Annotated in this window: 53 protein-coding genes (2 of these 53 only partly in view); 47 read left to right on the top strand and 6 right to left on the bottom strand. The window is 66.7% G+C overall.

Features of this window, described 5'->3' with window-relative positions; translation table 11 throughout:
• On the bottom strand, positions 1-1,441 hold the 5' portion of the coding sequence (recQ, locus tag GPA27_RS05255) for a DNA helicase RecQ (protein ID WP_169138282.1). It extends 389 nt beyond the left edge of the window; the window shows 1,441 of its 1,830 coding nt (coding positions 1-1,441); the start codon lies at positions 1,439-1,441; its stop codon lies beyond the left edge, outside the window.
• Positions 1,442-1,621: 180 nt separating this feature from the next.
• Between recQ and GPA27_RS05250 the strand changes: the two genes are divergently transcribed.
• The 3 genes from GPA27_RS05250 (at position 1,622) to GPA27_RS05240 (ending at position 6,264) form a co-directional block, all read left to right on the top strand.
• On the top strand, positions 1,622-1,894 hold the full coding sequence (locus tag GPA27_RS05250) for a hypothetical protein (protein WP_076602150.1): 273 nt from the start codon (positions 1,622-1,624) through the stop codon (positions 1,892-1,894).
• A 10-nt stretch (positions 1,895-1,904) separates the two neighbouring features.
• Complete coding sequence (locus GPA27_RS05245; RefSeq protein ID WP_169138280.1) at positions 1,905-4,139, top strand: putative bifunctional diguanylate cyclase/phosphodiesterase; 2,235 nt, start codon at positions 1,905-1,907, stop codon at positions 4,137-4,139.
• A gap of 127 nt (positions 4,140-4,266) precedes the next feature.
• Positions 4,267-6,264 carry a sensor histidine kinase gene (locus GPA27_RS05240; RefSeq protein WP_169138278.1) on the top strand — a complete coding sequence of 666 codons (1,998 nt, stop codon included), beginning with the start codon at positions 4,267-4,269 and terminating at the stop codon, positions 6,262-6,264.
• Between the two features lie 14 nt (positions 6,265-6,278).
• On the opposite strand, the gene rfaE2 is transcribed toward GPA27_RS05240, so the two are convergent.
• Together rfaE2 and GPA27_RS05230 are read right to left on the bottom strand one after the other, a co-directional pair.
• Positions 6,279-6,767 (bottom strand): D-glycero-beta-D-manno-heptose 1-phosphate adenylyltransferase, encoded by a 489-nt coding sequence (gene rfaE2 / locus GPA27_RS05235; protein WP_169138276.1) that lies wholly within the window; start codon positions 6,765-6,767, stop codon positions 6,279-6,281.
• A gap of 86 nt (positions 6,768-6,853) precedes the next feature.
• The gene (locus GPA27_RS05230) at positions 6,854-7,771 is read right to left on the bottom strand and encodes a MerR family transcriptional regulator (RefSeq protein WP_169138274.1); all 918 of its coding nucleotides are present in this window, start codon (positions 7,769-7,771) and stop codon (positions 6,854-6,856) included.
• A gap of 78 nt (positions 7,772-7,849) precedes the next feature.
• Between GPA27_RS05230 and GPA27_RS05225 the strand changes: the two genes are divergently transcribed.
• The 21 genes from GPA27_RS05225 to GPA27_RS05125 all read left to right on the top strand — a co-directional run bounded on the left by GPA27_RS05225 (position 7,850) and on the right by GPA27_RS05125 (position 23,833).
• A complete protein-coding gene (locus tag GPA27_RS05225; RefSeq protein ID WP_169138272.1) occupies positions 7,850-8,095 on the top strand; it encodes a hypothetical protein in 246 nt (81 codons plus the stop codon).
• Positions 8,092-9,450 (top strand): NAD(P)/FAD-dependent oxidoreductase, encoded by a 1,359-nt coding sequence (locus tag GPA27_RS05220; protein ID WP_169138270.1) that lies wholly within the window; start codon positions 8,092-8,094, stop codon positions 9,448-9,450. The genes GPA27_RS05225 and GPA27_RS05220 overlap by 4 nt, the downstream gene beginning before the upstream one ends.
• On the top strand, positions 9,447-10,229 hold the full coding sequence (locus GPA27_RS05215; RefSeq protein WP_211164837.1) for a DUF1365 domain-containing protein: 783 nt from the start codon (positions 9,447-9,449) through the stop codon (positions 10,227-10,229). Before GPA27_RS05220 ends, GPA27_RS05215 begins: the two co-directional genes overlap by 4 nt.
• A complete protein-coding gene (locus GPA27_RS05210; protein WP_169138269.1) occupies positions 10,226-11,449 on the top strand; it encodes an SAM-dependent methyltransferase in 1,224 nt (407 codons plus the stop codon). Before GPA27_RS05215 ends, GPA27_RS05210 begins: the two co-directional genes overlap by 4 nt.
• Positions 11,418-12,005: a chalcone isomerase family protein gene (locus GPA27_RS05205; protein ID WP_169138268.1), complete on the top strand. Its 588-nt coding sequence runs from the start codon at positions 11,418-11,420 to the stop codon at positions 12,003-12,005. Before GPA27_RS05210 ends, GPA27_RS05205 begins: the two co-directional genes overlap by 32 nt.
• The gene (locus GPA27_RS05200) at positions 11,995-13,263 is read left to right on the top strand and encodes an MFS transporter (RefSeq protein ID WP_169138267.1); all 1,269 of its coding nucleotides are present in this window, start codon (positions 11,995-11,997) and stop codon (positions 13,261-13,263) included. The genes GPA27_RS05205 and GPA27_RS05200 overlap by 11 nt, the downstream gene beginning before the upstream one ends.
• A complete protein-coding gene (locus GPA27_RS05195; protein WP_246260949.1) occupies positions 13,257-13,790 on the top strand; it encodes a DUF3833 domain-containing protein in 534 nt (177 codons plus the stop codon). The genes GPA27_RS05200 and GPA27_RS05195 overlap by 7 nt, the downstream gene beginning before the upstream one ends.
• Positions 13,777-14,565, top strand: coding sequence for an SDR family NAD(P)-dependent oxidoreductase (locus GPA27_RS05190; protein ID WP_169138265.1), 789 nt, complete (start codon positions 13,777-13,779; stop codon positions 14,563-14,565). Before GPA27_RS05195 ends, GPA27_RS05190 begins: the two co-directional genes overlap by 14 nt.
• Positions 14,562-14,984, top strand: a complete 423-nt coding sequence (locus GPA27_RS05185) for a nuclear transport factor 2 family protein (protein ID WP_169138264.1) — start codon at positions 14,562-14,564, stop codon at positions 14,982-14,984. Before GPA27_RS05190 ends, GPA27_RS05185 begins: the two co-directional genes overlap by 4 nt.
• A 158-nt stretch (positions 14,985-15,142) precedes the next feature.
• Complete coding sequence (gene coxB / locus GPA27_RS05180; protein ID WP_169138263.1) at positions 15,143-16,270, top strand: cytochrome c oxidase subunit II; 1,128 nt, start codon at positions 15,143-15,145, stop codon at positions 16,268-16,270.
• Positions 16,271-16,312: 42 nt separating this feature from the next.
• Complete coding sequence (ctaD, locus tag GPA27_RS05175; RefSeq protein WP_169138261.1) at positions 16,313-17,890, top strand: cytochrome c oxidase subunit I; 1,578 nt, start codon at positions 16,313-16,315, stop codon at positions 17,888-17,890.
• 11 nt (positions 17,891-17,901) lie between these two features.
• Positions 17,902-18,081, top strand: coding sequence for a hypothetical protein (locus GPA27_RS05170; protein WP_169138260.1), 180 nt, complete (start codon positions 17,902-17,904; stop codon positions 18,079-18,081).
• Positions 18,078-18,203 (top strand): cytochrome oxidase small assembly protein, encoded by a 126-nt coding sequence (locus GPA27_RS05165; RefSeq protein ID WP_211164836.1) that lies wholly within the window; start codon positions 18,078-18,080, stop codon positions 18,201-18,203. Before GPA27_RS05170 ends, GPA27_RS05165 begins: the two co-directional genes overlap by 4 nt.
• Positions 18,200-18,763 carry a cytochrome c oxidase assembly protein gene (locus tag GPA27_RS05160; RefSeq protein WP_169138259.1) on the top strand — a complete coding sequence of 188 codons (564 nt, stop codon included), beginning with the start codon at positions 18,200-18,202 and terminating at the stop codon, positions 18,761-18,763. The genes GPA27_RS05165 and GPA27_RS05160 overlap by 4 nt, the downstream gene beginning before the upstream one ends.
• 5 nt (positions 18,764-18,768) lie before the next feature.
• Positions 18,769-19,011 (top strand): DUF2970 domain-containing protein, encoded by a 243-nt coding sequence (locus tag GPA27_RS05155; protein WP_169138304.1) that lies wholly within the window; start codon positions 18,769-18,771, stop codon positions 19,009-19,011.
• A 25-nt stretch (positions 19,012-19,036) separates the two neighbouring features.
• Complete coding sequence (locus GPA27_RS05150; protein ID WP_169138258.1) at positions 19,037-19,888, top strand: cytochrome c oxidase subunit 3; 852 nt, start codon at positions 19,037-19,039, stop codon at positions 19,886-19,888.
• A gap of 13 nt (positions 19,889-19,901) precedes the next feature.
• Positions 19,902-20,630, top strand: a complete 729-nt coding sequence (locus tag GPA27_RS05145; protein WP_169138257.1) for an SURF1 family protein — start codon at positions 19,902-19,904, stop codon at positions 20,628-20,630.
• A complete protein-coding gene (locus tag GPA27_RS05140) occupies positions 20,608-21,282 on the top strand; it encodes an SCO family protein (RefSeq protein ID WP_169138256.1) in 675 nt (224 codons plus the stop codon). Before GPA27_RS05145 ends, GPA27_RS05140 begins: the two co-directional genes overlap by 23 nt.
• A complete protein-coding gene (locus GPA27_RS05135) occupies positions 21,279-22,316 on the top strand; it encodes a COX15/CtaA family protein (protein WP_169138255.1) in 1,038 nt (345 codons plus the stop codon). Before GPA27_RS05140 ends, GPA27_RS05135 begins: the two co-directional genes overlap by 4 nt.
• Positions 22,288-23,211: a heme o synthase gene (gene cyoE, locus GPA27_RS05130; protein ID WP_169138254.1), complete on the top strand. Its 924-nt coding sequence runs from the start codon at positions 22,288-22,290 to the stop codon at positions 23,209-23,211. The genes GPA27_RS05135 and cyoE overlap by 29 nt, the downstream gene beginning before the upstream one ends.
• A 28-nt stretch (positions 23,212-23,239) precedes the next feature.
• Positions 23,240-23,833: an SCO family protein gene (locus tag GPA27_RS05125; RefSeq protein WP_169138253.1), complete on the top strand. Its 594-nt coding sequence runs from the start codon at positions 23,240-23,242 to the stop codon at positions 23,831-23,833.
• A 47-nt stretch (positions 23,834-23,880) separates the two neighbouring features.
• On the opposite strand, the gene rpoH is transcribed toward GPA27_RS05125, so the two are convergent.
• Positions 23,881-24,729: an RNA polymerase sigma factor RpoH gene (gene rpoH / locus GPA27_RS05120; RefSeq protein WP_169138251.1), complete on the bottom strand. Its 849-nt coding sequence runs from the start codon at positions 24,727-24,729 to the stop codon at positions 23,881-23,883.
• A 388-nt stretch (positions 24,730-25,117) separates the two neighbouring features.
• Between rpoH and GPA27_RS05115 the strand changes: the two genes are divergently transcribed.
• On the top strand, positions 25,118-26,263 hold the full coding sequence (locus GPA27_RS05115) for a porin (protein ID WP_169138249.1): 1,146 nt from the start codon (positions 25,118-25,120) through the stop codon (positions 26,261-26,263).
• Between the two features lie 322 nt (positions 26,264-26,585).
• Positions 26,586-27,683: a porin gene (locus GPA27_RS05110; protein WP_169138247.1), complete on the top strand. Its 1,098-nt coding sequence runs from the start codon at positions 26,586-26,588 to the stop codon at positions 27,681-27,683.
• Positions 27,684-27,785: 102 nt separating this feature from the next.
• On the opposite strand, the gene GPA27_RS05105 is transcribed toward GPA27_RS05110, so the two are convergent.
• Positions 27,786-28,352, bottom strand: a complete 567-nt coding sequence (locus tag GPA27_RS05105) for an N-acyl amino acid synthase FeeM domain-containing protein (RefSeq protein WP_373322722.1) — start codon at positions 28,350-28,352, stop codon at positions 27,786-27,788.
• Positions 28,353-28,355: 3 nt separating this feature from the next.
• Between GPA27_RS05105 and GPA27_RS05100 the strand changes: the two genes are divergently transcribed.
• The 18 genes from GPA27_RS05100 to GPA27_RS05010 all read left to right on the top strand — a co-directional run bounded on the left by GPA27_RS05100 (position 28,356) and on the right by GPA27_RS05010 (position 50,757).
• A complete protein-coding gene (locus GPA27_RS05100; RefSeq protein WP_169138243.1) occupies positions 28,356-28,643 on the top strand; it encodes a hypothetical protein in 288 nt (95 codons plus the stop codon).
• Positions 28,644-28,746: 103 nt separating this feature from the next.
• Positions 28,747-29,379: an XrtA/PEP-CTERM system exopolysaccharide export protein gene (locus GPA27_RS05095; protein ID WP_211164835.1), complete on the top strand. Its 633-nt coding sequence runs from the start codon at positions 28,747-28,749 to the stop codon at positions 29,377-29,379.
• 66 nt (positions 29,380-29,445) lie between these two features.
• Entirely contained in the window at positions 29,446-30,981 is a 1,536-nt protein-coding gene (locus GPA27_RS05090; protein WP_169138239.1) for an XrtA system polysaccharide chain length determinant, read from the top strand.
• A 22-nt stretch (positions 30,982-31,003) separates the two neighbouring features.
• Positions 31,004-31,999 (top strand): XrtA-associated tyrosine autokinase, encoded by a 996-nt coding sequence (locus tag GPA27_RS05085; RefSeq protein WP_169138237.1) that lies wholly within the window; start codon positions 31,004-31,006, stop codon positions 31,997-31,999.
• A complete protein-coding gene (locus GPA27_RS05080) occupies positions 31,965-33,509 on the top strand; it encodes a TIGR03016 family PEP-CTERM system-associated outer membrane protein (RefSeq protein WP_169138235.1) in 1,545 nt (514 codons plus the stop codon). The genes GPA27_RS05085 and GPA27_RS05080 overlap by 35 nt, the downstream gene beginning before the upstream one ends.
• An 11-nt stretch (positions 33,510-33,520) precedes the next feature.
• Entirely contained in the window at positions 33,521-34,606 is a 1,086-nt protein-coding gene (locus GPA27_RS05075) for an XrtA/PEP-CTERM system-associated ATPase (RefSeq protein ID WP_169138233.1), read from the top strand.
• Positions 34,607-34,655: 49 nt separating this feature from the next.
• Positions 34,656-35,750, top strand: a complete 1,095-nt coding sequence (gene wecB / locus GPA27_RS05070) for a non-hydrolyzing UDP-N-acetylglucosamine 2-epimerase (protein WP_169138303.1) — start codon at positions 34,656-34,658, stop codon at positions 35,748-35,750.
• Position 35,751: 1 nt separating this feature from the next.
• Positions 35,752-36,588, top strand: coding sequence for an XrtA system polysaccharide deacetylase (locus tag GPA27_RS05065; RefSeq protein ID WP_169138231.1), 837 nt, complete (start codon positions 35,752-35,754; stop codon positions 36,586-36,588).
• A gap of 23 nt (positions 36,589-36,611) precedes the next feature.
• Entirely contained in the window at positions 36,612-37,649 is a 1,038-nt protein-coding gene (locus GPA27_RS05060) for a FemAB family XrtA/PEP-CTERM system-associated protein (protein ID WP_169138229.1), read from the top strand.
• Between the two features lie 2 nt (positions 37,650-37,651).
• A complete protein-coding gene (locus tag GPA27_RS29420) occupies positions 37,652-40,066 on the top strand; it encodes a TIGR03087 family PEP-CTERM/XrtA system glycosyltransferase (protein WP_308446321.1) in 2,415 nt (804 codons plus the stop codon).
• A 16-nt stretch (positions 40,067-40,082) separates the two neighbouring features.
• A complete protein-coding gene (locus tag GPA27_RS05045) occupies positions 40,083-42,011 on the top strand; it encodes an XrtA/PEP-CTERM system amidotransferase (RefSeq protein WP_169138227.1) in 1,929 nt (642 codons plus the stop codon).
• Positions 42,012-42,026: 15 nt separating this feature from the next.
• The gene (locus tag GPA27_RS05040) at positions 42,027-43,226 is read left to right on the top strand and encodes a TIGR04063 family PEP-CTERM/XrtA system glycosyltransferase (RefSeq protein ID WP_169138225.1); all 1,200 of its coding nucleotides are present in this window, start codon (positions 42,027-42,029) and stop codon (positions 43,224-43,226) included.
• Complete coding sequence (gene xrtA, locus GPA27_RS05035; RefSeq protein ID WP_169138223.1) at positions 43,223-44,821, top strand: exosortase A; 1,599 nt, start codon at positions 43,223-43,225, stop codon at positions 44,819-44,821. Before GPA27_RS05040 ends, xrtA begins: the two co-directional genes overlap by 4 nt.
• Before the next feature lies 1 nt (position 44,822).
• Entirely contained in the window at positions 44,823-45,932 is a 1,110-nt protein-coding gene (locus GPA27_RS05030) for a glycosyltransferase family 4 protein (RefSeq protein ID WP_169138221.1), read from the top strand.
• A 13-nt stretch (positions 45,933-45,945) separates the two neighbouring features.
• A complete protein-coding gene (locus GPA27_RS05025) occupies positions 45,946-47,337 on the top strand; it encodes a phenylacetate--CoA ligase family protein (RefSeq protein ID WP_169138219.1) in 1,392 nt (463 codons plus the stop codon).
• Positions 47,334-48,551, top strand: a complete 1,218-nt coding sequence (locus GPA27_RS05020; RefSeq protein WP_169138217.1) for a prenyltransferase/squalene oxidase repeat-containing protein — start codon at positions 47,334-47,336, stop codon at positions 48,549-48,551. Before GPA27_RS05025 ends, GPA27_RS05020 begins: the two co-directional genes overlap by 4 nt.
• Positions 48,548-49,405 (top strand): formyl transferase, encoded by an 858-nt coding sequence (locus GPA27_RS05015; protein ID WP_169138215.1) that lies wholly within the window; start codon positions 48,548-48,550, stop codon positions 49,403-49,405. The genes GPA27_RS05020 and GPA27_RS05015 overlap by 4 nt, the downstream gene beginning before the upstream one ends.
• A complete protein-coding gene (locus GPA27_RS05010) occupies positions 49,387-50,757 on the top strand; it encodes a putative O-glycosylation ligase, exosortase A system-associated (protein WP_169138213.1) in 1,371 nt (456 codons plus the stop codon). The genes GPA27_RS05015 and GPA27_RS05010 overlap by 19 nt, the downstream gene beginning before the upstream one ends.
• On the opposite strand, the gene GPA27_RS05005 is transcribed toward GPA27_RS05010, so the two are convergent.
• Complete coding sequence (locus GPA27_RS05005) at positions 50,690-52,471, bottom strand: asparagine synthetase B family protein (protein WP_169138301.1); 1,782 nt, start codon at positions 52,469-52,471, stop codon at positions 50,690-50,692. The genes GPA27_RS05010 and GPA27_RS05005 overlap by 68 nt on opposite strands.
• 233 nt (positions 52,472-52,704) lie before the next feature.
• Here GPA27_RS05005 and GPA27_RS05000 point away from each other — a divergent pair, with 233 nt between their 5' ends.
• The 3 genes in view from GPA27_RS05000 to GPA27_RS04990 are tightly spaced (at most 34 nt apart) and all read left to right on the top strand, a layout consistent with a single transcriptional unit that may run on beyond the window.
• Positions 52,705-53,964, top strand: a complete 1,260-nt coding sequence (locus tag GPA27_RS05000) for a hypothetical protein (RefSeq protein ID WP_211164834.1) — start codon at positions 52,705-52,707, stop codon at positions 53,962-53,964.
• 34 nt (positions 53,965-53,998) lie between these two features.
• Positions 53,999-55,138: a glycosyltransferase family 4 protein gene (locus GPA27_RS04995; protein WP_169138211.1), complete on the top strand. Its 1,140-nt coding sequence runs from the start codon at positions 53,999-54,001 to the stop codon at positions 55,136-55,138.
• A gap of 25 nt (positions 55,139-55,163) precedes the next feature.
• Positions 55,164-56,494, top strand: partial view of a glycosyltransferase family 39 protein gene (locus GPA27_RS04990; RefSeq protein WP_169138209.1) — the 5' portion only. The gene runs 190 nt beyond the window's last position; 1,331 of the gene's 1,521 nt are visible here — the first part of the coding sequence; it begins with the start codon at positions 55,164-55,166; its stop codon lies beyond the right edge, outside the window.

The following is a 56,494-nucleotide window of genomic DNA, read 5'->3' as shown; positions in this document are numbered from 1 at the left end:
CGAGCTGGCGGAACAGTGTGCGCCAGGTCTTTTCATCCACGTCGGCGCCGATGCCGAAGGTGCTTACCTTGTCGTGCTCCCAGTCGCGCACCTTGTCGGTGAGTTCGCCGCGCAGCACGTCGATCACGTGGCCGGCACCGAAACGCTGGCCGGTGCGGAACACCCCCGACAGCGCCTTGCGCGCGGCATCGGTCGCGTCCCAGGTGCTCGGCGGTTCCAGGCAGTTGTCGCAGTTCCCGCAGGGCTGACCGGTCTCGCCGAAATGTGCGAGCAGGTGCTGGCGGCGGCAGCCGGTGGTCTCGACCAGTCCGACGAGCGCGTCGAGGCGCGCGCGGGCGCGGCGCTTGAAGTCCTCGTTGCCCTCGGATTCGTCGATCATGCGCCGCTGCTGCACGATGTCCTGCGCGCCCCAGGCCATCCACGCCTGCGATGCGAGGCCGTCGCGGCCGGCGCGGCCGGTCTCCTGATAGTAGCCTTCGATCGAGCGCGGCAGGTCGAGGTGGGCGACGAAGCGCACGTCGGGCTTGTCGATGCCCATGCCGAAGGCGATCGTCGCGCACATGACGATGCCGTCCTCGCGCAGGAAGCGGCTCTGGTTCGCCGCGCGCACGTCCTGCGGCATCCCCGCGTGATAGGCCAGCGCGCGGATGCCCTGTTCCTCCAGCCACGCGGCGGTCTCCTCGACCTTGCGCCGCGACAGGCAATAGACGATGCCGGCATCGCCCGCGTGGTCGTCGCGGATGAAGGCGAGCAGCTGGTTGCGCGGGTTGTCCTTGTCGACCATGCGATAGCGGATGTTCGGCCGGTCGAAGCTGGAGATGAAGCGGCGTGCCGTCGCGAGCCCCAGGCGCTGCGCGATCTCCTCGCGCGTCTCGGCGTCCGCCGTCGCGGTCAGGGCGATGCGCGGCACGCCCGGGTAGCGTTCCGACAGCACCGAGAGCTGCAGGTACTCGGGGCGGAAGTCGTGCCCCCACTGCGACACGCAGTGCGCTTCGTCGATCGCGAACAGGGCGATGCGACCGGCCTCGTGCAGGCGGTCCAGCGTCGCCAGCAGCCGGCCGGTGAGCAGGCGTTCCGGCGCTACGTACAGCAGGTCGAGCCGGCCGCCGACGAGGTCGCGTTCCACCGTGACGGATTCGTCGGCCGCCTGGCTCGAGTTCAGGTAGGCTGCCGCCACGCCCGCTTCCTGCAGTGCACTGACCTGGTCCTGCATCAGCGCGATCAGCGGCGACACCACCACGGCAGTGCCGGGGCGCAGCAGGGCTGGAACCTGGTAGCACAGCGATTTGCCGCCCCCGGTGGGCATCAGCACCAGCGCGTCGCCGCCGGCCGTCACGTGCTCGACGACGGCCTGCTGTTCGCCGCGGAAGGCGGTGTAGCCGAAGACGTGTTCGAGGACGTGGAGCGGGGAAGGTGGGGTGTGCGCGGTCATCGCTGCCATTCTACCGGTGACGCCCGGGTCGATACAGGCCGGGGAGCGAGATCGCGGACTTTCGTCGTGATGCAATCGGCATCGCTGCGGGCGGGGTGCCGGAGCGGGCAGGGGTTCGACGCAGGACGATGACGGTGTTATCGTTCGACTATTACTAAAGTTGCGGATTGTGCGAGGTTGGGGGATCCCATGCGGAAGACCAACGTTTCGAAGCTCTACGAGGCCTATCCTCACCTCAGGCGGATCGACGAGCTGTGGGGGACGCGCGACTGCCGCGAGTTCATCAACCGGCTCATGAACGACACCCGCGACGGCCAGCGGCGGGGGTTTCCCGGCGACCATGCGCGCACGATCCTGCGTCTGCTGATGGAGCACGATCGCGAATTTCCGCAATTCGAGGAAAACATCACGTCCGACTGGCGCGACACCGTGGGCGAGTCGCGGCGGGGAATCCAGGGGTGACGTGTCGTAGATGAGTCTTCCCGATGAAGAGCTGCTCGAATTCGCGGCCGAACCGCAGCTCGCGCCTGTCGCCGTTACGGCCCGGTGGAAGGTCGCGATCGTCGACGACGATGAAGACGTCCACCGCAGCACCGAGCTGAGTCTCGCCAACACCGAGATCCTGGGCCGTCCGATCGCCTTCCTGCACGCCCGTTCGGCCGCCGATGCGCGCGCGCTGTTCGCCGAAGAGCGCGACATCGCGGTGATCCTGCTCGACGTGGTGATGGAAACGCAGGATGCCGGCCTGCGGCTCGTCGACGAGATCCGCCATCGTTTCCACATGCGCGACGTGCGCATCATCCTGCGTACCGGCCAGCCCGGCTATGCGCCGGAACTCGACGCGATCCGCGACTACGACATCAACGACTACAGGAACAAGTCGGAGCTCTCCCGTACCCGGCTGTACGCGGCACTTACCGCGGCGATCCGCGCCTACCAGCAGATCCGCATCGTCAACGCGGGTCGTGCCGGGCTGGCGCACATCGTGCGCGGCAGCGCCGAGCTGCTGCGCTGCGAGGGGCTTGCCGACTTCGCGGGCGGGGTGATCACGCAGATCGCCGGGCTGCTCGCACTGCCGCCCGAGGGGCTGGTGTGCGCGCGCCGTGACGCCGGCGCACCGTGCGAGGTGATTGCGGCAGCCGGCCGTTTCGGCCACGCCAGCCGCCAGCCGCTCGACGCGCTGCAGGATCCGGCGATCCGCACGATCCTCGAGCGGGCGCTGATGCAGCGTGCGAACGTCGTCGAACCGGGGCTGGGCATCGCGTTGTACTTCGGCTCGCGGCCCGGGCGCGATCTCGCCGCCTATGTGGAAACGGGCTACCTGGCCGACGAGCTCGATCCGTCCCTGCTCGAAGTGTTCTGTGCGAACGTGTCGGTGTGCCTGGACAACGTCGACCTCGTGCAGCGGCTCAACGAGTATTCGTATTTCGATCCGCTCGTGCGTCTGCCCAACCGCCGGCAGCTGCTTGAGCTGCTCGACGCGCATCTGCGCGAGCATGACGGGCGGCGCGGCGTGCTGGCGGTGGTGGACGTCGACCATTTCGGCGAAATCAACGGCGCCTTCGGCTATCACTACGGCGATGCGCTGCTCAAGGGCGTGGCGGCGCGCATCGTTGCCGGCTGCGGCGCGCATGTCGGTGTCGCGCGGGTGGGCAGCGACAGCTTCGCGGTGTTCTGGGCGGCGCACGATGCCGACGTGAGCTGCCTCGACGGCCTGTTCGCCGATCCGCTGGAGGTCGAAGGCGAGAGCGTCATCGTGTCGGTGACGGTGGGTATCGTCCGCCTCGACGACGTCGCCGGGGACGGCAGCGAGGCGCTCGAGGACGGCTACCTCGCGCTCAAGCGCGCGAAGCAGGCCGAACGAGGGTCCGTCGCGCGCTACAACCGCGGTGTCAGCGAGGAGATCCGCGGGCGCGTGAATCTCCTGCACAACCTGCGCGGCGCCTTCGGCGCGAACGAACTGTTCCTCGTGTTCCAGCCGCAGATCGAGCTCGCGACCGGGCGCTGCGTCGGGGCCGAGGCCCTGCTGCGCTGGCGCACGGGCGATGGGGCGATGATTCCCCCCGACCACTTCATCCCGCTGGCCGAGCGCTCGGGCCTGATCGTGGCGATGGGCGAGTGGGTGCTGCGGCGTGCCTGCGAGGAGGCCGCGCGCATGGCGCAGGCGGGGCACGGCGCGGTGCGCATGGCGATCAACGTCTCGGTGATCCAGTTCCGCGATCCGCATTTCCTCGGCCGGCTGCGTGCGGCGATCGAGGACAGCGGCGTGGCGCCGGGGCAGATCGAGCTGGAGATCACCGAGTCGGTCGCGATGGGCGAGGGCGACCGCATGATCGAGCTGTTCGGGCGCGTCAAGGCGATGGGGCTGGATATCGCGATCGACGACTTCGGTACCGGTTTCTCGTCGCTGAGCCACCTGCAACGCATGAACGTCGACCGCCTGAAGATCGACCGCGCCTTCATCAACGACATCGGCGGTGCCGGCAAGGGCGGGGACATCGCCGGCCTCGTGTGCGGGCTGGGCGACCGCCTGGGCATCGAACTGATCGCCGAAGGCATCGAGCAGGCCGAGCAGGCCGGGCGGCTGCAGGCGATGGGCTGCCAGCTCGGGCAGGGCTATCACTTCGCGCGGCCCATGCCGGCCGACGACTGGCGCGTCTGGCTCGCCGAGCACTCGTCGGGATCGGCCGCCCCGCGCGAATGCTGAACGCGCGCGGCCTGCCGCACCAAGCAGCGCGCGCGGTGACGAGCGATGCGGCGCTAGGCATGGCCGCGGCGCGGTCCGGCGATGAGCGTGGCCGCGTGACCGCAGGATCTGCCGCGAACGTCGCCTGATGCGCCCGGTCCGCCTCTCCCGGCTGCTGTTCCTGCGCTCGCTGCTGGTCGCGACGCTGACTTTCGCGGTCGTCTACGGCCTGATGGAACTCTGGTTGCTGCCGCAGATCGACCGCGACACGACCCTGCGGCAGCACCAGATCTCGCACGCGGTGGCGGCCCAGATCGAGGCGCAGGTCACGCGTCCGGAGGCGGCAGTGCGTGCGATCTCGCAGGTGCTGGTGACCGGCGACCCGTGGAGCTCCGAGGCGGTTTCGGCGCTGCTCGACCGCCTCGTCGACAGCAATGACGCCCTCGCGGCCGTGTACGCGGTCGACGACGGCGGCAGGGTCTTCGCCGTGGGGCTGCCGTCGGAACGGCGCCGGTCGCGAGCCGAGCGCGTCGGGCGCGACGTGTCAGCGCATCCGCTGGTGGCGGCGATGAAGCGCGCGCCGGGCGTGCATTGGTCGGACGTCGTGCTGTCGCCGTCGGGGGGCGGCGCGCTCGCGGTGGTCGCCGTCCGCCATGCGGGGGTGACGCTGTTCGGGGAGCTGTCGTCGGGACCGCTGCTGCACGCCGTCGCCGATGTGATGGACGACGGCGGGCTGCGCACGCTGCTGCTGGACGGCCGGGGGGCGCTCCTCGGCGACACTGCCGGCCTGCAGGCCGGGACGGTGCCCGAGCTCGCCGACGTGCCGCACGGGGCGCGGCACGATCATGACGACGGCAGCCGTCAGGTGCTCCTGACCGTGGACGGCATCGACATGATCGGCAGCAGCGTGCCGGTATCGCCGCTGGGCTGGCAAGTGCTCGTGATCCGGCCGCAGTCGGAGGCGTTCCGGGCCTCGCGGAGCGCCGAGCTCATCATGCTCGTCGGGCTGGCCACGGCCTGGATCGTCGGCCTGGTCGGCGCGGCGATCCAGGCCGGCTATTTCGGCCGCCTGTTCCGCGACCTGTCGCTCTTCGCCCGTGGCGTCGAACGGGGGCGTTACGACCTGGAGTGGAGGCCTTCGCGGGTGCGCGAGTTCAACCGGCTCGCCGCGACCTTCCAGCACATGGGGCAGGCGATCCGCGAGCGCGAGGGGGCGATCGTGGCGAGCCAGGGGGAACTGCAGGAGCTCAACCAGACGCTCGAGGCGCGTGTCGCCGAGCGCACCGAGGCCCTGCGCCGGAGCAACGCGGAACTCTCCGCGGCACTCGACACCTTGCAACGGACGCAGGAGGAGCTGGTCCAGTCGGAGAAGATGGCGGCGCTGGGGGCGCTCGTCGCGGGTGTCGCGCATGAGCTCGGCACGCCGCTGGGCAACAGCCTGATCGCCGCGAACACGGTGGGCGACCAGACGCGCGCCTTGCGGCGCGAGCTCGAAACGGGGCTGCGTCGCTCGACCCTGGAGCGTTACCTCGCGGACGCCGAGGCGGGCAATGCGATCATCGAGCGTAACCTCGAGCGGTCTGCGGCGCTGGTCGCGAGTTTCAAGCAGGTGGCGGTGGACCAGTCGAGCGCACAGCGCCGCGAATTCACCCTCGGCGAGGTCGTCGACGAGATCGTCATGACGCTGCGGCCGTCGCTCAAGCGGCTGCCCTTCCGCCTGACGATCGAAGTGGACGCCTTATTGCGCCTCGACAGCTACCCGGGGGCGCTCGGCCAGGTGCTCGCGAACCTCATCAACAATGCGGTGCTGCACGGGCTGGAGGGGCGCAGCGAAGGCGAGGTGCGCATCGTCGGTCGCGCCGACGATGCCGACTGGGTGTTGCTCGAAGTGAGCGACGACGGGCGCGGCATCCCGGACGAACTGCAAGGGCGCATCTTCGAGCCCTTCTTCACGTCGCGCCTCGGCAAGGGGGGCAGCGGCCTGGGCCTGCACATCGTGCACAGCCTGCTGTCGAACGTGCTCGGCGGCACGATCACGGTCGACAGCCGCCTCGGTGTGGGGACGACGATGCGCGTGCGCCTGCCGCGTGTCGCCCCGCTGACGGCGCAGGCGGGCGTGGCCGCAGGGGTGCCGTCGGCGGGCTGAGCGCCGCGTCGGCGTCAGAGACTGCGGATGCGCCCGATCAGGGCGGTCGTCGAGCGGTCGTGCTCGAACGGGATGGAATGCACCGTCCCGCCCCAGCCGCTCACTTCCGTGGCGCCGACGATGCGCTCCACCGGCCAGTCGCCGCCTTTCACCAGCACCTCCGGGCGTGCGTCGAGGATGCGCTGCAGCGGCGTGTCCTCGTCGAACCATGTGACGAGATCGACGCATTCCAGCGCGGCCATCACGGCGGCGCGGTCCTCCAGCGGATTCACCGGACGGTCGTCGCCCTTGCCGAGCCGCTTCACGGACGCGTCGGTGTTCAGCGCGACGACCATCGCCGCACCGAGCGCGCGCGCCTGCGCGAGGTAGGTGACATGCCCGCGGTGCAGGATGTCGAAGCAGCCGTTGGTGAACACGAGCGGGCGCGACAGGGCCGCGGCGCGGGCGCGCAGCTCCCCGGGGGGGCAGATCTTGGCTTCGAAGGCGGGGCGAGGGTAGGGCATCGGTTCCTGACGGCGGGACGGGGACCGCGTGCGGTCCCGGAAGGCGCGATTCTAGCGCGCGCGCCCGGGATGCGCCTGTCGGCGCGTCATGCAGGATGCGCGGCGCGCCACTCAGCGAGGGCGGCGATGCCGTCGTTCAGGTCCGCGATGACGCGGATTCCCGGCAGCTTGCGCTGCTGCTCGCGCACGGCCTGGCCGCCGGCCCAGAGTGCAATGCCGGCGGGCAGGCGGGCACGCAGCGTGCTGAGGCCCTCGACCGCCTGGCGGGGTGGATAGGCGGCGCTGAAGGACAGCGCGACGACGTCGATGCCGCCCTGCGTGGCGGCGTGCTCGATGTCGGCGAGCGGCGTCTGGGTGCCGAGCGAGGTGCAGCGTGCGCCCTCGGGCGCGAACATCGCCTCCGCCATCAGCAGGCCGAGCGAATGCAGTTCGTTCGGGAAGGTCGTGAGCAGGATGGACGGCGACCCGCCATGTCCGCCGTGGCTCGCGATGGCGCCGCGCAACACGTTGTGCACCTGCTCCGTGTACAGGTGTTCGCCGGCCACGCTCAGTTCGCCGCGTAGCCACGCCTGCCCGACCGCATCGGTGAGGGGGGTGAGCGTGTCGGCGAGAAAGCGCTGCAGGCCCTGTTTCAGCAGGCTTTGTTGCAGCGCGCGCTGGAGCGCTGCGCCGTCCTGCCGCTGCATGAAGGCGAGCAGGGTGTCCCAGCCGGCGGGGGCGGCGGGCGGAGCGGCCTCGGGCGATGCCTCGAGCAGTTGTGCGAGTTCTTCCGTGCTGGCCGCGACGATGCGCGACGGGCGCAGGCCCTGGTCGAGAAGGCGGCGGATGAGGCGCAGTTTGTCCACCTGTGCGGCGGGGTACACGCGCTCGCCGTTGGCGTCGCGCAGGGGCTGCGGAAAGCCGTAGCGGCGCTCCCAGACGCGCAGCGTGTCCTTGGGCAGCCCGGTGTCGCGCTCGACTGCGGCAATGCCGAAGCCGTCGGGTTGGTTGGTGGTATTTCTCATTTTGTCGTGGACAAATCCTTGACGCGGTGTGCGAATGGTTCTAAGTTAGAGCCGTGTACAAATTTTGTCCAGGACAAAATGAAAACCAAGACCCTTAGGTTCTCTCTCGTGCAGCGCACCCTGCTGCTTGCGGCGACGGTAGTGGCGGGTGCTGCGCTGGTTACGTACCTGACGGCTGCGCGGGCCAGTGCGGCAACCCCGGTCCATCCTTCGGTAGCTGTTTCTGTCCAGGACAATTATGCCGTGGACGAGGGGCTGGCACTGAAGCTCTTCCTCCATCGCGGCGACTACGCGCCGGCGGCGGTGCAGGGGCGCTCGTCATGAACATGCGCGAAGCCTTCCCGTGGGAGCCGCGTCCGGCGCGCCGGATTGCGGTCGTCGGCGCGGGGATCTCCGGATTGGCCTGTGCGTGGATGCTGTCGCGCGAGCATGACGTGACCGTCTTCGAGGCCGGCAAGCAGGCGGGCGGGCACACGAACACGGTCGACGTGACGCTGGACGGGGTGACTCATCCCGTCGACACCGGCTTCCTGGTGTTCAACCGCCGCACCTACCCTAACCTGATCGCGCTCTTCGGCCTGCTCGGTGTCGAGGCCGTCGAAACGGAGATGTCGTTTTCCGTGAGCCTGGCGCAGCCGGACCTGGAGTGGTCGGGAACGAGCCTGCGCAGCCTCTTCGCCCAGCCGGGCAATGCGGCGCGCCCGGGGTTCTGGCGCATGCTGCGCGACATCCTGCGCTTCAATCGCGAGGCTCCCCGACTCGCCCTGGGCGGCAGCGCGGCGGGGCTGGGGCTGGGTGAATACCTGGCGGCGAACCGCTACAGCCGCGAGTTCCGCGACTGGTACCTGCTGCCGATGGCCGCGGCGATCTGGTCCTGCCCGACGCGGGCCATGCTCGACTATCCCCTCGAGACCTTCGTGCGCTTCTGCGACAACCACGGCCTGCTGCAGATCGCCGATCGGCCGCAGTGGCTCACGGTGCGCGGCGGCGGGCGCGAGTACGTGCGGCGCATGTGCAGTCAGCTCGACGACCTGCGCCTCGACACGCCGGTGCTGGGGGTGTTTCGCGACGCCAACGCGGTGTGGGTGCATACCCCGCAGCGGATCGACCGCTTCGACGATGTCGTGTTCGCGTGCCATAGCGACCAGGCGCTGGCGATCCTCGGGGCCGATGCGACGGTCGGCGAGCGCCAGATCCTGTCGGCGGTGCGCTATCAGCCCAACCGCGCCGTGCTGCATACCGATGCCAGCCTGCTGCCGCGGCGGCAGGGCGTATGGGCGGCGTGGAACTACGCCGCGGCCCCGGGGGGGGCGAGTGCGGAGCCCGAGGACGGCGCAGTCTCGGTCAGCTACCTGATCAACCGCCTGCAGCCCTTGCCCTTCGACACGCCGGTGGTGGTGACGCTCAATCCCGTGCGCGAACCGGACCCGGCACGCGTGCTGGCGAGTTTCGACTACGCCCATCCGGTGTTCGACATCGCCGCGGTGGCGGCGCAGCGTGCGCTCGGCGGCATTCAGGGGGTGCGCCGCACATGGTTCGCGGGCGCGTGGACCGGCTACGGCTTTCACGAGGACGGCTTGAAATCGGCCATGCCGATCGTCGAGGCGCTGGGCGGTCGCGTGCCCTGGCGCGGCAGCGCGCGCGGGAGTGAGAACGTCGTGGAGGCGTGCAGCGCATGAGCGCGGCGCACGCCCCGCTGCTGCCGGCCGTGTGTTTCGGCGCGGTGTTTCACGAGCGCCATGCCCCGGTGCACAACCGCTTCGTGTATCCGACCGCGTTCCTGCGCCTGCCCTTGTCGCGGCTCGGCGACCTGTCCGTGCCGCTGCTCGGGGTCGAGCGCGCGAACGTCTTCTCGTTTCTCAGCCGCGACCACGGTCCGCGCGACGGCACGCCGCTGCTGCCGTGGCTGAGTGGCTTGCTCGAGCGTCACGGACTGGCCGGGGTCGCCGACGGCGAGGTCGTGCTGCAGACGATGCCGCGCATGCTGGGCTTCCTCTTCAATCCCGTGAGTTTCTGGTTCTGTCACGACCGTGCCGGCACGCTCCGGGTGGTTCTGGCCGAGGTGAGCAACACCTTCGGCGAGCATCACAACTACCTCATCCATCACCGCGACCGGGGGCCGATCCGTCCCGGCGACGAGCTGTGCGCGATCAAGGTTTTCCATGTGTCGCCCTTCCTGCCCGTGGCGGGCGAATACCGTTTCCGTTTCCACGCCGAGGGCGTCGCCCCCGCCGTCACGATCGATTACTGGGAGGGCAGCGAGCGTCGCCTCAGCACGGCGGTCGGCGGACGCGCCCGGCCCCTCGATGGCCGGGCGATGCTCGCCTGGCTTGTGCGCTATCCGTTCATGACCCTCGCTGTCGTCGTGCGAATCCACTGGCAGGCGCTGCGCCTGTGGCTGAAACGGGTCCGCTTCTTTCACAAACCGCTGCCCCCGCTGGAGGAAACCACGCGATGAATACCCTCGAAAACACGCTCGCGAAACCGGTAGCCTGGTCGGCGGCGTCTAGTGCGCCGCGCGCGACCCGGCTGGCGCTGGGGCTGCTCGAATCGCTCGAGGGCGGGGCGCTGGCGCTTGAGCTGCCCGGGGGCGAGACCCTGCGCCTCGGTCACGGTGCGCTGCGCGCGCACTGGCGCGTGCGCGACCACGAGACCTTCGCGGCGGCGCTGGCACGCGGCGACATCGGCCTCGGCGAGAGCTACCTGGCCGGCCTGTGGGACACCGACGACCTGACCGAACTGCTGACGCTGCTGGCGGAAAACCGCGTACGGCTGGGACGCGCCGTGTACGGGCGCCTGCTGCCGCTGGCGGGCTACCGCCTGTGGAATGCGTTGCGCGCCAACACGCGCAGCGGGGCGCGGCGCAACATCGAGGCGCACTACGACCTCGGCAACGACTTCTACGCGCTGTGGCTCGATCCCACGATGAGCTATTCGGCGGCCCTCTTCGACGATGTCGCGGAGCCGCTCGAGGCGGCCCAGCGGCGCAAGTATCGGCGCATCCTCGAACGCCTCGACGCGCAGCCGGGGCAGACGATCCTCGAGGTCGGCTGCGGCTGGGGCGGCTTCGCCGAGGTCGCGGCAAAGGAGTTCGGCTGTCTCGTGTTCGGCGTCACGCTCTCGCCCGCGCAGCTCGCCCATGCGTGCGCCCGCGCCGAGCGCGAAGGCTTCGCCGATCGTGCAAGCTTCGCGCTGTGCGACTACCGCGACGTGCTGGGCGAGTACGACCACGTCGTGTCCATCGAGATGATCGAGGCGGTCGGGGAGCGCTTCTGGCCGACCTATTTCGCGACGCTCGCGCGCCGCCTGCGGCGCGGCGGGCGCTGCGTGGTGCAGGCGATCACGATCGATGAGGCCCTGTTCCCGCGCTACCGGCGCGGAACGGACTTCATCCAGCGCTACATCTTCCCCGGCGGGATGCTGCCGACGCCGGCCATCGTTCGCCGCCAGGCCGACGCGGCAGGACTCGCGCTCATCGGGGACTTCGCCTTCGGGCGCGACTACGCGCGCACGCTGGAACGCTGGCGCGCGCAGTTCGACGCGCAGCGCGCCGAGGTCGCGGCGCAGGGCTTCGATGCGCGCTTCATGCGGCTGTGGCGCTTCTATCTGGCGTACTGCGAGGCCGGTTTCCTTGTTGGCGACATCGATGTCCATCACTTCGAACTCGCACACCGCTGAGCGGGTGGGGTGGCGGCCGCTACTGCTTGCGGGCTGCATCGCGCTCGCGTGTGTGATCGGAGGCGGGCACGCGGCCGCTTCCGGACTCGAGGCGCGGGCCCCGGGCGTCGGCGCGGGCTGGGGCGTCGTGGGGCAGGGCACGATGCGCTGGTTCGGTCTCGCGCTGTACAACGCCAGTCTGTGGACGCGCGGTGCCGAGCGCTGGCGCCCCGAGCGCCCCTTCGCGCTGGAGATCCGCTACGCGCGACCGATCCGCGGCGAGCGCCTCGTTGCGGCCAGTCTCGACGAGATGGCGCGTCTCGGGTTCGCGGACGCGGCGCGGCGCGAGGCCTGGCGACCGCTGCTGGTGCGGGCCTTCCCGTCGGTCGAGCCCGGCGACACGATCGTCGGCCTAGCGGAACCCGACGGCCGGGTGGCTTTCTACCATCGCGGCGCGCTGACCGCCGAGTTGCGTGACGCGGATTTCGCGCGCGCCTTCTTCGCGATCTGGCTCGACCCGCGCACGCGCGAGCCGGGCCTGCGGTCAAGCCTGCTGGGGACCGGTGATGAAGGTTGAGCGCGGACCCGCCCTGGCGTACGGCGTGCTGGGGTTGCCGCTGGCCTTCGCCGCGCTGCCGATCTACGTGCACGCACCCAAGCTCTACGCGGATGGCCTCGGCCTGCCGCTCGCGGCGATCGGCGCCGTCCTGCTCGGCGTGCGTATCGTCGATGCGGTCACCGATCCGCTCATCGGCTGGGCGAGCGATCGTTTCGTGGCGCGACGTGCGTGGATCGTCGCGGCGCTGCCACTGCTGGCCGCAGGATTCATCGCGCTGCTCGGTCCGCCGGCGGGTGCCGGGCTCCTGTGGCTGGCGGCGTCGCTGCTGCTCGTCACGCTCGGCTACTCGCTCGCCACCATCAACTACGCCGCGTGGGGTGCGGAGCTGGCCGATACGCCCGATGGGCGCACGCGCGTCGTCGCAAGCCGCGAGGGCTTCGCGCTGGCGGGCGTCGTGCTCGCGGCCGGACTGCCGTCCGTGCTCGGGGACGACTCCGCCACCGGCCTGGTGCTGCTCGGCTGGATCTTCCCCCTCATCCTCTTGCTCGGCGCGGGACTCACCTTGCGCTTCGCGCCGACGGTGGCGAAGGTGGAAGGCGGCGCGGTGTCCCTGCGCGCGGCCATGCGCGACGCGCTCGCCTGTCGTCCCTTCGCGCGGCTGCTCGTGGTGTTCGCCGCGAACGGCATCGCCGCCGCGATCCCCGCCGCGACGGTGCTGTTCTTCGTCTCCGACGTGCTGCAGGCTGAGTCCGCATCCGGCCTGTTCCTCGCCCTGTATTTCCTCGCCGGGGCCGCGAGCATGCCGCTGTGGGTGCGCTGCGCGTCCGTGTTCGGAAAGCTCGGGGCCTGGCTGCTCGCCATGCTGCTCGCGATGGCGGTGTTTGCCTGGGCGGCGACGCTCGGCGCGGGCGACCTGCGCAGTTTCGCGCTGATCTGCGTGCTCTCGGGGGCGGCGCTGGGGGCGGACCTGGCCCTGCCGGCGGCCATGCTCGCGGATCTGCTCGCCCGCGAGCGTTCGGCGGGGCCGCGCGCGGGCGCGTGGTTCGGGTGGTGGAACCTCGTCTCCAAGGCGAATCTCGCGATTGCCGCCGGGCTCGCGTTGCCGCTCCTCGATCGGCTGGGGTACGCACCCGGCACCCGCGACCCCGACGCGCTGGCGGTCCTCGCGGGCGTGTACGCACTGCTGCCGGTGGCGCTCAAGGCGCTGGCTGCGGCGCTGCTGTGGCATTACCGGCGTGACCTGATGGAGGAGGAGCGGCGATGCGCCGAATGCTGATGACCCTTGCGATGGTCGCGGGGATGGCCGGTTGCGCCGGCATCGATGTGCAGGAGTACGCCGCCGAAACCCCGGTTCTCGACCTGCGCCGCTACTTCGATGGCACGCTCGACGCCTACGGCATGTTCCAGGACCGCTCGGGCAAGGTCGTCAAGCGATTCCATGTCGTCATCGAGGCGAGCTGGCGCGGCGATGTCGGCACGCTCGACGAGCGCTTCACCTACTCGGACGGCACCACCCAGCGGCGCGTATGGACGATCACGCGCCACGACGCGCATCGCTACGGCGGCGTCGCGGCCGATGTGGTCGGCGAGGCGCGCGGCGAGGCGCGTGGCAATGCGCTGCGCTGGCGCTACGTGCTCGCGCTGCCGGTCGGCGATCGGACTTGGCACGTCGATTTCGACGACTGGATGTTCCTGATGGACGAGCGCGTGATGCTGAACCGATCGGTGATGAGCAAGTTCGGCGTGCGTCTCGGCGAGGTGACCCTGTCCTTCGTGAAAAGGGAAGCGCATGCGCTTCCTTGAGCCGCTCAATCCGCCGATCCGGGACTGGCGCGGCTTGCGCGTCTGGCTGGTCGGCGGCTCGGCCGGGATCGGCGCGGCGCTTGCGAGCGATCTGGCCGCCCGCGGAGCGCGGCTCGCGCTGTCGGCGCGCGATGCCGACCGCCTCGCCGCGGTCGCCGCGGACTGCTCCGGCAGTCTTGCGCTGACGATGGACGTCACGCGGGGGGCGCCGGAATATGCGCGCGTGCGCGACGATCTGCTCGCCGCCTGGGGCGGCATCGACCTCGTCGTCCTCAACGCCGGCACCTACCGGCCGATGCGCGCCTGGGAGCTCGAGCCGGAGGCGGTGCGCGCGACCCTCGACGTGAATCTGCTCGGGGTGATCGACGGTGTCTCAAGCGTCCTTCCGACCCTTCTAGCGCAGGAGTGCGGCGCAATCGCGATCGTCGGCAGCGTCGCGGCCTACCGCGGATTGCCGCAGGCGGCGGCCTACGGAGCGTCGAAGGCCGCACTCGTCAATTTCGCCGAGTCCCTGTATCTCGACCTCGCGCCGCGCGGGGTCGCGATCCACCTCATCAGTCCGGGCTTCGTCGCAACCCGCCTCACGGCGCAGAACCCCTTCACAATGCCCGCCCTGATGCAGCCCGAGGACGCTGCGACGGAGATCGTCGCCGGATTCGCGCGCGGCGACTTCGAGACCCACTTCCCGCGCCGCTTCACGCGGCTGATGAAACTGCTGCGCGTCCTGCCGTACCGACTGTACTTTCCGCTCGTGCGGCGGGTAACCGGGTCATGACGCGCGCAGCCGCCGAAAGGCTCGCCGAATTCTATGCGACGCTCACGCCGCAGTCGCTCGCGTCCCTCGCGGACTTCTACGCACCGGATGCGCGTTTCGTCGATCCCTTCAACGACGTCACCGGCCTTGATGCGATCGCGCGCATCTTTCGCCACATGTTCGCGACCGTCGAGGCGCCGCGCTTCGAGGTGACGAGCCGTCTCGCGGGCGAGCGGGAGGCGATGCTGGCGTGGACTTTCCGCTTCGGCACCGGGCGCGCGTGCCGCGAGATCCGCGGCGTCACGCAGCTGCGTTTCGATGCCGACGGGCGGGTCGTCGAGCACATCGACCACTGGGATCCCGCGCGCCAGCTCTACGAGCACATTCCCCTGATCGGCTGCATCCTGCGCACATTGCGGCACCGTCTCGCCGCACCTTGATCGCAGCTGCGAGCGGGCGAATATCACATATTGCGCTGCAATATGTTGATAAAGCTCAAAAACGCGTATTGCGACCGGAGAACCCGCTATGGCATGATCAATTCGTATTCGCTGAAATACGGCTCGCGGGAGCCGCCGCATTCGATGGGGGTTGGGACATGAGTCTTGCCGGTCGTCATGCAGTCGCCGTATCCCTCGTGATTACCGCGCCGGCCCTCCAGGCCCAAAGCCGCTACAACCTACAGCCCCCTGCCACCGGCATCGCCGCGCAGATCTACGACATGCACACGCTCATGTTGCTGATTTGCCTGTTCATCTTCGTGATCGTCTTCGGCGTGATGTTCTGGGCGGTGATCCACCACCGCAAGTCCAAAGGCGCGGTCGCCGCCCACTTCCACGAGAACACCGCGGTCGAGATCGCCTGGACCGTCATCCCTATCCTCATCCTCCTCGGCATGGCCTGGCCGGCGACCCGGACGGTGCTGGAGATGAAGGACACGCGCGACCCCGACATCACGATCAAGGCCACCGGCTACCAGTGGAAGTGGGGTTACGACTACCTGCAGGGCAAAGGGCAGGGCATCCGCTTCGTGTCCAACCTGTCGACCCCGCGCGAGCAGGTCGACGGCAAGGCCGCCAAGGGCGAGCATTATCTGGTCGAGGTCGACAACCCCGTCGTCGTCCCGGTCGGCAAGAAAATCCGCGTGCTGATGACCGCCGCCGACGTGATCCATTCGTGGTGGCTGCCGGCCTTTGGCGTCAAGCAGGACGCCATCCCCGGCTTCATCCGCGACGCATGGTTCCGCGCCGACCAGGAAGGTGTCTACCGCGGCAACTGCGCCGAGCTGTGCGGCAAGGACCACGGCTTCATGCCCATCGAAGTGCATGTCGTGTCGCAGGAGGCCTACGGCAAGTGGGTCGCCGACCGGCAGGCCGCGATGGCCGCCGCAGCGAGCGCGGGGGCTCGCGAATGGGCGCTCGCCGAGCTCGTCGAGCACGGCGTCAAGGTCTTCGCGGCGAACTGCGTCGCCTGCCATCAGGCCGACGGCAAGGGCCTGCCGCCCGCCTTCCCGCCGCTCGACGGCTCGAAGGTCGTACTCGGCGAAGCGGCCGCGCAGATCGACGTCGTGCTGAAGGGACGTCCCGGCACGCCGATGGCTGCGTTCGGTGCGCTGCTGTCCGACGCCGACATCGCGGCCGTCATCACCTACACGCGCAACACCTGGAGCAACAAGACCGGCGAAGCCATCCAGCCCGCGCAGATCGCGGCGGCGCGGGGCAAGTGAAGCCACGGAACGCCTGAACGCTTGAATCGTCAAGGAGGCAGCATGGCGGCGGTAATGCCCGATCACCTGCACGGCGAGCACCACGGCCCCACCGGCCTGATGCGCTGGATCACGACGACCAATCACAAGGACATCGGCACGATGTACCTGATCTTCAGCTTCATCATGTTCCTCTCGGGGGGCGTGATGGCGCTGACGATCCGCGCGGAGCTGTTCCAGCCCGGCCTGCAGGTCGTGCAGCCCGAGTTCTTCAACCAGCTCACGACCATGCACGGCCTCGTGATGGTGTTCGGCGCCATCATGCCCGCCTTCGTCGGCTTCGCAAACTGGCAGATCCCGCTGATGATCGGCGCGTGCGACATGGCCTTCGCGCGCATGAACAACTGGAGCTTCTGGCTCCTGCCGCCGGCCGCGATCCTGCTGATCGGCTCCTTCTTCGTCCCCGGCGGCGCCACCGCCGCGGGCTGGACGCTCTACGCGCCGCTCTCCGTGCAGATGGGCATGGGCATGGATCTCGCGATCTTCGCGATCCACATCATGGGCGTGAGCTCCATCATGGGCGCGATCAACATCGTCGTGACCATCCTCAACATGCGCGCACCCGGCATGACGATGATGAAGATGCCGCTCTTCTGCTGGACCTGGCTCATCACCGCCTACCTGCTGATCGCCGTGATGCCGGTGCTCGCCGGCGCCGTGACCATGGTGCTCACCGACCGCCATTTCGGCACCAGCTTCTTCAGCGCCGCCGGCGGCGGCGACCCGGTGATGTACCAGCATATCTTCTGGTTCTTCGGCCACCCGGAGGTCTACATCATGATCCTCCCGGCCTTCGGCATCGTCAGCCAGATCATCCCCACCTTCGCGCGCAAGCCGCTGTTCGGCTATGCATCGATGGTGTACGCCACCGCATCGATCGCGATCCTCTCCTTCAGCGTGTGGGCTCACCACATGTTCACCACCGGCATGCCCGCGGCCGGCCAGCTCTTCTTCATGTACGCGACGATGCTCATCGCCGTGCCCACCGGTGTGAAGGTGTTCAACTGGATCGCGACGATGTGGCGCGGCTCGATGACCTTCGAGACGCCGATGCTGTGGGCAGTCGGCTTCATCTTCGTGTTCACGATGGGCGGCTTCACCGGGCTCATCTGCGCCATTGCCCCGATCGACATCCAGGTGCAGGACACCTACTACGTCGTCGCCCACTTCCACTATGTGCTCGTCGCCGGCAGCCTCTTCGCGCTCTTCGCCGGCGCCTACTACTGGCTGCCGAAGTGGACCGGCCACATGCCCGACGAGCGCATCGGCAAGCTGCACTTCTGGTGCTCGATCGTCTTCTTCAACATCACCTTCTTCCCGATGCACTTCCTCGGGCTCGCCGGCATGCCGCGCCGCATCCCCGACTACGCGCTGCAGTTCGCCGATTTCAACATGATGGCCTCGATCGGCGCCTTCGGCTTCGGCCTCTCGCAGCTCATCTTCCTCGTCGCGGTCGTGAAGTGTGTGCGCGGCGGCGAAAAGGCCTCGGCACGCGCTTGGGAAGGTGCCGAAGGGCTGGAATGGACGGTCCCGTCGCCCGCGCCGCACCACACCTTCGAAGAAGCGCCGGTGGTGAGATGAATCGCCTTTCCATGATCGACCGTCGAGCCGGTACCGACGCGAGCGACGTGCCGGGTGTTCGCAGAGCCGGCGAGGACTATCTGAGCCCGCAGGGCGAGTTCCGCAGCCGGCGGCGCGAATACCCGGCGCGGCGCGGTTCGCAGCTCACGGCGTCAGGGCTGCTCCCGACATGGACGAGCCCGATCCCGTGATGACCCACAGCGACGACCCCGCCCGCCGCGCCGCGAACCGCCGCACCGCCCTCCTGCTGGCGGTCGTCGCGCTGCTGTTCTTCCTCATGGCGCTGTTCAAGTTCAAGGGGCTCACCCCATGAGTGCGCCAAGCCGCATCGCCGCGGAAAACCGCCGCCTGCTCGTGCGCCTCGCCGTCGCGGCCGTCGTCATGTTCGGTTTCGGCTTCCTGCTCGTGCCCTTCTACGAAAAGATCTGCGAAGTCACCGGCATCAACAACCTGCTCAAACCCGACACCGCCGCCAACACTCAGATCGACCTCACGCGCACCGTCACGGTCCAGTTCGACGCCAACATCCACGACCTGCCGTGGCAATTCCGCCCGCTGCAGACCCAGATCAGCGTCCATCCCGGCGAACTCGCCACCGTCGCCTACGAAGTGTCCAACACCCGCAGCGAACCCGTCACCGGCCAAGCCGTCCCCAGCTACGGCCCGCAAGTCGCCGGCCAGTACTTCCGCAAGCTCGAATGCTTCTGCTTTGCCAAGCAGACGCTGGCCGCCGGCGAAAAACGCACAATGCCCGTCGCCTTCGTCGTCGATCCCGGCCTGCCCGCGGACGTCACGGTCATCACCCTCTCCTACACGTTCTTTGAAATAGCCGGGCGCCGCATTGCCGGTGACGGCGCGGGAGGCCGTTCGTGATCGCCATGCTGAACGAAGATCCGCGCCCCGCGCCGCCCCGCAACGATTCCGCCACACCGCCGCGCGCCGGCTTCCTCGCGACCCTGCGCGCCGTGCTGTGGTCCTTCATCGGCATACGGCGCCGCCACGACTACGAACACGATTCCCGTTCGCTCGACCCGCGCGCGGTCGTCGTTGCCGCACTGCTCGCGGGCCTCGCGTTCGTGCTCACCATCGTCGCCGTCGTGCGGATGGTGGTCGGTTCATAGGGATTGGACAGGAGGGAGGACGGACATGACGCACACCTTCGAAAAATACTTCGTACCCGAACCCTCGAAGTACCCCATCTTCGGCTCGATCGCGCTGCTGCTCTTCGGCAGCGGTGCCGCGATGTGGCTCAACGGCGTCAAGGCCGGGCCGTGGCTCTTCTTTCTCGGCATCGCGATCCTCGTCTTCATGCTGTTCGGCTGGTTCGGTCAGGTCGTGCACGAGTCCGAAGGCGGCAAGTACGGGCGCAAGGTCGACCGCTCCTTCCGCTGGTCGATGAGCTGGTTCATCTTCTCCGAAGTCATGTTCTTCGCCGCCTTCTTCGGTGCGCTGTTCTACGCCCGCGTCCTCTCCGTCCCCTGGCTCGCGACCGGCGACACCATGGAACTGCTGTGGCAGGGCTTCGCCGGCGGCTGGCCCACGGCCGGCCCCGACAAGCCCGACCCCTTCACGCCGATGGGCGCCTGGGGCATCCCCGCACTCAACACCCTGATCCTGCTCAGCTCCGGCGCCACCCTCACCTGGGCGCACCACGGCCTGCGCCACGACAAGCGCACCCAGCTCAAGCTCGGCCTGCTCGTCACCATCCTGCTCGGCGTCCTCTTCCTCAGCCTGCAGATCTACGAATACCGCCACGCCTACGCCGAACTCAACCTGCGCCTCGACACCGGCATCTACGGCTCCACCTTCTATCTCCTCACCGGCTTCCACGGCCTGCACGTCACGGTCGGCGCAATCATGCTCACGGTGATGCTCGGCCGCGCGCTGGCCGGACATTTCACCCCCGACAGCCACTTCGGCTTCGAGGCCGCCGCGTGGTACTGGCACTTCGTCGACGTCGTATGGCTGCTGCTGTTCGTCGTCGTCTACCTGCTGTAAGCGGCCGCTGCGAATGAGCCTGCGTCGTCACGCCCGTCTGCATCCCGTGCCGCTGCTCGCGGGCGTGGCGCTTGCGCTGCTCACGCTGCAGCTGGGCAACTGGCAGACACGTCGCGCCGCGGAAAAGGCCGAACTGCAAGCCGAATACCGTGCCGCGGCCGATCGCCCCGCCCAGCCTCTCGACGCGACGGCCCTGTCCGAGTGGCAAAGCGTCGAACTCCATGGCGAATGGCTCCCCGGGCGCAGCATCCTGATCGACAACCGCGTTCACGAGGGGCGCGCCGGCTACCACGTCTTTACGCCGCTGCAGCTCACAGGGCAGGGGGCCGTCGTGCTGGTCAACCGCGGCTGGATCGGCGCGGGTGCCGACCGCTCGCAGCCGCCCCCCCGGATCGCCAACCCGCCCGGCGCGACCGTCGTCACCGGCCGCGTGCGCCATCCCGAAGAAAAACCCTTCATGCTCGCCGCCGACGCCCCCTCGGGCAGCGTCTGGCAGGCGCTCGATCTCGCCCGCTACCGCAGCGAAACGCGACTGGCGGTGGCCGACTTCTACGTGCAGCAGACCAGCCCCGCCGACGACGGCCTGATCCGCAGCTGGCCCGAGCCCGATGCCGGCATCGAGCGCCACCGCGGCTACGCCCTCCAGTGGTACGCCCTCGCGGCCCTCGCGACCGCGCTCACCCTGCGGTACCTGTGGAACGCTTTCCGGAGTCCCCGGCATGACCACCGCAAGCATCTCTGAGCCTGCACCCGCGCCCGACGACGGCATCGCGCGCACCCGCGCCGGACGCCGTACGCTGGCGCTGCTCGCCTTCGTCTGCGTGCTGCCCGTCGTCGCCTCGTATTTCGCCTACTACGTCTGGCAGCCGAAAGGGCGGGCCAACTACGGCGAGCTGCTCGTGCCCGCATCCCTGCCCGACGCGGTGCTGCCGGGCGTCGCTGGCCAGCCCGATGTCGCGCGCGAGGAACTCGAGGGCCGCTGGACCCTGCTGTTCGCCGCATCCGGCACGTGCGATAGCGCCTGCGCGGATTCCCTGTACCTGATGCGCCAGTCCCGTCTCGCGCAGGGCGAAGAGATGGAGCGCGTCGCGCGCCTGTGGCTGATTTCCGACGCCGCGATGCCGGCTGGCGAGCTGCTCGCGGCCCACGACGGGCTGCGCCTCGCCCGCGCCAGCCCGGCATGGCTCGCGCACCTGCCTGCCGCCGAGCGGGAGCGCCACGTCTATCTGGTCGATCCGCGCGGCAGCGTGATGATGCGCTTCCCCGAGAACGCCGAGCCGCGACGCGTCATCAAGGATCTGCAGCGCCTGCTCAAGTATTCGGCGCTCGGGCGGGCGCAGTTGTCTCCCCCGGCTCGTTCGGCCCCCGTCACCGAAGAGCGCACCGCACGATGACCGCCTACCGCCGCCTGATTCTGCTCGCGCTCGCGCTCACGACGCTCGTCGTCGTCTTCGGCGCCTACGTCCGCCTATCCGACGCCGGCCTGGGCTGCCCCGACTGGCCGGGCTGCTACGGCCAGCTCAGCCCGCATCACGCCGCGGACGCGATCCGCGGAACCCACGCCGCCGACCCTCAAGGGCCGGTCAGCCTCCCGAAGGCGTGGAAGGAGATGATCCACCGCTACCTCGCCGCCAGCCTGGGGCTCCTCATCGTCGCCATCGCGCTCCTCGCCTGGCGGCACCGCGGCACCCCGGGCGTCGCCCCGCGGCTCGCCGCAGCCCTAGTCGGCATCGTGATCTTCCAGGGGCTGCTCGGCAAATGGACCGTCACGCTGCTGCTCAAGCCGGCCATCGTCACGGCCCACCTCCTCGGCGGGCTCACGACCCTGGCGCTGCTCGCCTGGCTTGCCTTGCATGTCCATGCGCCGGCGCGGATCGAGGTTCCGCGCGGCCTCATCATCCTTGCGCGCGCGGCCTTCGCGCTGCTTGCGGTACAGATTGCGCTCGGGGGCTGGACGAGCACCAACTACGCAGCGCTCGCCTGCACCGACGTACCCACCTGTCAGGGCAGCCTGTGGCCGGCGGCCGACTACGCGAATGCCTTCCATGTCGTGCGCGAGCTCGGCATGACCGCCGACGGCGAAGTGCTCCCGCTGGCGGCACTCACCGCGATCCACTGGTCGCATCGCGTCGGCGCAGTGATTGCCGGCGTGGTACTGATCGCGCTGGCCTGCGCACTGCTGCGCCGCTCCGTGACGCGCCGTTTCGGTGCCGTCCTGCTGGCCGCACTCGCCGCCCAGCTCGCCCTCGGTATCGCCAACGTCGTGCTCAGTCTTCCGCTGCCGCTCGCGGTCGCGCACAACGCCGGCGCTGCGGCGCTCGTCATCGTGATGGTCTGGATCAACCGCAGCCTGCGCGGAGCCCGCAGTCCCGCAATGGCTGCGCAGAGGAGGGCAGGTCATGCGGGCCGCGAAAATTCTTACGCCTGATTCTCACGTCGCTGATTCCCACGTCGCGACGGCGCGCCTGCACGCCTTCTACGTGCTGACGAAGCCGCGGGTGAATTCCCTGATCGTGTTTTGCGCCATCATCGGCATGTTCCTCGCCGTCCCCGACGGCTTGCCGTCGCCCGTCATCGTGCTCGCCGCCACCGTCGGCATCGCCTGCGTCGCGGGTGCCGCCGCGGCGATGAACTGCCTCATCGAAATGCGCATCGATGCGCGCATGAGCCGCACCCGCGGACGCCCCCTGCCGCGCGGCGAGCTCACGCCGCGCGAGACGCTCGCCTTCGCCGTCGCGCTCGGCGGCAGCGGCCTCCTGATCCTGCACCAGCTCGTCAACCCGCTGACGATGTGGCTCACGCTCGCGACCTTCGTCGGCTATGCGGTGGTTTACACCATCTTCCTCAAGCCGCGCACGCCACAAAACATCGTCATCGGCGGCGCCTCCGGCGCCATGCCCCCGGTGCTCGGCTGGGCTTCCGTCACCGGCGACGTTAGCGCCGACGCGCTGCTCCTCTTCCTCATCATCTTCGCCTGGACTCCGCCGCACTTCTGGTCCCTCGCGCTCTACCGCAGTGCCGACTACGCACGCGCCGGGCTGCCGATGCTGCCGGTCACCCACGGCCCCGAATTCACGCGGCTCTCGGTGTTGCTGTATACATGCATCCTCTTCGGCGTCACGCTGCTGCCGTTCGCGACGCGCATGAGCGGCATCCCCTACCTCGTCGCCGCGATTGCGCTCGGCGGCTGCTACCTCGGACACGCTTGGCGCCTGTACGTCGACTACAGCGACGCCCGCGCACGACGCGCCTTCCGCTTCTCCATCCTGTATCTGTTCTTGCTCTTCGCGGCCCTGCTGGCGGATCATTACCTGCGTTTCTGATCCCCTCCATGTCCCGGTCCCAGGAAAGATGCTCCGCGCCCTGATCGTCGCCGCAACGCTCGCAGTCGCCACCCTCGCAGCCTGCTCCAACCCCTCTGCCACGACCGCGTTCCGCGCCACCGACATCACCGGCGCCGACTACGGCAAGGGACTCGCGCTGTCCGATCACAACGGCGCACAGCGCACGCTTTCCGATTTCCGCGGCAAGGTCGTCACGCTGTTCTTCGGCTATACGCAGTGCCCGGACGTGTGTCCGACGAATCTTGCGACCATGGCCGAAGTCATGCGCCAGCTCGGCCCCGATGCGGAGCGCCTGCAGGTCCTGTTCGTCACCGTCGACCCCGAACGCGACACGCAGCAACTCCTCGCGCAATACATTCCCGTGTTCGACCCGCACTTCATTGCGCTGCGCGGCGACGCCGCCCAGACCACCGCGGTGGCCAAGGAATTCCGCGTCTTCTACCAGAAGAGCGGCGACACGTCCGGCACCAACTACACCGTCGACCACTCGACCGGAACCTACGTCTTCGATCCCAAGGGACGGGTTCGCCTCTACGTGAAGCACGGCGAGACCGCGGACAACATCGTCGCGGACATCCGCACCTTGCTGGCCGGAAAATGAAAACGGCAGCCTGACGCTGCCGTTCGCGTGCGGGGGAGAAAAGCTGCTCAGACCGTGAGTAGCCCGCGCATCTTCTGCATGGCCTTCGCCTCGATCTGGCGGATGCGCTCCGCCGAAACGCCATACTCCGCCGCGAGCTCGTGCAGGGTCGCGCTGTCGCCTTCCGTCAGCCAGCGCCGCTGCACGATGGCGCGGCTGCGGTCGTCCAGGCTCGCGAGCGCCTGATGCAATCCGACGTCCTGCAGGTGGGCAAGCTCGGCGCGCTCCAGCACCTCCAGTGGCTCCGCATGCGGGTCCGGCAGGTAGGCGATGGGCGCGAAGCGCTCGTCATCGTCGTCGTTGTCGCCCTCGAGCGGGATGTCGCGCCCGCTCAGGCGCGTTTCCATCTCGATGACTTCCTCGGGCTTCACGCCCAGCTGCATCGCCACCGCGTGGACCTCGTCGCCACTCAGGGTCCTCGAATCCTGCTTCAGGCTGCGCAGGTTGAAGAACAGCTTGCGCTGCGCCTTCGTTGTCGCGACCTTCACAAGGCGCCAGTTCTTCAGCACGTACTCGTGGATCTCGGCCTTGATCCAGTGGATCGCGAACGACACCAGGCGCACGCCGCGCGCCGGGTCGAAACGCTTCACCGCCTTCATCAGGCCGATGTTGCCTTCCTGGATCAGGTCCGCATGCGGCAGGCCGTAGCCGAGGTAGCCGCGTGCAATCGCGACCACAAGGCGCAGGTGCGACATCACCAGGCGTCGCGCCGCCTCCACGTCGCCTTCGTCGCGCAGGCGCGTCGCCAGTTCGACCTCCTCGCGCTCCGTAAGCATCGGAATGCGATTGACCGACTGGATGTACTGATCGATGCTGCCGACGGCGGACGGGACGGGGAAGGACAGGGCTTGGCTCATGTACGGTATTCCTCCATGCGCGTGATTTTAGCACTCAACGACTCGGAGTGCTAAGGCAGGAGAAGAGTTCCCTTACGCGGTGCTCGACTATGCCGTCCACGTGAAATTCCCGCTGCGAGCCATCCGGAGCGGATGGCCTCTCGTTGGAAAACGGCGCCAGGCGTGCGCTTCCGGCCGGCACAGGGCTTGGTCCGGCAAGTACAGGTGGCTGAACGATCAAGCCCCTGTTGCACCCATGCAACAACTTTTATCCATTTGCGGTGTTCCACGCGAACGATTCTTGCACCGCTGCCGGCCCGTTGAGCACAATCGTGGCAACTTCTCGCTTGAGAGGTAAGTCGGGCCGGGGTCACGACCGCGGCTTCAGCTTCAATTAGAGGAGAAATACATGCAAAAGAAACTGATCGCCCTGGCCATCGCTGGCCTGGCGTCCGCTCCGGTTTTCGCGCAGACCAACGTCACCGTGTACGGCGTCGTCGATGTGACCGTCGAGTCGGTTAAGGCGAGCGGCGGCGTCGATGTGTTCGAACTCGATCGTCGCACCCGCGTCACGTCGAACAGCTCGCTGATCGGCTTCCGCGGCACCGAAGACCTGGGCAATGGCCTGAAGGCGCTGTTTCAGGTCGAAAGCTCCTTCTCCGCTGACGCGGGTGGCGGCACCCTGGCTGGTCGCGACACCTTCGTCGGGCTGGAAGGTGGCTTCGGTAAGGTGCAACTCGGCAAGCTGACCACCATCATGCGTGCCGCTGGCGCCAAGGTTGACTTCAACCCGGCCGCTACCGGCATCGGCTTCCAGGCCGCGACCTACGGCACGATCGGTGGTGTTGCTCTGACCGGTATCGACGAGCGCATCAACAACGCCGTGATGTACACGACCCCGAACTTCAGCGGCCTCACCGCTCAACTCGCATACTCGGCGGGTGAGAATCGTGTGTCGCCGGACCTGAATGGCGCTGAAGGCGTGAACTCGCAGTCGTACCAGCTGGCTGCCGCCTACGAGAACGGCCCCCTCTACGTTTCGGCCGGTTATGCCGTGGCACAGGATCCCCTGGTTGCGACTTCGGTTCTGGGTGCGGCGAGCAACAGCAACATCAGCGACGAGCTGAAGGATGCCCGTATCGCCGTGAAGTACACCTTCCCGTCGAATACCTCGGTTTCGGCCCTGTACGACCGTGCGAAGTATGAAGCTTCGAGCGCCCTTGGCGACACCGATGTCAAGCGCAACGCGTGGATGGTCGGCGCTGAGCAGAAGTTCGGCGGCAACCAGGCCGTGTATCTGCAGTATGCCCGTTCGCAGGAACTGGACGGCGATGCATGCGACTTCGACGCTTGCGACAACACCGAGTTCTCGCAGTGGACCCTGGGCTACACCTACGCTCTGAGCAAGCGCACGATGGTCAAGGCGTACTACACCCGCCTGAACAACGACAGCGACTCGGCTGCGGACTTCTATCTGAGCAAGGTCGGCATGGCGAGCCGCAATGCCGGCGCCGATCCGTCCGGCTTCGGTCTCGGCCTGCGTCACACCTTCTAATTCCGAGTACTTCGGAATTGGTAAAAACGGGCGCTTCGGCGCCCGTTTTTTCGTCTACGCGCCCGATGTTCATGCGGGCGGCCGTTTGGTGCCGAGGGGCGGTTCTGCCGTGGCCTGGTATGCCCGATGTCCGCTGCGTTCATGTTGTTGCAACGATGCGACAGTCGTGTGACTAACCGATGCGCTTTCACTGCCTTCCGCTGTGTGCGCACCTATAATCGCCCGGTGCCTCCGCCGTGGCTGCGGATCCCTATCCGGGTTCCGGATCGGCCTTGTTGCGGAAAGCCGACAATCAATCCATTACGAGTGGGGAGTCGAATCAATGCTGAACGTCAAGAAGCTGGCCATCGCGCTGGCCGCCATCGGTGTCGCCGGCGCAGCCCAGGCGCAAACCAATGTGACCGTCTATGGTCGCGTGAATACCTCGCTGGAGCAGACCAAGGTCCAGGGTGAGAAGAGCGTTACTCAAATGGTCAATAACTCGTCCCGTATCGGTTTCCGCGGCAACGAGGATCTGGGTAACGGCATGTCCGCGCTGTTCCAGGTCGAAAGCGGCTTCCGTTCCGACTCCGGCGGCGGCAACCTCGCCAGCCGTGACACCTTCGTCGGCCTGAAGAGCAACCTGGGTACCGTCAAGCTGGGCTACATCACCAGCCCGCTGTACTACGCGACGCATGACTACCTGGGCATGCACAACCACGACACCGGCAACTCGTCGGATCCCTTCCTGTGGTATCAGGCGTTCGATCCGGACAACTTCTTCGTTCGCAACTCCGTCAGCTACGCGAGCCCGACCTTCGGTGGCGGCTTCACCTTCGAGGCCCAGTATTCGGCCCTGAACGAGCAGGCGACCGACACCGCGACGCGCAACGACCGCCCGACGCACTACTCGGCGACGCTGAGCTACGACAACGGCCCGCTGCACGTCGGCTTCGGCTACGCGCGGACGAACCGCTTCTACAACTTCGACGACGGCAAGAGCAAGGACAGCATGCTGGCGCTTGCCGCCGTGTATGACTTCAAGGCGGTTGTCGTTGGCGCGCTCGCCGAGCGCAGCAAGTCGGATAACGGCGGACTGCAGGCCATCAGCGGTCTGACCGGTGATCATTCGCGCAATTACTATCGCGCCGCGGTGATGGTTCCGGTCGGTGCGAACGAGTTCCACGTGAACTACGGCGTCGCGCAGGACTGGAGCAGCACCGATGACACCGGTGCCCGCCAGCTCACTCTGGCCTACAACTACAACCTGTCGAAGCGCACCAAGGTCTACGCGCAGTGGACCAAGATCGACAACGACAAGCAGAAGGTGTCGATCGACAACGGCGGCGCGTATGACGGTGGCGGCGCGTACAGCTTCCTGGGTTCGGATCTGGGTCTGGACAACACCGCTTTCGGTGTCGGCCTGCGTCACAACTTCTGATCCTCGCCGGATCGTGTGACCGCGACGGGCGCTTCGGCGCCCGTTTCATTTTCCGGGTGCAGTTCGCGGCGCGGCGATGCCGCACCCGGGGCCGCGTTGCCGTTATGCGTGTGGGCGATGCAGCGAGTCCAGCACGGTACGCTGTTCCGACGGCGAGAGGAACAGCTGATAGAGGTTTCGGCTGTGCGTTTGAGCACTGCCGCCGTAGCGCAGGGCTTGCTGTTCGGCATGTGACAGCGGCAGGTGCATGAGGACCGCGGGGGCGCCGACGCGCGGGCAGGTGAGGTGCGGACCCGCCACGCGGTAGCCCAGCGTGCGGCGGTAGTACGAGGTATGGCGCGGGTGTACCTCGATGAAACTGTCGGTCATGCCATGCACGAGTCGGGCGATGATGAAGCCGAGATGGAAGATCGCCGCCATCGCTTCCGGGGTGCTGTGCTCGGGATCCATCGCCAGCCGTGTCACTTCGCACACCTGTCCGCCTCGATGCCGCATCGAGTCGATCTCCGAACGGTAGAGGGTGTCGGCAAGTAGCCCCTCGCCGACATCCATCCCCACGGTCAGCGTTCCGAACGGGCGATCGCCCCTGCAGGCCACCAAGGTGGTCTGGATCGGTTGTCCCGTAGTTTCGTGTCCCTGGTACGGTGTCAATCCACGCCACGAGTACATGCGGTGAATCAGGCGGTCGACGTCTGCGCGGAGGGGACCATGTGGGGGGACAATTCGCAGATGGTAGCCATTGCGTCGCAGGGCGAAATCCGAGTGGAGGATTTCTCCGCGCAAGCCGCGGCGGGCGTGCATCATCCCTCTCGGGAAGCGTGCGCTTTGCGGGCGCGTTTCATGAATGCTGGCGGCGCTATTCATCGTTTCCGTGAAAGTCCTGATGTGTCAATAGGCGGCAGGGAATTATCTGTCCCGGGGTGTGAAGACTTTAACGGCGAGGCGCTTGAGGTGCTGTAAGCGGTTGTGTAATTGTTCCTGTCGAAACGCACCCGAAGTCACCTAGCATGTGCGAAGGCTCGCTATGCTTATTCGACGCCGACGAACGTGGGAGACCTCAGTCATGAGTTTCGGTGCATCGAAGTTGGGGGCGCGGATCAGCAACCTGTGCTTGCTGTCGCTGCTCCTCGGGGTGCTGGCCGGTTGTGCCACATCGAGCTATCCGCCCGCTCCGGCCGGTGCCGCGGAAGCCGAATACAATTACGTGATAGGGCCGGGCGATACGATAAACATCGTTGTGTGGCGGAATCCGGAGCTTTCGATGTCCGTTCCGGTGCGCCCGGACGGGAAGATCACGACGCCGCTGGTCGAGGATCTGCCGGCTCTGGGCAAGGATGCGTCAACCCTGGCCCGCGATATCGAGAAGGCGCTGTCGAAGTTCATCCGCGAGCCGGTCGTCACGGTGATCGTGACGTCCTTCATCGGGCCGTACAGCGAGCAGATCCGCGTCCTGGGTGAGGCAGCGCAGCCGCAGACGCTTCCCTATCAGCAGAAAATGACCCTGCTTGACGTGATGATCAAGGTTGGTGGCGTGACCGAATTCGCTGACGGCAACGCTGCGACGATCCTGCGCACAGCCGAGGGGAACAAGCAGTACAGCGTTCGCCTGAAGGATCTCGTGAAACGTGGAGATGTTTCCGCAAATGTCGAGATGCGGCCGGGGGACGTGCTGATCATCCCGCAGAGCTGGTTCTGATCTGCTGCCGATTTCCCCCATCCGGTATCCGCGTGACCCCGATCGCGCGAACTTACAGGTAGATTCATGGAAGAGCTCCTGACCCGGTTGTACGGCTACCTGCGCGGAATGTGGCGTTTCCGCTGGTGGGGGCTCGCGGTGACGTGGCTGGTGGGCGTCGTGGGCGGCGTTGTCGTGTATTCGATCCCCGACCGCTTCGAGTCTTCGGCCCGGATCTTCGTCGATACGCAGTCCGTCCTGCGTCCATTGATGTCCGGCCTTGCGGTGCAGCCGAACGTCGATCAGCAAGTTGCCATCCTGAGTCGTACGCTGATCACGCATCCGAATGTCGAGAAGTTGATCTCGATGGCCGATCTGGACATCACGATACGTACCCCAACCGAGCGTGAATCGTTGATCTCGTCCTTGATGAGCGATCTGGAGATTCGCAGTACGGGGCGGGACAACCTTTTCACGCTGGCTTATCGCGATCAGGTGCCGGAGCGCGCACAGCGGGTCGTACAGGCACTTGTGTCGCTGTTCGTCGAGTCCGGGCTCGTCGGGAAGCAGCAGGACTCGAGCTCGGCCCGTCGCTTCATCGACGAGCAGATCGCGAATTATGAGGTAAAGCTGACCGAGGCCGAGAATCGGCTCAAGGAATTCCGCTTGCGGAACATGGCCCTGCTTGGAGATGGGGGAAGGGATTACGTATCGCAGATCGCAGAGTTGACGAATCGCATGAACGAGGCCGAACTCGAGCTGAAGGAGGCGGAGAATTCGCGCAGTTCGCTCGAGCGTCAACTCGCGGTCGAAGATCCGATGCTGCGGTCGGATCCGTCGATGGTGTCGGTTCCGGAAGTGGACGCGCGCCTGGCGCTCTTGAAGAAGAATCTGGATGAGATGATGCTGCGTTACACGAACGAGCATCCGGATGTGGTCGGGGTGCGACGGGTCATCGCGCAGCTTGAAACCGAAAAGCAGCAGGAAATCGAATCGATGCTCAAGGCTGGGGGTGGCCAGGGGGCGGCACCTGGTTCCAATCCCGTGTTTCAGCAACTGAAGATGGCCCTTTCGGAGGCCGACGCCAGGGTGGCATCACTTCGCGCCCGCCTCGCCGAGTTGAGTTCGAGGTTGACGCAATTGCGCTCGCAGCAGGAGCTGTTGCCGAAGATCGAGGCCGAGCAGACCCAGCTGAATCGGGACTATAACGTTCATCGGCAAAATTACGAGTCGCTCGTGCAGCGGCGTGAATCGGCCTCTATGTCCGTCGAGATGAGTGCCCAGGGCGGGATTACCGAGTTCCGCGTGATCGATCCGCCCACCCTGCCGCGCACGCCGGCTGCGCCGAACCGACTCTTGTTGATGCCGCTCGCCGGTTTCCTGGCCTTGGCTGCGGGCGTCGCAGTCACCTTCCTGATCGCGCAGTTGCGCCCCGCTTTCGTCGAACCGCGTGACTTGCGTGAAGTGACGGGGCTGCCCGTGCTTGGGGTGATCTCCCTCTTGCCCGATCCTGCGAAGGAAAGGGCGGATCGGCGCCGCTTGATGTTGTTCGGCGGAGGGGTCGCGAGTTTCGCCGTTGCGGTCGGGGCGATGACCGTGCTGCTCAAGTGGCTGCAGACGTGAGCCGCACCAGGGAGATCGTTTCATGAGTCTGATCGAGAAGGCAGTCGAGCGGCTGGACCAACTGAAGCGGGCAGAGCAGGATCTTGCCGGGACGGATGCGGTTGCGGAGGAGCGTTCGGCGCAGGAGTCCGATGTTGGTGTGCAGCCTGACGGCGCTGCGGTAATGCAGGAGCCGATTGCCGCGAGCGCGCATCAGGCCGCACACGCGCATCCCGACGGTGGGGCCGGTGCAGGGGCGGCCAATGCGGTGGTTCTCGACCTTGCTCGCCTGAAGCAGATGGGCATGGTCACTCCCGATTTTCCGCAATCGGCGATTGCGGAAGAGTACCGCGTCGTGAAGCGCCCGCTGATACGCAATGCCCAAGGGCGGGGCGCCGCGCCGGTCGAGAACGGCAACCTGATCATGGTGACGAGCGCATTGCCGGGTGAGGGCAAGTCGTTCACGGCCATGAACCTCGCGATGAGCATCGCGATGGAGCTCGACAATACGGTGCTGCTCGTGGATGCCGATTTTGCCCGTCCGTCGATCCTGCAGCGTTTCGGGCTTCCCCCGCGCAAGGGACTCATGGATGTACTCGTCGGAGATGTATCCGACCTTTCGGAAGTCATGCTGCGCACGAATGTGGAGAAGTTGTCGATCCTGCCTGCCGGCATGGCGCATCAGCGTTCGACGGAGCTGATCGCGTCGGATTCGATGACCCACATGCTGGAGGAAATTGCGACCCGATACGCCGAACGCATCATCGTGTTCGATTCACCCCCATTGCTGTCCACCACCGAGGCGCGCGTCCTTGCGTCGCACATGGGGCAGGTGGTGATGGTGGTCGAGTCGGGGCGGACGACGCACGGTGCCGTGAAGCAGGCCTTGGCCACCATCGAGAATTGCCCGGTGAAACTCCTCGTCCTCAACAAGGCGACGGAGGGGGGGCGAACGGGTATTTATGGCTATGGATACGGCTACGGCTACGGATACGGACGGACTCATGGCTCCGACGCGCACCCGGATGCAGTTGCCTGAGCTCAATCCGCTCCTCAAGGCCATTTGCGCCGGATTGGCGTTGGCGACGATATCCGCGCCGGATACGGCGAATGCCCAGAGTCTGCTGGTTCAGCCCTACGTCAGCGCGACGATGACGTACTCGGACAACGTCGGAGCCGATGGGCAAGGTGGGGACGGCGACCTGAGCCTAGAGGTGGCGCCCGGGGTATCCGTGCTGCGCGATAGCGGACGTTTGCGGGGCAACCTGAACGCCATGCTGCGCAATATCGTGTACATGCGCGAATCCGACCGCAACGACACCTTCCTGGCGCTCAATGGGCATGGGCAATTCGAAGCGGTCGAAAAGACCTTGTTCGTCGATATGGACGCATCGATGAGCCGGAATAACCGTTCGGCGTTTTTCGGGCGCGCCGCGGGCGATTCCCAGGATATCTCGAGCGACAACGAAACGCGCATGTTCGGTATCGGACCTCGGCTGAACTTCAGGCTGGGGCCGGAAACGGGCGGCACGGCCAGTTACATGACGCGCTGGATGAGTGGAGGCGGGGGGCTGGGTAACCGGCGGGATTCCGATCTGAATGCGCAGGTCTCAAATCCGGTGCAGTTCGGGCGTGTCGGCTGGGGCGTGTCGTACAGTCGTTCGGAAAGCGACTCGGGGCGTGCGGGGACTACCGGGAGTTCATCGGAAGAAACCGCGCGAGGAACCCTGTTCGTGACGGTGACGCCGCAATTCAGGTTGCGCGGAATCGTCGGCCACGAGCGGAATGATTACGATACCGCGTCCGGCGACAGCAGCTCTATCGTGGGCGGCGGCTTCGACTGGAATCCGACCGAGCGGACGACGATTTCGGGTACGACGGAGAAGCGCTTCTTCGGTCGTGGCTATGACTTCCAGTTCAACCACCGCCATGCGCGATCGAACTGGAACCTTTCCTATTCGCGGGACACCTCCTCCTCGCTCGAACTGCTGGGCGTCGATGTATTCCGGGATCCGGAGTTTCGTCTGCTTTACGATGCCCTCGAGCGCGCGATTCCCGATCCTTTCCTGCGTGAAGCCGTGGTCCGTCGGCTCCTGGGTTACCCGGCTCTCGGTCCGCGCGACATGTTCCTGTCGAATGCCCGCTTCGTGACGCGCAACCTGACCGGGAGCGTATCACTGATCGGTCTCCGCGACGTGCTGACCTTGTCGCTGCAGCAGTCCGAGCGCAGTCGCCTCGGAGCAGAGGTGACGGGGGGCACGCAGGACGATTTTTCGCGTTTCGACAACGTGAAGACGCGCTCTGCGACGGTTGCGCTGAGTCACCGGCTCGCGCCGCAAACATCGCTGAGCGCGAGTTTGACCCGCTCACGTTCGACCGGAAGCGGAACAGATGACTCCGAGACCGAGCGGACAGCGTTCAGTCTTGCGCTGTCGAAGCAGTTCGGACCGAACACCTCGGGTGGCTTGACCTACCGCTACCAGCGTTCCGAGGGCTTGAGCGATTTCATCGAGAACGTGATCACGGCCACGATTTCGATGAGTTTTTGAGCCGAACTCGAATGTACGAATCCTATTTCAGGCTCCGCGCCAAGCCCTTTCAGCTGAATCCCGATCCGGCGTTCTTCTTCGGCAGCCGCGGACATAAGCGGGCGATGGCCTATCTGGAGTACGGCCTGCACCAGAACGAAGGGTTCATCGTCGTGACGGGCGAGATCGGGGCGGGCAAGACGACGCTGGTGCGCAGCCTTCTTGAGCATCTGGACCCCGACAAGGTGGTCGCGGCGAATCTGGTGAGCACGCAGGTCGATGAGAATGACATCCTGCGCATGGTCGCCGCGGCTTTCAGCGTGCCGAGCCGTGGTCTCGACAAGGCGGGCCTCCTGCTGGCCCTCGAGACCTTCTTCGTGTCGCTCGCTGCAAGGGGCAAGCGTGCGTTGCTGATTGTCGACGAGGCGCAGAACCTGAGCCCGCTGGCGGTTGAGGAGCTCCGGATGTTGTCCAATTTCCAGCTCGAAGACCATGCCCTTCTTCAGAGCTTCCTGGTCGGGCAGCCAGAGTTCCGCGACATCATGCAGGGGCCCCAGATGCAGCAGCTGCGCCAGCGGGTGATTGCGTCGTATCACCTGGGGCCGATGGATGCAGCCGAAACACGTGCCTATATCGAGCACCGCCTTCACCATGTCGGCTGGCAGAGCAACCCGAGCTTCGACGATGCCGCATTCGCGCTCATTTACGCCAATACGGACGGTATTCCGCGCCGTATCAATTCGCTATGCGACCGCCTGATGCTTGCAGCCTTCCTCGCGGACCGGCATACGATCGTCGCAGCGCATGTGCAGGAGGTGGTGGGTGAGTTGAAGGATGAATTCGCCGCACCGCGCCCCCACGCAACGGCGCACGGTGGGCTCAACGGCAGCGGGCATGCGACCCTTGCCGCGGGCGCGGTCGATCCGCGGCGCTTGCAGGTTCCGGGGGCGCTCGCCGACCGGGTGACGGGGATGGCGGCGAACTTCGATGTGCAGCGCATCGAGGCGCGCATCGCCGGTCTGGAGCAGTCGATGGCGGCGACGCTGGATGTGCTGAACCAGCTTCTTCAGGCCGTCCGCCGCGACGACGGAGAAGGCGGGGCGCCCGGTGGACGTTAAGACCTCCCTTCGCCCCGTGATCTGCGTGGTCGGCGCGCGACCGAACTACATGAAGATGGCGCCGATCATCCGCGCTTTCAAGGCGCATGAGCCCGTGGTGCCGGTGCTGCTGGTTCATACGGGGCAGCACTACGACGTGGCGATGAGCGACCGCCTGTTCGCGGACCTCGAGTTGCCGCCGCCGGATGTGAATCTTGGTGTCGGGTCGGCTAGTCATGCGGTGCAGACGGCAGAGGTGATGAAACGCTTCGAGCCGGTGATGGACGAGCATGGCGCACGGGCCGTCCTCGTGGTGGGAGATGTGAACTCGACGCTGGCCTGCGCGTTGGTCGCGTCAAAGCGGGGAATTCCCGTCGTGCACGTGGAGTCCGGCCTGCGCAGCTATGACCGGACGATGCCGGAGGAGATCAATCGCGTCCTGACCGACCAGATCGCGGATGTTCTCTACACGACTGAGCGCAGCGCCCACGCCAATCTGGTGCGTGAGGGGATTGCGCCTGAGCGGGTCGTGTTTGTCGGCAACGTGATGATCGACAGCCTGCTTGCGAACCTGGCGAAGGCGCCTTCGGCGTCCGATTTGATGACCGCGGCGGGATTCGGATTGGAGCGCCTGCGGCGCGGATACGGCGTTGTGACGCTGCACCGGCCGTCGAACGTAGATCATCCGGACACGCTCGGGCCGATCGTCGATGCGCTGCGGACGATCAGCAGGCGCCTGCCGCTGGTTTTTGCGCTGCATCCGCGTACCCGGGCGAATCTCGAGCGGTTCGGGATGGTGGACAAACTCGATGCGCCGGGCTTCCTGGTGCTGCCGCCGCAGGGGTATCTGGAAATGCTCGGCCTGATGACCGGGGCGACGATGGTGCTGACCGATTCGGGCGGGATCCAGGAGGAAACGACCGCGCTGGGCGTGCCCTGCCTGACGATTCGAGAGAATACCGAGCGGCCGATCACGGTGGAGCAAGGAACGAACACGCTGGTGGGCATCGATCCCGCGGCCTTGCGTGACGCTGCCGATGCGCTGCTCGAGGGCGGCGGCAAGCGAGGTCGCGTGCCGGAGTACTGGGATGGCCGTGCTGCCGAGCGCATCGCCGCCCACCTCGCCGCGTGGTTGAGTGCGCGGGAGTCTTGGGGGACCGTGTGACATGGGCGAGCGGATCGTCAACGCGCTGACCATAGACGTGGAGGATTACTTCCAGGTGTCTGCGCTTGCGCCCCATTTTCCGCGCGCCGAGTGGGAACAGGTGCCGTGTCGGGTGGAGCGGAACGTGAATCTGATCCTCCAGTTGCTCGACGATCATGACGCACGCGCGACGTTCTTCGTGCTGGGTTGGGTTGCGGAGCGTTATCCCGAACTGGTTCGCCTGATTGTTGCGCAGGGGCACGAGATCGCCAGTCACGGCTACGAGCACGAGCGCGCAAGCGCGCAGCCGCGTGATCGCTTCCTGGCCGACATCGCGCTTGCGAAGGCGGTACTGGAGGATATCGGTGGCGAATCGGTAGCCGGGTACCGTGCGCCGAGTTTTTCCATCGGCAAGGCCAATCCGTGGGCGCACGATTGCATCGCCGAGGCGGGCTATGCATACAGTTCCAGCGTGTACCCGGTGCGGCATGACCATTACGGCATGCCTGACGCACCTCGCTTTCCGTACCGGCTGGAGAGCGGATTGCTGGAGGTACCGGTCACCACGATGCGCTGGATGGGACGCAACTGGCCGGCCGGCGGTGGGGGTTACTTCCGGCTGTTGCCCTATGCGGTATCGCGCTGGCAGATTGCCAAGGTGAATCGCGACGATGCCCGCGCAGCTATGTTCTATTTTCATCCGTGGGAGATCGATCCGGAGCAGCCGCGGGTGAGCAGGGCGTCGATGAAGACGAGATTTCGTCACTACGTGAATCTCGAGCGGACGGAGGGGCGTCTGCGCTGCCTCCTGCGCGACTTCGCCTGGGGGCGTGCCGACCGGGTTTTTGCGGATTTGTGACACGGCCGGGGAGGGCAAGCGCGATGGACCGTCCGCCCTTGCTGGTCAAGCACCTCGACGACACCGTCCGTCGGCGCTGGGATGCGTTCGTGTACGCCTGCCCTGAGGCGAGCTTCTTTCACCTGGCGGCCTGGCAGGACATCATCCGGGACGTCTTCCGCCACCGGACGCACTTCCTGTATGCCGAACGCGCGGGCGAAATCGTCGCGATCCTGCCGCTGGCGGAGGTGAAAAGCCGCCTCTTCGGGCATGCGCTCACATCGCTGCCTTTTTGCGCCTACGGCGGCGTGGCGGGGGCGCCTGATGCGGTCGCCATGCTGGAGGCGGAAGCCGAAAATCTGGCGCGGCGGCTCGGCGTGCAGCATCTGGAATACCGCAACCTGAGTGCGCGGCATGCGGACTGGCCGCATCAGGACTTATACGTGACTTTCCGCAAGGAGATCGCTCCCGACGACGACGCCAACCTGCTGGCAATTCCCCGTAAGCAGCGCGCGATGGTGCGCAAGGGGATGCGCAACGGGCTGGTCGCGCGGGTCGATGCCGATGTGGAGCGCTTCTTTCCGCTGTATGCCGGTAACGTGTTGCGGCACGGCACGCCCGCGCTGCCGAAGGCCTTTTTCGCGCGCCTGCTGCGTGAGTTTGGCGCGAACTGCGAGGTGCTGACGGTCACGGACGCGGCGGGCACGCCGATGTCCAGCGTGCTGAGCTTCTACTTCCGCAATGAAGTCCTGCCGTATTACGCCGGCGATGCGCCGGCCGCGCGTGAGCTGGCAGCGAACGACTTCAAGTATTGGGAGCTGATGCGCCGTGCTGCCGGCCGCGGCGCCACGCTGTTCGACTTCGGTCGAAGCAAGGTCGGTACCGGTCCCTACAGTTTCAAGAGGAACTGGGGTTTCGAGCCGCAGCCGCTGGCCTACGAGTATCGCTTGTACAAGCGCGACGCAGTGCCGCAGAACAACCCGATGAATCCGAAGTACCGGACCCTGATCGCCCTGTGGCGACGGTTGCCCCTTCGGGTTGCGAATGCGTTGGGGCCGCATATCGTGCGCAACCTGGGGTGAGCATGGACGTCCGCCCGCCGTTGTTGTATCTGGTGCATCGGATCCCGTATCCGCCGAACAAGGGCGACAAGCTGCGGTCGTTCCACATCCTGCGTCATCTGGTGCGATCGTATCGCGTCTATCTGGGTACCTTTGTCGATCGCGCCGAGGATGCGCCGCATGTCGAAACCCTCCGCGAGTGGTGCGCAGACGTCTGCGCGATTCCGCTGTCGCCCGCCCGCACGCGCTTTGCCAGTCTGCGCGGGCTGTTGAGCGGGGAGGCGCTGAGCCTGCCCTACTATCGCAGCCGGCGCCTGCAGGCCTGGGTCGAGGCAACCGTCCGGGCTCAGGGGATCCGTCGTGCGGTGGCGTTTTCCGGGCCGATGGCGCAATACCTCGATCACGCCCGGCTCGACCGGCGGGTGGTGGACTTCTGCGATGTCGACTCCGCGAAGTGGACGGATTACGCGGGCGCTCGCGCATGGCCGATGTCGTGGTTGTATCGGCGGGAGGGGGCGAAGCTGCTGGCGTTCGAACGGGATATGGCTGCCGCGACGGATGCCAGCATCTTCGTGACCGATGCCGAGGCGGACCTCTTCCGGCGGGCTGCACCGGAAGTGTCCGGTCGGGTCGTGGCGATGCCGAACGGGGTCGATGCGGGGTTCTTCTCGCCCGGGGCGGGCCATGCGAACCCTTATCCCGCTGGCGGGCCGGTCGTCGTGTTCACCGGGGCCATGGACTATTGGCCCAACGTCGATGCGGTCGTGTGGTTCGTGCAGGACATCCTGCCCCTGTTGCAGCGGTCGCGTGCGGACCTGCGGTTCTACATCGTCGGGATGAATCCCGCGCCGGCGGTGCTGGCGCTGGCCGGTCCATCGGTGGTGGTGACCGGCAGCGTGCCCGACGTGCGGCCGTGGATTGCGCATGCGCAGGTTGTGGCAGCACCGCTGCGGATCGCGCGGGGTATCCAGAACAAGGTGCTGGAGGCGATGGCGATGGCGCGTCCGGTGGTGGTGTCGGCGTCGTCGGCGGCCGGGCTGACGGGCGAACCGGGGCATGATTTCGACGTCGCCGAGACGGCCCACGAGTTTGCCGCGCGGATCTCCGCGCTGCTCGGCGACCCCGAGCGGGCGACGCGGATGGGCACGTGCGCGCGTGCCCGCGTACTGGCGGCGTACAGTTGGGATGCTCACCTCGGGCGCCTGGATGCGCTGCTCGACGTGGCGCGCGAGCCCGCTGTGGCGCCACCATGTGCGCGGGACGCCGCCGACCACGACCCGCGGCCGCTGGTCGTGCATGTCGTGTATCGCTTCCAGGTCGGCGGGCTGGAAAACGGGGTCGTCAATCTGATCAACCGGCTGCCGGTCAGCCGTTTCCGCCACGCCGTCGTCGCGCTGACCGACTGCGATCCGGCATTCTGCAGACGCGTCGTGCATGGCGACGTCCATTTCGTTTCGCTGCACAAACCGCCGGGGCACGGCGTGAAGCTGTATCCCGCGCTGTTCCGCTTGTTCAGCGAGCTGCGGCCCGCGGTGGTGCATACGCGCAACCTCGCCGCGCTGGAAGCCGTCGTGCCTGCGTGGGCAGCGGGGGTGCCGGTGCGCGTGCACGGGGAGCACGGCTGGGACGTGTCCGATCCCGACGGAACGCGACGGCGCTTCCAGTGGATGCGTCGGCTGTATCGGCCGTTCGTGACCCATTACATACCGCTGTCCGACCATCTCCTGCGATATTTGAATACGTCGGTCGGAGTGGGCGCGGCGTGCATGACCCGCATCTGCAACGGGGTCGATACGCAGCGTTTCAGGCCGGGCGTGCGGGGACGAGAGGTGCTGGCGGGCTCGCCGTTCGAGGGCGACGATCTGTGTGTGATCGGCACGGTCGGCAGGCTCGAACCGATCAAGGATCCGATGAATCTGCTGCGCGCGTTCGTGCAATTGCTCCGTCGGGCACCGCAACTCGCGCGGCGCTTGCGCCTGATGATCGTCGGCGACGGCTCCCTGCGGGCGGAGCTCGAGGCGGAGATCGCCAGGGAGGGCGTTGGCGCTTGCGTGTGGCTGGCCGGGGAGCGGCGCGACGTGCCGGAGGCGATGCGGGCGCTGGATGTGTTCGTGCTGCCGTCGCGGGCGGAGGGCATCTCCAACACCATCCTCGAAGCGATGGCCTGTGGTCTGCCGGTGATTGCGACGCGAGTGGGCGGGAATGCAGAACTGGTGATCGAGGGCGAAACGGGAAGGCTGGTCCCGGCCGGAGACAGTGCTGCGCTGGCCGATGCGCTGGCGTGCTACGTCGAGGACGGCCGGATGATGCAGCAGCATGGGCAGGCGGCGCGGAGGCGCGCCGAGGCGGAGTTCAGCATCGACGGCATGGTTGCGCGCTATGCGCAGCTGTACGAGTCCTTGTTGAGTGCGGCGGGGCGTCCGGTGCCGGCGACCTGAAGCGGGAGAAACGTGGATGTGCGGAATCGCCGGGCTGTTCCACACGCGTGACAAGCGGGAATTTCCGCGCGATCTCGTGCAGCGCATGAACGACGTCCAGTTTCATCGCGGGCCTGACGAAGGCGGGGTGCATTTCGAGCCGGGTGTTGCGCTTGCCCATCGGCGCTTGTCGATCATCGATCTTTCCACGGGCCAGCAGCCGCTCTTCAACGAGGATGGTTCCGTCGCCGTCGTCTTCAACGGCGAGATCTACAACTACCAGGAACTGGTGCCCGAACTGGAACGCTGCGGCCACCGTTTCCACACCCGCAGCGATACCGAGGTCATCGTGCACGCGTGGGAGGAGTGGGGCGAGGACTGCGTGCGCCGCTTCCGCGGGATGTTTGCGTTCGGGTTGTGGGATCGCAAGCGCGAGACGTTGTTTCTCGCGCGTGACCGTCTGGGCGTGAAGCCCCTGCATTACGCGCTGCTGCCGGATGGAACGCTGGCCTTCGGTTCCGAACTGAAAGTGCTGATGCAGCATCCGGCCCTGGACCGGCGCATCGATCCGTGCGCGGTCGAGGAGTATTTCGCGCTCGGCTATGTTGCCGAGCCGCGCACGATCTTCGTCGGTGCAAGGAAGCTTGGGCCCGCCGAAACGCTCACGGTTCGTCGTGGCGAGCCGGTGCCGGCGCCGAAGAGTTACTGGGACGTACGATTCACGCTCGACAACCCGATCGGGCTGGGCGACGCGACCGCGGAGCTGACCGAACGTCTGCGCGAGTCCGTCCGCCTGCGCATGATCGCGGAAGTCCCGCTCGGCGCCTTTCTCTCCGGCGGCGTGGATTCGAGCGCCGTGGTGGCGACGATGGCGGGCCTGAGCAGCGATCCGGTCAATACGTGCTCGATCGCCTTCGACGATCCGGCCTTCGACGAGGCCGCCTTCGCGCAGCAGGTGGCCGGGCGCTATCGGACGAACCACTACGTCGAGACGGTGCAGTCCGACGATTTCGAGCTGATCGACAAGCTCGCCGTCCTGTACGACGAGCCCTACGCCGACAGCTCGGCCATCCCGACCTGGCGCGTGTGCCAGCTCGCGCGCAGGAAAGTGACCGTGGCGCTGTCGGGCGACGGCGGCGACGAGAGCTTTGGTGGTTATCGGCGTTACCGCCTGCACATGATGGAGGAAAAGCTGCGCGCGAGCCTGCCGCTCGGGGTGCGGCGGCCGATGTTCGGCATGCTCGGGCGGCTCTATCCGAAGGCCGATTGGGCGCCGCGCGTGCTGCGTGCGAAGACGACTTTCCAGGCGCTGGCGCGCGATTCGGTGCAGGCCTATTTCCATTCCGTGTCGATCCTGCGCGACGACCTGCGCCGGCAGCTCTATTCGAGCACCTTCAAGGCGCAGCTCGGCGGCTACAACGCGCTCGAAGTGTTCCGCCGGCACGCGGCCAAAGCAGGGACCGACGATCCGCTCGCGCTCGTCCAGTACCTCGACCTGAAAACCTACCTCGTCGGCGACATCAACACCAAGGTCGATCGCGCGAGCATGGCGCATTCGCTGGAGGTTCGCGAGCCGCTGATGGATCACCCGCTGGTCGAATGGCTCGCGACGCTGCCCTCCGGCCTCAAGGTAAAGGGCAACGAGGGCAAGTACCTGTTCAAGAAGGCGATGGAACCGCTGCTGCCGCACGAGGTGCTGTACCGGCCGAAGATGGGTTTTGCCGTGCCGCTCGCGCGCTGGTTCCGCGGTCCGCTGAAGGCCCGGGTGCGGGAGGCAATGCTGGGCGGGACGCTTGCGGCCACCGGGCTGTTCAATGCCGATACCCTGCGCCATCTCGTCGATGCCCATCAGTCCGGCGCCCGCGATTACAGCGCGCCGCTCTGGACGCTGTTGATGTTCGAATCCTTTGTCCGCCAGAGCGGCGCCCTCGCTGGGTCGGTCGAAGCGTCGAGAGTGGCGGTCTGAGTGGCGACCTGAGCGATGAAAATCCTGCACGTCTTCGATCATTCGATCCCCTTGCATAGCGGCTATACCTTCCGCTCCGCGGCGATCCTGCGCGAGCAGCGTGCGCTGGGCTGGGAAACCTTCCATCTGACGTCGCCGAAGCAGGGCGCGACTGCCGCCCTGGAAGAAGAGGTCGACGGCCTGCGATTCTTTCGCACGCCGGCCGTCTCGGCGACGACGCCCGTGCTCCGCGAGACGGCCCTGATGCGGGCATTGCGATCGCGGATCGTCGAGGTGGCCGCGACGCTGCGGCCGGACGTGATCCACGCGCACTCGCCGGTGCTGAACGCGTTGCCGGCCCTGAGCGCCGGCCGTCGGCTGGGCATCCCCGTCGTCTATGAGATCCGGGCGTTCTGGGAGGATGCCGCGGTCGACCACGGCACGGCGCGCGAGCAGGGTCCGCGTTATCGCATGACGCATGCGCTGGAAACCTGGGCATTGAAGCGGGTCGATCACGTGTTCACGATCTGCGAGGGGTTGCGTGCCGACATCGTCGGACGCGGGATCGCCGCCGAGCGCGTCACCGTGATTCCCAACGCGGTCGATATCGAATCCTTCCAGCTCTCGGGCGAGCCCGACGCGGCGCTGAAATCCCGCCTCGGGCTGGAGGGCAGGACGGTCATCGGTTTCGTGGGTTCGTTCTACGCTTACGAAGGGCTGGACCTGCTGTTGGACGCGGTGCCCGTTCTGCTCCAGCACCTGCCCGAGCTGTGCGTGCTTCTGGTCGGCGGCGGCCCGCAGGAGGCGAGCCTCAAGGCCCAGGCCGAACGGCTGGGGATCGCCGGCCGTGTAATCTTCGCCGGCCGCGTACCGCATGACGAGGTGAGTCGCTACTACGATCTCATCGATTTGCTGGCCTATCCGCGTCACTCGATGCGCCTGACGGAGCTGGTGACACCGCTGAAGCCCCTCGAGGCGATGGCGCAGGGGCGGGTCTTCGTCGCGTCCGATGTCGGTGGCCACAAGGAACTCGTGCGTGATGGCGTGACCGGTCGACTGTTCCGTGCCGGCAATTCGCAGGCGCTCACCGAGGCTGTCGTCGACATGCTGGCCAAGCGGGGTGAGTGGGGCGACTACCGGGTCGCAGGACGACGTTTCGTCGAGTCCGAGCGCAATTGGCGCAACAGCGTCGGGGCGTATCGTGTGCCCTATGCGCGGCTGGTGGGGGCGACATGAGCGCGCCAGAAGATCAAGTGCGGCAGCAGGCCGGCGGCGTTGCCGTCGCGGCGCCCTCGACCGGTGTTTCGCGTGAGACGGTAATCCGTCTCGCGGTGCTCGCGGCGGCGCTTGTTGCACTCGTCGCGACCTACCGCGACACGCTCGGATCCATGATCGAGATCTGGGGCCGTTCGGATACCTTCGCGCACGGCTACCTCGTCGTGCCGATCGCGTGCTGGCTGATCTGGCGCGAGCGCGAGCGCCTGCGCGGACTGCCGCTGACCCATTCGCTGCTCGGCATGGCGGCCGCAGCAGCGGCGGGCTTCGCATGGCTGCTCGGCGAACTCGCGAGCGTCGCGAGCGTGTCGCAATTCGCCTTCGTCGGCATGGCTGTGGCGTTGATTTGGGCCGTCATGGGGACGCGGGTCGCGCGCGCGCTGGCCTTTCCGCTGGGCTTCCTGTTCTTCCTCGTGCCCTTCGGTGAATTCCTGTTCCCGGCGATGATGGACCGTACGACCGACTTCATCATCTGGGGTTTGCGGCTGTCGGGAGTGCCGGTCTACGCGGAGGGGCGCAGTCTGGTGATTCCGTCCGGACACTGGGAGGTCGTGGAGGGCTGCAGCGGGGTGCGCTATCTGATCGCGTCAGTCGTGGTCGGCAGCCTGTATGCATATCTCACCTACCGCTCGCTCTTCCGGCGCCTGGTCTTCGTCGGACTGTCGATCATTCTGCCGATCTTTGCGAACTGGATGAGGGCATACGGCATCGTGCTGCTCGCGCACGTGAGTGACAACCGCATTGCCGCCGGTGTCGATCACCTCATCTACGGCTGGGTGTTCTTCGGCCTGGTCATGATGCTCTTGTTCTGGGCCGGGGCGCGCTGGCGCGAGGATGAGTCCTACGACGCGTCGGTGCCGCGTGCTGTGGTCACGGCGGACGGCTCCGCCACCAGATCGACGTGGTTCGCGGCGCCGATGCCGGTCGTCGCGGTTGCTCTGGTGCTGTTGTGGCCGCCGTTGCTCGGCGTGCTCAACGCGCAAGGTGCGCACGAACCGGTGAGCCTTGCCGGGCTGCAGTCCGGTGGGGGCTGGCAGCGTGTTGCGAACGACCGCGTGCCCGACTGGAAGCCGCATTACTCGGGCATGCGCGGTGAACTGCGCGAATCATGGGCGAACGCCAATGTGCCGGTCGGGCTGTACGTTGCCTACTATCGCAATCAGGGGCCGGGAGAGGAGCTCGTCAATTCCGAAAACCGGGTGCTGAAGTACAAAGACAGGCAATGGAGCTTGGCGGCACATCGGGAGCTGCCGGTGCAGGTCGGCGGGCGTGAGGTGAATGTACTCGGCACCGAAATCGTCAATGGCGCAGCCGATCGGCTGCTGATCTGGCACTGGTACTGGATCGACGGACATTGGACGACCAGTGAATACGCCGCAAAGCTATACCAGACGCTGGCCCGCTTGCGCGGGCGCGGCGACGATTCGGCCGCCGTCATGATCTACACGTCGGTGGGCGAAGGGGAGCGAAACGTGGCCGAAACCGCACTCGCGTCATTTCTGCGTGACAAGGGGGGCGAGTTGGGCGACTCCCTCGCTCAGGCGATGGGGCATTAGCGTGAACTGGGCAGGAAAGCGCATCGCACTGATCGGCCCGCTGCCGCCGCCGGCGGGGGGCATCGCGAACCAGACGCTCCAGCTGGGGGATCTGTTGCGTGCCGAGGGGCTTGGTGTAGAGCTCGTCCAGGTGAATGCGCCCCATAAGCCGGCCTGGGTTCGCAGCGTGAAGGGTCTGCGCGCGGGATTCCGGCTGGTCCCCTACCTGATGCGTCTGTGGGCGGCCGCAGGGCGGGCCGATCTGATGCATGTGATGGCCAATTCGGGCTGGTCGTGGCACCTTTTTGCAGCGCCCGCGGTATGGGTTGCCGTAATGCGCGGCGTGCCGGTGGTCGTGAACTACCGTGGCGGCGAGGCGGACGAGTTCCTCTCGCGCTCGGCGCGTTGGGTCAGGCCGACGCTCCGGCGGGCCGGTGGCGTACTTGTGCCGTCGGGCTTTCTGCACGAGATCTTCTCGCGTCATGGAGTCGCGACCCAAATCGTGCCCAACGTCGTCGATCTTGCGCGCTTCAGGCCCGGTTCGTCACGGCAAGGGGGGGCAGGCGCGCCACATATTGTGGTCGCGCGCAACCTGGAGCCGATCTACGGCATTCCTGTGGCCCTGCAGGCGTTTGCGCGGATTCTCGCGGACTACCCGCAGGCGCGGCTTTCCGTGGCCGGCTCGGGCCCGCAGGCGGGCGAACTCGAGCGTATGGCCGCCCAGTTGGGCTTGGGAGGTCATGTGTGCTTCACCGGCCGGCTCGATCGCGACGAAATGGCCAGGCTCTATCGTGACGCCGATGTGATGCTCAATCCATCGCGTGTCGACAACACGCCGAATTCCGTACTGGAGGCACTTGCGAGTGGTGTGCCGGTGGTGAGCACCGCGGTCGGCGGCGTGCCGTATATCGTCGAAGACGGTCGCAGTGCGCTGCTCGTGCCGCGCGATGATGCGGCGGCGATGGCGTCCGCCGTGACGCGTCTGCTGCGCTCGCCGGAACTCCGCCAGCAATTGATCGAGTGCGGGCTGCGCGAGGTGCGGCGCTATACCTGGGCGGCCGTGCGCGACACGCTGTTCGCCGGCTACACGGCCGCCGTGCAGAACGGGGTCGCACCGATGGCGGCGCGGTGACCTGGAGATATCGATGAGCCTGCCTGCCCGACTGGTCAGTGATGCGCTGTTTCCGCTCCACGAGCGCTTGATGGGGCGACCTACCTTCACGTATCTCGACGAGCTCGAACGCAGCCAGTGGTTGTCGCGCGCCGAGATCGAATCGCTGCAGGCGCGCAAGCTCAACGCATTGTTGCGCACGGCACACGCGCACAGCCCGTGGTTCGCCCAACGGCTCGACGAGGCCGGGCTCGACCCTCATGGCCGCGAGCTCGCCCTTGCCGATCTGCGCAAGCTGCCGACGATGGACAAGGCGGACGCCCGCGCCCATCGCGACGAGATCGTCTGGCGCGACGCGCCCGGGGGCGTATTTCCCTACAACACCGGCGGATCCAGCGGCGTGCCGCTGTCCTTTTATTTCGGCCGCGCACGCCAGGCGTCGGACGCTGCGGGGCGCATGCGCGCGCGTCGCTGGTGGGGGGTGGAGGTCGGCGAGCGCGAAGTCTATCTGTGGGGCGCTCCGGTCGAGCTGAACAAGACCGACGTAGTCAAAGTCGTCCGTGATCGACTGCTCAATCAGCTCGTGCTGAATGCGTTCAATATGTCCGAGGCGACGATGGACGGCTATCTCGATGCCATCCGCGCCTACCGGCCTGCGTGCGTGTATGGCTACGCCAGTTCGATCGCGCTGCTGGCGGCGCACGCGCAGGATCGTGGTGCGGACATGCGCCTGCCAACGCTGAAGGTCGTCTGCACGACGGGGGAGCCGCTGTTCGAGCACCAGCGGGCGCTGATCGGTTCGGTATTCGGGGTGCCGGTCGCCAACGAATTCGGCAGCCGCGACATCGGATTCACCGCACATGAGACGCCGGAAGGGCAGATGCTGCTGATCAGCGAGAGCATTGTGCTGGAGGTTCTGGATGCGCAAGGTGAGCCCGTTGCCAGCGGCGAGACGGGGGAGGCAGTCATGACCGGCCTGTGTTCGGAGGGGCAGCCCTTCATCCGCTACCGGACCGGCGACATGCTCCGCCTGTCGGCAGAGGCCTGCCGGGCCGGGCGCGGCCTGCACGTCATCGACCAGGTCACCGGCAGGCAGACCGACTTCGTCGTGCGCTCGGACGGCACGGTCATGCACGCGCTGGCGGTGATCTATGTGCTGCGGGCGGTCGACGGCATCAAGCAGTTCAAGTGCATCCAGCATGCGCCCGACGTGATCGAAGTCCAGGTGGTCCCGGATCGCGGCTGGTCGCCGGAGCGCGAGGTGCAGATTGCGACTGGACTGCGGGCACGGCTGGGGGCCGATTTGCGCGTCGAATGCCGGCTGCTCGACGAGATCCCGCCCGAGGCGTCCGGCAAGCATCGCTATGTGGTGAGTCATGTCGCGCTTGCGCCCCGGCTCCAATCCGCAACCGGAGGCAAGGCATGAATTCGCTCGCGGTCCTGCGTCTGCCCCTGCGCTACAAGCCGTGGACCCCGCGCCACGCACGCCTGATCCTCAACGACCTTGGTGGCGCCGCACGTCAGCCGGAGCGTGAGCACCGCGCGCACCTGCAGGCGGCAATCGACTGGTTGTGCCGCGCGCAGGATGTGCGCATGCGCGAGTCCGACGCGGGAGGCGTTTCGGCCGGGTGGAGTTTCGAGGACGGCTGGTTGCCCGGCTATCCCGAGACCACCGGCTACATCATCGAAACCTTCATTGCTGCCGCCGAACTCCTCGAACGGCCCGAACTCCTTGAGCGGGCGCGACGCATGATCGACTGGGAGATGTCGCTGCAGCATGACGACGGCGCCTTCCCCGGGCATTTCGGCGAGCCCGGCAGCCAGCCGGTGATCTTCAATACCGGCCAGATCATGCACGGCATGATCGCCGGGGCGCTGAGCCTGCAGCGCGCGGAGTGTCTCGACGCGGCGGTGCGTGCCGGCTGGTGGCTCGTTCGCCAGCAGGATGCGGATGGTTGTTTCCGGCGCTCGGAGCATAACGGTGTGCCGCACGTCTACAACACGCGGGCGATCTGGGCGCTCGTCGCGACCGGCCTGCTGTCGGGTGAGGCGCGCCTCGTCGATGGCGCGCGGCGCAATCTCGATTGGGCGCTTACCCAGCAGACCCAATGCGGCTGGTTCCGGACCAATGCCTTCACCTCTGGCCAGGACCCGTTCACGCACACGATCGCTTACGCGATCCGGGGATTCCTCGAGTGCGGTGCATTGCTCGACGACGAGCGATACCTGCTGGCTGCGGAGTACGCAGCGCGCGGGATGATGGGCGTGCTGCGTGACGATGGCTGGCTCGCCGGACGCTATGGCGACGGCTGGGTCACGACCTGCTCCTACGCCTGTGTGACCGGTGTGGCGCAGATGGCATTGAATTGGCTGCGCCTGGGACAGATGACCGGCTCGGGCGAATTCACCGCTGCCGCCCGCCGGGCGATCGGCTACGTGAAGAGGACGCAGCGCCTCGCCGACGAGGACGACATCGTGCGCGGTGCCATTCCGGGATCGGCGCCGATCTGGGGCGATTATTCGCGGTTCGAGTTTCCGAACTGGGCGGCCAAGTTTTTTGCCGATGCGCTGATCATGGACGAGACCGGCCGCGCGCTGCCGCCGCTTGTGGCGCGACGCGAGTGCGAGGTTCCCGCATGAGCCGGCTGCGCCTGCTGATCCTGTGCGGCGGGGCGCCGCGCCACCTGCATTTCGCGAATGCCTTGTGCCGGCGCGCCGAGGTCCTCGCGATCGTTCAGGAAAGCGGAGGGGAATGGAACCGCGAGAAGCTCCTGCGGGTGCTGCGACCAAAGACTTTGTCCAGCAAAGCCTGGCGCTGGCTGCGCGACCGGAGGCGCTACACGGGCGATCGCGAGGCGAAGTTCTTCTTCGGCGACGCGCCGGCCACGCTCGATCGCGCTGACCTCGTCCGCAGCTTTCCGACCGTGAATCATCCCGGCGTGGCCGATCTCGTCGCCGCGTTGTCGCCCGATCTCATCGCCGTGTTCGGTACGTCGCTGATTAAGGGAGCGTTGCTGGAGGCGGGCCGTCCGCGGCTCGTCAATCTGCATGGCGGCCTTTCGCCGCAGTATCGTGGCGCCGACTGTACGTTCTGGGCGCTGCACAACGGTGAGCCCGAGCAGGTGGGCTGCACCATCCATTACATCGATCCCGGAATCGACACTGGCAGCCTCATCGCCCACGTCTGCCCCGAAGTCAGGCCCGGCGACGACGAGTTGACGCTGTTCTGGCGCGCTGTGGCGCACAGCACCGAAGTCTTCGCGGAACTCCTCGTTCGTGTCGCTGCCGGCGAGCGCTTCGGTCAGCATCAGCCGGGCCGGGGGCGGCTCTATCAGGTGAAGGACCGGTTGCTGCGGCACGAGCGTGCGCTTGCCAAGCGGATGCCGCATGGCATTCCGGCCGACATCCGCCTACCGGTGCGTACCCACTGGTTTCCAGCGACCGAGCTGCGGAATATTCGTGAGATCGACACCCCATGCGCGACATCGCAGTAACGCTTGCGGTCTTCGCAACCCTGCCGTTCATCCTCAGGCGGCCGTGGATCGGCATTCTCGTGTGGACCTGGCTCGGCTTCATGAATCCGCACCGCATGGCGTGGGGATTCAGCATGTCGATGCCCTTCGCGCAGATCGTGGCGATCACAACCTTGGTCGCGATGATGCTCTCCAGCGAACCCAAGCGCATCCCGTGGGAGCGCGAGACCAAGGTGCTGCTCGCTTTTGTTACGTGGATGACCGTAACGACGATCTTCGCCGTCTATCCCAGTCTTGCCTGGGCGCAGTTCGAAAAGGTCATCAAGATTCAGCTGATGATCTTCGTCGCGATGGTGCTCATAAATACGCCCGAACGGCTCAAGGCCCTTGTGTGGACAATCGCGCTGTCGCTCGCATTTTACGGCGTTAAGGGCGGCATCTTCACGATCATGAAAGGCGGTGTACACCGCGTGCAGGGGCCTCCAGGTACGTTCATCGAGGGGAACAACGAACTGGGGCTGGCGCTCGCGATGACTGTGCCGCTACTGTATTTCCTCGCGCGCGGTTCGACGCACCGCTGGATACGCCCCGCGATGTACGCGGCGACGGTGCTAACGGCGTTGGCGGCGATCGGTACGCAGTCGCGCGGCGCGTTGGTTGGTATGGCTGCCATGGGAGCCGTATTCTGGCTCAAGGCGTATCACAAGTTCATGGTAATGCTGCTCGGCGGGTTGGCGGTCCTGCTGGTCTGGCTGATCATGCCGGCGGCTTGGTACGAGCGCATGGCGACGATCAATACCTATCAGGAAGACACGTCCGCGATGGGACGAATCAACGCATGGTGGATGGCCTTCAATCTCGCGTCTGACAGGCTGTTGGGTGGGGGTTTCGAGACTTTTCGTTACGAGATGTTTTACCTTTACGCCCCCGACCCGACAGACGCTCGCGACGTCCACAGTATCTATTTCGAGGTGCTGGGCGAGCATGGCTTCGTCGGACTTTTCCTGTTCCTGCTGCTCGCAATATTCACTTGGCGTTCCGCCGCCGTCATACGGCGAGCACTCAAGGACCATGACACGCTCGCTTGGATGGGCGAGCTCATGGCGATGGTGCAGGTCAGCCTCGTGGCCTACCTCGCCGCAGGCGCCTTCCTCGGGATGGCGTACTTCGACTACTACTACAACCTCGTGCTGATCGTGGTGGTCGCTAGGGTATTGGTGCGCGAGGCTGAATCCGTCGAGAAGCGTGCTGCCGGTGTTGCCGCTCCTGGGGTGGGATCACCCCGTGTGTGCGAGGCCGTGCCGGTTAATGATCGGCCGGACCGCCATTCCGCTGCAGCCAGAGTTCCAGCTGGGTCAGTACCCAGATCATGACTCCGTAATAGCTCGCATGGCCCGACGAATGTTCCCGCCACAGCTTCCGCAGATAGTCCGGACGAATGATCCCGCGACGGGCGAGGCTGTCCAGTGCGGCGACCGCCTGCGAACGCAGTGGGCCGTCCGCGGCCAGCCACAGGCCGAACGGCAGACCGAAACCATGCTTGGATTTGGTGATCGTCTCGCCCGGCAGGAAATCGCGCAGCGCCTGTTTGAAAAATACACGCAGGCGGGCGCCACTCACTTTCTGGCGCACGGAAAGCGTGCCCGAGAAGGCGATCAGATCCTCGTCGAGGAACGGAAAGCGGACTTCGACGCCTGCGGCTTCGCACATGCGCGACACCTTGCGCAGATCGTTGTCGGCCAGCGTGACCTTGTGGTCGAGACGCATCATGCGGTCGACCGGTTTGTGCGAGCCGGCGCGGAAGTAGGCCTCGCGCATCAGCGCGAGTGGCCGTTCCGTGTCGATTCCGGCAATGAACTCCGGTTCGAAGATGTCCGCGAGTGCGTCGCGGGACAGGAAATTGTACGTTTCCAGGCGATCGGGCAGGGGGACTGTGGCTTGGCGGATATAGCTTTGTGCCTTGCGCACCGGCAACAGTGCCGAACCGAACGGAAATCCGAACACCAGCGGTTCGAGCACCCGACGCAACGTGTACGGGACGGCCTGGTAGTGCTCGAATATGCCCTGTTTCGCGTAGCGCACATTTCCGCCGAAGAATTCATCGCCGCCGTCCCCGGCCAGCATCGCGGTGATGCCATGCTCGCGGGCGATGCGAGCACAGAAGTAGGTCGGCACTGCCGAAGCGTTGCCGAAGGGCTCGTCGTAGGCGCTCGCAATGAGCGGCAGCGCCTCAGCGACGTGTTCCGGCGTGACGTAGAATTCGGTCGCGTCCGCGCCGAAGTGGCGTGCGGTGATGCGGGCATAATCAAGTTCGTCGAAGCCTTCGGCGTCAAAGCCGATCGAGAAGGTGCGTGGAGCCTGTCCGCTGATTTCGCCGAGCATGCCAGTGACGGTCGAGCTGTCTGTCCCCCCGGACAGGAATGCTCCGGCCGGCACATGGTCGAGTTGCCGCTCAACGGACTGACGCAAGAGCTGGCGGAAGGTTCGTTCCTGATCCTGCTCGTCTGCCCGTGTGTCCGACGCGAACTGCAAGGACCAGTAGAACTCGCGTGCCGCCCTGTCGGCGGTGGCGACCAGCCGCTGAGCTGGCAGCAACTTCTCGATCCCCTCGAACACCGTGTCCGGGCTCGGCACCATGTGGCAGTACAGGTACTCGAACAGCGCTTGGCGGCTCAATCCTGCGCGAACACCGGGATGTGCCGCGACTGCGCGGGCACTCGTCGAGAAAACGAGCAGGGGGCCGACACGGGCGAAACACAGTCGTTCGATGCCGGTGCGGTCCACGGCGAGCAGCGCGGTGCCCGCGCGCAGGTCGATCAGCACGAGCGCAAAGCTGCCCTGCAACTCCTCGAGAATGCGCTCGCCGACCGCCGCGTAACGGCGCAGCGCGGCAGCCGCGTGCCCGTGGTCGCGGCCGTCGGCGGCAACCTCGGCATGGTGCCAGCGCGGCCGGCCAAGCAGGATGGCGGCGCGTCCCGCGTCGGCGTCCTGCGCGACGGAGCTCCCGGTCGGTCCCGTTCCGACGCAACCCGCGCCGCCCAGTTCCAGACGATGCTCCGCCGGGGGCGCCCCGTCCGCGGCAAACATCGCATCGAGCGTGTCCGAAGTTGTGCCGCCTCCGCCCGCAAGGTTCACCCAGCCGCAAAGGATTCGTCGCATGTTCATGAGTTCGCCGTCGTCCACTTGATCGGGGCAGCGGCCATGTTATCGGATGGCGGCCCCGTCGAATGCAGCACAGGTCACGCTCGTGCGTGCATTCGACACCCTGCCTCGTGCGGCTCCCGTGGTTTCGTCGTCCACCCGCAGCCCCCGGATTTTCGATGGGTTATGCACTGATCCTGATCCTCGCGTGGTTCGGCTTTGCGGTTATTGCGCTGGCGGTGCTGCACCGGCGCGCCCTCGCGGCCGTGTGGCGCGAGCCCGTACTCGCTCGGCCCGTCCTGATCGTTGAAAGTGACGACTGGGGGCCGGGGCCGGAGGAAGACGCTGCGGCCCTGCGCGAGATTGCCGCGACACTGGGGGCGGTGCGCGACCGCGGTGGGCGGTCCGCAGTGATGACCCTCGGCGTCGTAGGCGGTGTGCCCGACGCCGCCGCAATCCGTGCCTCCGGCTTCTCCCTCTATGCCCGTCGTTCGCTTCTTGAGCCGGATTTCGCGCCGATCGTCGCTGCGATGTGCGATGGGTGTCGCGCAGGCGTCTTCGCGCTCCAACGGCACGGTCTGGAGCACTTCTGGCCCGCCTCCTTAATGGCGCGGCTGCGTGTGGCCGACGGGTGCAATTCCGAGGGGATATTGCGCTGGTTAGACGAAGGGGGGCTGCGCAGCGAAGCGCTCCCGTCACCGCTGCAAAGCCGGTGGGTCGATTGCACCTGCCTGCCCAGCGCTCCGCTCGATCCCGTTGCGGTCGCGCAGGCGGTGCACGAAGAGACCGACCTGCTGCAACGCGTGTTTGGAGGTGCCCCCGAGGTCGCAGTGCCGAACACATTCGTGTGGGACGATGGCGTCGAGCAAGCTTGGGCCGCACACGGCGTGCGGGTGGTGGTCACGCCGGGTTGGCGCTACGAAGGGCGAGACGCCGCCGGCCGGCTGCTGCCGCCCGCGCGCCGCATCCGCAATGGAGAAATCGGGCGAGGCGGCGTCACCTACGTCGTGCGCGACGCCTATTTCGAACCGGTGCGCGGGCACCGTGCCGAAGATGTGACCGCCGCTCTAGCGCGCAAGTGCGGCGAGGGCCGGCCCTTGCTGCTCGAAACGCACCGCGAGAGCTTCATCGGCCCGCCGCCAGCACGCGTCGCGGCAGTCGCCGAGCTCGGCCGCGCGCTGCGCATGGCGCAGTCTGTCCGGCCGGATCTATGTTTCACGACCACCGCCGAACTGGCGCAGGCCCTGCGCGACGCTGCGTCGCCGCTCCGCGAGCGGCGGTGGACGCCGCGGCTTGCCGCGTGGTGCGCCAGAGTCTGCAATGAGCCGGGCGTGGCCAGGCTCCTCAAATACAGCGGTCTGGGCGCCCTGCTCGGCGCAGCAAGGTATTTGCTTGGCGACGTGACATACCGACGCTCGCCCGATGCAGGCCGTTGCTAGACTTTCCCGTGATTCCGCCTGGATGTGAAGACTGATGAAGCAGGGTTACCTCGTCATCACCGAACTCTTCCTGCCGACCAAGGGCGGAACCGCCGTGTGGTTCGACGAAGTCTATCGCCGCCTGGGCGGCAAGGAGATCGCGATCGTCACGGCCGCGGTGCCGGGTGGCGACGTACACGACGCCGGTCATCCGAATTCTGTCCATCGCGTCAACCTGCGCCGTGTCCCGTGGCTGCGTCCCGAGTCGCTGACCATGTACCTGAGGCTGCTCGCGAAGTCGGTCGTGCTGTCGCTCGGCCAGTCATTCGGCGCGGTCCATGCCGGGCGCGCACTGCCCGAAGGGCTCGTCGCATGGATTATTGCGCGCCTCATCGGCCGCTCCGTGACGGTGTATGCGCACGGCGAGGAGCTCACCGGCTGGGGGCGCGGGAACAAATACCGGGTGATGCGCTTCGTGCTCCGTCATGCCGACCATGTCATCGCCAACAGCGACTTCACGTTCGAGGTGCTGGTCGGCATGGGAGTCCCGCGCGACCGCATCGTCATCATCAATCCCGGTGTCGATGTTGCACGTTTCAGCCCTGGACTGCCGTGCCAGGACCTGCGTGACAGCCTGCAACTGCGGCCCGGCGCCCGGCTGTTGCTGTCGGTCGGCCGGCTGAACCGGCGCAAGGGTTTCGATACGGTGATCCGCTGTCTGCCCGACCTGTGCGCCGCGGGGCATGACGTCCATTACGCCATCGTCGGCATCGGCGAAGATCGCGCCTATCTTGAAACGCTCGCGCGCGAGACGGGTGTGGCCGAGCGCGTGCATCTTCTCGGGCACGTCCCGATGGACGACCTGCCGCGCTGGTACAACGCCTGCGACCTCTTCGTGCTCGTGAATCGCGACATCGACGGTGACACGGAAGGCTTCGGCCTAGTGTTCCTCGAGGCGGCGGCTTGCGGCAAGGTCTCTGTCGCGGGAACCGCCGGCGGTACCGGCGCGGCCGTGCTGGACGGCGTCACCGGCCTGCGAGTTGATGGCTGCGACGACAAAGCGGTCGTCGCCGTGATCGACCGCCTGTTGGGCGACGCGCAACTGATCGAATCGCTCGCTGCGAACGCGCAGGCGCGCGCGCGTCGAGACCTCAACTGGGATGCCGTGGCACGCCGCACCGGCAGCATCGTATAGGCCGCTGAGCGGAGGCAGGAGGAAAATGAGCGATCGTGCCGGCTACGCTGCGCAACCCATCCTGACTCGCGATTCGGCGTCGAATGCTCGGCCTGCGCATGGGGATGTCGTCGCGAATCTACTTGCTGGCGCCTGGCTCGATTGGGTCATGGTGGCCCTTGCGTTGCTCGCCTGCTTCGCCACCTGCCTCCTTACTCTGCGCACCGTCGGCGGCATGGAAGGCCCGCTGTCGTGGAGCATTGCCGGAATTCTTGCGCTGATCTTTCTTGCACCGGCGCTCGCCCGGGGCGGTGCGTTGGCAGCGGCTTTCGCACTTCGCCTTGCGGACATCGCCGGTCGCATTCCGGTGTGGCAGATCGTGCTGGCCGGGGCTGTCCTGAGAGGGCTCTGGGTGACCGTCTTTCCCGCCGAGTCGGGGTCCGATGGCGCCGTGTACATGGGGCTCGCGAGCCGCCTGGCGACAGACCACACCTATGAAGTTGCTGGTACCCGCGCGTACTGGCCAGTCGGTTACCCACTCTTCCTGTCTCTCTGGGTGGGCATGTTGGGAGAGGGGCGGGTAGCGCTGCTGGCGGCCAATCTGTTCCAGTACATCGTCGCCGCTGTCGGCATCTCGCGCCTCGCGGGCGTGCTGGCCGGGCCTCGCGCCGCCAGCCTTGCGGCGCTGCTCTTCGCGTGCTGGCCGAACCTCGTCGCCAACACCGCAACGGCCGAGAAGGAGATGCTGATCGTCACCCTTCTGCCGTGGGCCTTCCTCGCGGTCGTGACGCTTCTCAAGGGCGCCGGCGGCCGGTGGGCCGCCTTGCGCGGCGGGCTGCTGTTGGGCTTGTGCATCCTCGTGCAGCCTTCCCTGCAGTTCCTTCCTCTGCTAGCGGCCGTCTTCCTGATCGCGCTGTATCGCGAGCGCCTGCGCGCGCTCTCGCATGCACTGCTCATATTGGTTGCCGCGACAGTTGCCGTCGCGCCCTGGAGCCTGCGCAATCACCTAGTGTTCGACCGCTTCGTGCTGGTGTCCACGAACGGCGGCGAGAATTTCTACCGTGCAAACAACCCGCTCGCGACCGGCGGCTACACGCCCGTCGGCGAGGTTGACCTGTCCTCATTCAGCGAGAGCGAGCGCGATCTGCGCGGAAAAGTCCTGGCGCTCGCCTGGATCCGCGCCCATCCTGACGACTTCGCTACGCTCGGCGCCGAAAAGCTGGTGCGTTTCATGGGCGATGATGCGGTCGGTGTCTACAACACGCTCAAGGTCGGCCGGGACGGCAGAGAGGGGGGATCTGTCTACGCCGCGCTCAAGCTCGTTGCGAACCTGTACTGGCTCGTCGCGTGGATACTGCTCGTCGCAGTCGTCCTCAG

Origin of the sequence: Aromatoleum toluolicum (assembly GCF_012911005.2) — a bacterium.
Taxonomy (GTDB): Bacteria; Pseudomonadota; Gammaproteobacteria; order Burkholderiales; family Rhodocyclaceae; genus Aromatoleum; species Aromatoleum toluolicum.
Note: the sequence above shows the minus strand (reverse complement) of the source record. Positions and strands in the feature narration are given on the sequence as shown.

Coding starts and splice junctions, on each gene's coding strand:
- coxB (WP_169138263.1), top strand. CDS start 15,143: ATGAGTCTTGCCGGTCGTCATGCAGTCGCCGTATCCCTCGTGATTACC.
- GPA27_RS05105 (WP_373322722.1), bottom strand. CDS start 28,352: ATGTACTCGTGGCGTGGATTGACACCGTACCAGGGACACGAAACTACG.
- GPA27_RS05185 (WP_169138264.1), top strand. CDS start 14,562: ATGACGCGCGCAGCCGCCGAAAGGCTCGCCGAATTCTATGCGACGCTC.
- GPA27_RS05195 (WP_246260949.1), top strand. CDS start 13,257: ATGCTGATGACCCTTGCGATGGTCGCGGGGATGGCCGGTTGCGCCGGC.
- GPA27_RS05200 (WP_169138267.1), top strand. CDS start 11,995: ATGAAGGTTGAGCGCGGACCCGCCCTGGCGTACGGCGTGCTGGGGTTG.
- GPA27_RS05010 (WP_169138213.1), top strand. CDS start 49,387: ATGCGCGACATCGCAGTAACGCTTGCGGTCTTCGCAACCCTGCCGTTC.
- GPA27_RS05015 (WP_169138215.1), top strand. CDS start 48,548: ATGAGCCGGCTGCGCCTGCTGATCCTGTGCGGCGGGGCGCCGCGCCAC.
- GPA27_RS05125 (WP_169138253.1), top strand. CDS start 23,240: ATGCTCCGCGCCCTGATCGTCGCCGCAACGCTCGCAGTCGCCACCCTC.
- GPA27_RS05090 (WP_169138239.1), top strand. CDS start 29,446: ATGGAAGAGCTCCTGACCCGGTTGTACGGCTACCTGCGCGGAATGTGG.
- GPA27_RS05005 (WP_169138301.1), bottom strand. CDS start 52,471: ATGTTTGCCGCGGACGGGGCGCCCCCGGCGGAGCATCGTCTGGAACTG.
- GPA27_RS05060 (WP_169138229.1), top strand. CDS start 36,612: ATGGACCGTCCGCCCTTGCTGGTCAAGCACCTCGACGACACCGTCCGT.
- GPA27_RS05205 (WP_169138268.1), top strand. CDS start 11,418: ATGTCCATCACTTCGAACTCGCACACCGCTGAGCGGGTGGGGTGGCGG.
- GPA27_RS05225 (WP_169138272.1), top strand. CDS start 7,850: ATGAAAACCAAGACCCTTAGGTTCTCTCTCGTGCAGCGCACCCTGCTG.
- GPA27_RS05095 (WP_211164835.1), top strand. CDS start 28,747: ATGAGTTTCGGTGCATCGAAGTTGGGGGCGCGGATCAGCAACCTGTGC.
- GPA27_RS05220 (WP_169138270.1), top strand. CDS start 8,092: ATGAACATGCGCGAAGCCTTCCCGTGGGAGCCGCGTCCGGCGCGCCGG.
- cyoE (WP_169138254.1), top strand. CDS start 22,288: ATGCGGGCCGCGAAAATTCTTACGCCTGATTCTCACGTCGCTGATTCC.
- wecB (WP_169138303.1), top strand. CDS start 34,656: ATGAAGATGGCGCCGATCATCCGCGCTTTCAAGGCGCATGAGCCCGTG.
- GPA27_RS05040 (WP_169138225.1), top strand. CDS start 42,027: ATGAAAATCCTGCACGTCTTCGATCATTCGATCCCCTTGCATAGCGGC.
- GPA27_RS05020 (WP_169138217.1), top strand. CDS start 47,334: ATGAATTCGCTCGCGGTCCTGCGTCTGCCCCTGCGCTACAAGCCGTGG.
- GPA27_RS05140 (WP_169138256.1), top strand. CDS start 20,608: ATGACCACCGCAAGCATCTCTGAGCCTGCACCCGCGCCCGACGACGGC.
- GPA27_RS05245 (WP_169138280.1), top strand. CDS start 1,905: ATGAGTCTTCCCGATGAAGAGCTGCTCGAATTCGCGGCCGAACCGCAG.
- GPA27_RS05250 (WP_076602150.1), top strand. CDS start 1,622: ATGCGGAAGACCAACGTTTCGAAGCTCTACGAGGCCTATCCTCACCTC.
- GPA27_RS05215 (WP_211164837.1), top strand. CDS start 9,447: ATGAGCGCGGCGCACGCCCCGCTGCTGCCGGCCGTGTGTTTCGGCGCG.
- GPA27_RS05110 (WP_169138247.1), top strand. CDS start 26,586: ATGCTGAACGTCAAGAAGCTGGCCATCGCGCTGGCCGCCATCGGTGTC.
- GPA27_RS05150 (WP_169138258.1), top strand. CDS start 19,037: ATGACGCACACCTTCGAAAAATACTTCGTACCCGAACCCTCGAAGTAC.
- GPA27_RS05000 (WP_211164834.1), top strand. CDS start 52,705: ATGGGTTATGCACTGATCCTGATCCTCGCGTGGTTCGGCTTTGCGGTT.
- rfaE2 (WP_169138276.1), bottom strand. CDS start 6,767: ATGCCCTACCCTCGCCCCGCCTTCGAAGCCAAGATCTGCCCCCCCGGG.
- GPA27_RS05230 (WP_169138274.1), bottom strand. CDS start 7,771: ATGAGAAATACCACCAACCAACCCGACGGCTTCGGCATTGCCGCAGTC.
- xrtA (WP_169138223.1), top strand. CDS start 43,223: ATGAGCGCGCCAGAAGATCAAGTGCGGCAGCAGGCCGGCGGCGTTGCC.
- GPA27_RS05075 (WP_169138233.1), top strand. CDS start 33,521: ATGTACGAATCCTATTTCAGGCTCCGCGCCAAGCCCTTTCAGCTGAAT.
- GPA27_RS05025 (WP_169138219.1), top strand. CDS start 45,946: ATGAGCCTGCCTGCCCGACTGGTCAGTGATGCGCTGTTTCCGCTCCAC.
- GPA27_RS05210 (WP_169138269.1), top strand. CDS start 10,226: ATGAATACCCTCGAAAACACGCTCGCGAAACCGGTAGCCTGGTCGGCG.
- ctaD (WP_169138261.1), top strand. CDS start 16,313: ATGGCGGCGGTAATGCCCGATCACCTGCACGGCGAGCACCACGGCCCC.
- GPA27_RS05155 (WP_169138304.1), top strand. CDS start 18,769: ATGCTGAACGAAGATCCGCGCCCCGCGCCGCCCCGCAACGATTCCGCC.
- GPA27_RS05045 (WP_169138227.1), top strand. CDS start 40,083: ATGTGCGGAATCGCCGGGCTGTTCCACACGCGTGACAAGCGGGAATTT.
- GPA27_RS05085 (WP_169138237.1), top strand. CDS start 31,004: ATGAGTCTGATCGAGAAGGCAGTCGAGCGGCTGGACCAACTGAAGCGG.
- GPA27_RS05170 (WP_169138260.1), top strand. CDS start 17,902: ATGATCGACCGTCGAGCCGGTACCGACGCGAGCGACGTGCCGGGTGTT.
- GPA27_RS05135 (WP_169138255.1), top strand. CDS start 21,279: ATGACCGCCTACCGCCGCCTGATTCTGCTCGCGCTCGCGCTCACGACG.
- GPA27_RS05080 (WP_169138235.1), top strand. CDS start 31,965: ATGGCTCCGACGCGCACCCGGATGCAGTTGCCTGAGCTCAATCCGCTC.
- GPA27_RS05160 (WP_169138259.1), top strand. CDS start 18,200: ATGAGTGCGCCAAGCCGCATCGCCGCGGAAAACCGCCGCCTGCTCGTG.
- GPA27_RS05190 (WP_169138265.1), top strand. CDS start 13,777: ATGCGCTTCCTTGAGCCGCTCAATCCGCCGATCCGGGACTGGCGCGGC.
- GPA27_RS04995 (WP_169138211.1), top strand. CDS start 53,999: ATGAAGCAGGGTTACCTCGTCATCACCGAACTCTTCCTGCCGACCAAG.
- GPA27_RS05145 (WP_169138257.1), top strand. CDS start 19,902: ATGAGCCTGCGTCGTCACGCCCGTCTGCATCCCGTGCCGCTGCTCGCG.
- rpoH (WP_169138251.1), bottom strand. CDS start 24,729: ATGAGCCAAGCCCTGTCCTTCCCCGTCCCGTCCGCCGTCGGCAGCATC.
- GPA27_RS05065 (WP_169138231.1), top strand. CDS start 35,752: ATGGGCGAGCGGATCGTCAACGCGCTGACCATAGACGTGGAGGATTAC.
- GPA27_RS05240 (WP_169138278.1), top strand. CDS start 4,267: ATGCGCCCGGTCCGCCTCTCCCGGCTGCTGTTCCTGCGCTCGCTGCTG.
- GPA27_RS05115 (WP_169138249.1), top strand. CDS start 25,118: ATGCAAAAGAAACTGATCGCCCTGGCCATCGCTGGCCTGGCGTCCGCT.
- GPA27_RS29420 (WP_308446321.1), top strand. CDS start 37,652: ATGGACGTCCGCCCGCCGTTGTTGTATCTGGTGCATCGGATCCCGTAT.